This is a genomic window from Vibrio thalassae, assembly GCF_900089835.1.
GTDB classification, from domain to species: Bacteria; Pseudomonadota; Gammaproteobacteria; order Enterobacterales; family Vibrionaceae; genus Vibrio; species Vibrio thalassae.
Genome location: NZ_OANU01000054.1, coordinates 1 through 43597, shown reverse-complemented (window position 1 = coordinate 43597; position 43597 = coordinate 1). Strand labels below are relative to the sequence as shown.

At 43.7% G+C, this 43597-nt stretch carries 46 protein-coding genes and 2 pseudogenes; 32 read left to right on the top strand and 16 right to left on the bottom strand.

The window, feature by feature from the left end:
- Positions 1-442: 442 nt before the first annotated feature.
- The 4 genes and pseudogenes from hpf to VTH8203_RS15205 form a co-directional block, all read right to left on the bottom strand.
- Positions 443-799 (bottom strand): ribosome hibernation-promoting factor, HPF/YfiA family, encoded by a 357-nt coding sequence (gene hpf, locus VTH8203_RS15220; protein WP_096994438.1) that lies wholly within the window; start codon positions 797-799, stop codon positions 443-445.
- 96 nt (positions 800-895) lie between these two features.
- Complete coding sequence (locus tag VTH8203_RS15215; RefSeq protein WP_096994443.1) at positions 896-2176, bottom strand: MATE family efflux transporter; 1281 nt, start codon at positions 2174-2176, stop codon at positions 896-898.
- A gap of 196 nt (positions 2177-2372) precedes the next feature.
- Positions 2373-3677: pseudogene (locus VTH8203_RS15210) on the bottom strand (NAD-binding protein); the annotation flags it as partial.
- 41 nt (positions 3678-3718) lie between these two features.
- Positions 3719-4335: pseudogene (locus VTH8203_RS15205) on the bottom strand (NAD(P)H-dependent oxidoreductase).
- A 183-nt stretch (positions 4336-4518) separates the two neighbouring features.
- Here VTH8203_RS15205 and VTH8203_RS15200 point away from each other — a divergent pair.
- From VTH8203_RS15200 to ihfA, 6 genes are all read left to right on the top strand, one after another.
- Entirely contained in the window at positions 4519-4995 is a 477-nt protein-coding gene (locus VTH8203_RS15200) for a GNAT family N-acetyltransferase (RefSeq protein ID WP_096994437.1), read from the top strand.
- The gene (locus VTH8203_RS15195; RefSeq protein ID WP_096994436.1) at positions 4988-5476 is read left to right on the top strand and encodes a GNAT family N-acetyltransferase; all 489 of its coding nucleotides are present in this window, start codon (positions 4988-4990) and stop codon (positions 5474-5476) included. Before VTH8203_RS15200 ends, VTH8203_RS15195 begins: the two co-directional genes overlap by 8 nt.
- A 57-nt stretch (positions 5477-5533) precedes the next feature.
- Positions 5534-6229 (top strand): class I SAM-dependent DNA methyltransferase, encoded by a 696-nt coding sequence (locus VTH8203_RS15190; RefSeq protein WP_096994435.1) that lies wholly within the window; start codon positions 5534-5536, stop codon positions 6227-6229.
- A gap of 192 nt (positions 6230-6421) precedes the next feature.
- Positions 6422-7405 (top strand): phenylalanine--tRNA ligase subunit alpha, encoded by a 984-nt coding sequence (gene pheS / locus VTH8203_RS15185; protein ID WP_096994434.1) that lies wholly within the window; start codon positions 6422-6424, stop codon positions 7403-7405.
- Positions 7406-7423: 18 nt separating this feature from the next.
- Complete coding sequence (gene pheT, locus VTH8203_RS15180) at positions 7424-9811, top strand: phenylalanine--tRNA ligase subunit beta (RefSeq protein WP_096994433.1); 2388 nt, start codon at positions 7424-7426, stop codon at positions 9809-9811.
- 518 nt (positions 9812-10329) lie between these two features.
- Positions 10330-10623 carry an integration host factor subunit alpha gene (gene ihfA, locus VTH8203_RS15175; RefSeq protein WP_006074250.1) on the top strand — a complete coding sequence of 98 codons (294 nt, stop codon included), beginning with the start codon at positions 10330-10332 and terminating at the stop codon, positions 10621-10623.
- A 91-nt stretch (positions 10624-10714) separates the two neighbouring features.
- On the opposite strand, the gene VTH8203_RS15170 is transcribed toward ihfA, so the two are convergent.
- Positions 10715-11491 carry a RelA/SpoT domain-containing protein gene (locus VTH8203_RS15170; RefSeq protein WP_096994432.1) on the bottom strand — a complete coding sequence of 259 codons (777 nt, stop codon included), beginning with the start codon at positions 11489-11491 and terminating at the stop codon, positions 10715-10717.
- Positions 11492-11722: 231 nt separating this feature from the next.
- Here VTH8203_RS15170 and VTH8203_RS15165 point away from each other — a divergent pair, with 231 nt between their 5' ends.
- Entirely contained in the window at positions 11723-12376 is a 654-nt protein-coding gene (locus VTH8203_RS15165) for a thiopurine S-methyltransferase (protein WP_096994431.1), read from the top strand.
- A gap of 103 nt (positions 12377-12479) precedes the next feature.
- Here VTH8203_RS15165 and VTH8203_RS15160 read toward each other — a convergent pair whose 3' ends face one another.
- From VTH8203_RS15160 to ppsA, 3 genes are all read right to left on the bottom strand, one after another.
- The gene (locus tag VTH8203_RS15160) at positions 12480-12851 is read right to left on the bottom strand and encodes a SpoIIAA family protein (RefSeq protein WP_158296153.1); all 372 of its coding nucleotides are present in this window, start codon (positions 12849-12851) and stop codon (positions 12480-12482) included.
- A gap of 31 nt (positions 12852-12882) precedes the next feature.
- Complete coding sequence (locus VTH8203_RS15155) at positions 12883-13581, bottom strand: toxin-antitoxin system YwqK family antitoxin (protein WP_096994429.1); 699 nt, start codon at positions 13579-13581, stop codon at positions 12883-12885.
- 218 nt (positions 13582-13799) lie between these two features.
- Positions 13800-16193 (bottom strand): phosphoenolpyruvate synthase, encoded by a 2394-nt coding sequence (gene ppsA / locus VTH8203_RS15150; protein ID WP_096994428.1) that lies wholly within the window; start codon positions 16191-16193, stop codon positions 13800-13802.
- Positions 16194-16347: 154 nt separating this feature from the next.
- Between ppsA and ppsR the strand changes: the two genes are divergently transcribed.
- Both ppsR and VTH8203_RS15140 read left to right on the top strand, forming a co-directional pair.
- Positions 16348-17181, top strand: coding sequence for a posphoenolpyruvate synthetase regulatory kinase/phosphorylase PpsR (gene ppsR / locus VTH8203_RS15145; RefSeq protein WP_096994427.1), 834 nt, complete (start codon positions 16348-16350; stop codon positions 17179-17181).
- Positions 17182-17259: 78 nt separating this feature from the next.
- On the top strand, positions 17260-17904 hold the full coding sequence (locus VTH8203_RS15140) for a TPR domain-containing protein (protein WP_096994426.1): 645 nt from the start codon (positions 17260-17262) through the stop codon (positions 17902-17904).
- Positions 17905-17908: 4 nt separating this feature from the next.
- On the opposite strand, the gene VTH8203_RS15135 is transcribed toward VTH8203_RS15140, so the two are convergent.
- Both VTH8203_RS15135 and VTH8203_RS15130 read right to left on the bottom strand, forming a co-directional pair.
- A complete protein-coding gene (locus tag VTH8203_RS15135; protein ID WP_096994425.1) occupies positions 17909-18970 on the bottom strand; it encodes a 3-oxoacyl-ACP synthase III family protein in 1062 nt (353 codons plus the stop codon).
- Between the two features lie 3 nt (positions 18971-18973).
- Positions 18974-19660, bottom strand: coding sequence for a hypothetical protein (locus tag VTH8203_RS15130; protein ID WP_096994424.1), 687 nt, complete (start codon positions 19658-19660; stop codon positions 18974-18976).
- 187 nt (positions 19661-19847) lie between these two features.
- Between VTH8203_RS15130 and VTH8203_RS15125 the strand changes: the two genes are divergently transcribed.
- Entirely contained in the window at positions 19848-20636 is a 789-nt protein-coding gene (locus VTH8203_RS15125; protein WP_096994423.1) for a ferredoxin--NADP reductase, read from the top strand.
- A gap of 3 nt (positions 20637-20639) precedes the next feature.
- On the opposite strand, the gene VTH8203_RS15120 is transcribed toward VTH8203_RS15125, so the two are convergent.
- Together VTH8203_RS15120 and nrfA are read right to left on the bottom strand one after the other, a co-directional pair.
- A complete protein-coding gene (locus VTH8203_RS15120; protein WP_158296152.1) occupies positions 20640-21071 on the bottom strand; it encodes a hypothetical protein in 432 nt (143 codons plus the stop codon).
- Between the two features lie 117 nt (positions 21072-21188).
- Complete coding sequence (gene nrfA / locus VTH8203_RS15115) at positions 21189-22604, bottom strand: ammonia-forming nitrite reductase cytochrome c552 subunit (protein WP_096994421.1); 1416 nt, start codon at positions 22602-22604, stop codon at positions 21189-21191.
- 491 nt (positions 22605-23095) lie between these two features.
- On the opposite strand from nrfA, the gene nrfB reads away from it, so the two are divergent.
- The 18 genes from nrfB to VTH8203_RS25530 all read left to right on the top strand — a co-directional run bounded on the left by nrfB (position 23096) and on the right by VTH8203_RS25530 (position 36168).
- Positions 23096-23689 (top strand): cytochrome c nitrite reductase pentaheme subunit, encoded by a 594-nt coding sequence (nrfB, locus tag VTH8203_RS15110; protein ID WP_096994420.1) that lies wholly within the window; start codon positions 23096-23098, stop codon positions 23687-23689.
- A 1-nt stretch (position 23690) separates the two neighbouring features.
- Positions 23691-24377, top strand: coding sequence for a cytochrome c nitrite reductase Fe-S protein (nrfC, locus tag VTH8203_RS15105; RefSeq protein ID WP_096994419.1), 687 nt, complete (start codon positions 23691-23693; stop codon positions 24375-24377).
- A gap of 1 nt (position 24378) precedes the next feature.
- Positions 24379-25335, top strand: a complete 957-nt coding sequence (gene nrfD, locus VTH8203_RS15100; protein WP_096994418.1) for a cytochrome c nitrite reductase subunit NrfD — start codon at positions 24379-24381, stop codon at positions 25333-25335.
- Positions 25336-25454: 119 nt separating this feature from the next.
- Complete coding sequence (locus tag VTH8203_RS15095; protein WP_096994417.1) at positions 25455-27425, top strand: heme lyase CcmF/NrfE family subunit; 1971 nt, start codon at positions 25455-25457, stop codon at positions 27423-27425.
- Positions 27415-27837 carry a cytochrome c-type biogenesis protein gene (locus tag VTH8203_RS15090; RefSeq protein ID WP_096994416.1) on the top strand — a complete coding sequence of 141 codons (423 nt, stop codon included), beginning with the start codon at positions 27415-27417 and terminating at the stop codon, positions 27835-27837. Before VTH8203_RS15095 ends, VTH8203_RS15090 begins: the two co-directional genes overlap by 11 nt.
- Before the next feature lie 176 nt (positions 27838-28013).
- Positions 28014-28481 (top strand): ASCH domain-containing protein, encoded by a 468-nt coding sequence (locus tag VTH8203_RS15085; RefSeq protein WP_096994415.1) that lies wholly within the window; start codon positions 28014-28016, stop codon positions 28479-28481.
- 6 nt (positions 28482-28487) lie between these two features.
- On the top strand, positions 28488-29003 hold the full coding sequence (locus tag VTH8203_RS15080) for a GNAT family N-acetyltransferase (protein ID WP_096994414.1): 516 nt from the start codon (positions 28488-28490) through the stop codon (positions 29001-29003).
- A gap of 12 nt (positions 29004-29015) precedes the next feature.
- The gene (locus VTH8203_RS24880; protein WP_208617757.1) at positions 29016-29174 is read left to right on the top strand and encodes a GNAT family N-acetyltransferase; all 159 of its coding nucleotides are present in this window, start codon (positions 29016-29018) and stop codon (positions 29172-29174) included.
- 128 nt (positions 29175-29302) lie between these two features.
- Entirely contained in the window at positions 29303-29497 is a 195-nt protein-coding gene (locus VTH8203_RS24875; protein ID WP_244181225.1) for a GNAT family N-acetyltransferase, read from the top strand.
- Positions 29498-29725: 228 nt separating this feature from the next.
- Positions 29726-30142, top strand: coding sequence for a GNAT family N-acetyltransferase (locus VTH8203_RS15070; protein WP_096994442.1), 417 nt, complete (start codon positions 29726-29728; stop codon positions 30140-30142).
- Positions 30143-30169: 27 nt separating this feature from the next.
- Entirely contained in the window at positions 30170-30916 is a 747-nt protein-coding gene (locus VTH8203_RS15065; protein ID WP_096994413.1) for a phosphotransferase enzyme family protein, read from the top strand.
- A 380-nt stretch (positions 30917-31296) separates the two neighbouring features.
- The gene (locus VTH8203_RS15060) at positions 31297-32985 is read left to right on the top strand and encodes a mechanosensitive ion channel family protein (protein WP_096994412.1); all 1689 of its coding nucleotides are present in this window, start codon (positions 31297-31299) and stop codon (positions 32983-32985) included.
- A 111-nt stretch (positions 32986-33096) separates the two neighbouring features.
- Positions 33097-33297: a hypothetical protein gene (locus tag VTH8203_RS15055; RefSeq protein ID WP_096994441.1), complete on the top strand. Its 201-nt coding sequence runs from the start codon at positions 33097-33099 to the stop codon at positions 33295-33297.
- Between the two features lie 74 nt (positions 33298-33371).
- Entirely contained in the window at positions 33372-33668 is a 297-nt protein-coding gene (locus tag VTH8203_RS15050; protein WP_096994440.1) for a Dabb family protein, read from the top strand.
- Positions 33669-33675: 7 nt separating this feature from the next.
- Positions 33676-34089, top strand: a complete 414-nt coding sequence (arfB, locus tag VTH8203_RS15045; RefSeq protein WP_096994411.1) for an alternative ribosome rescue aminoacyl-tRNA hydrolase ArfB — start codon at positions 33676-33678, stop codon at positions 34087-34089.
- 19 nt (positions 34090-34108) lie between these two features.
- Positions 34109-34570 (top strand): GNAT family N-acetyltransferase, encoded by a 462-nt coding sequence (locus VTH8203_RS15040; RefSeq protein ID WP_096994410.1) that lies wholly within the window; start codon positions 34109-34111, stop codon positions 34568-34570.
- A gap of 351 nt (positions 34571-34921) precedes the next feature.
- Positions 34922-35113: a CPXCG motif-containing cysteine-rich protein gene (locus tag VTH8203_RS15035; protein ID WP_096994409.1), complete on the top strand. Its 192-nt coding sequence runs from the start codon at positions 34922-34924 to the stop codon at positions 35111-35113.
- 11 nt (positions 35114-35124) lie between these two features.
- Positions 35125-36168, top strand: coding sequence for a GNAT family N-acetyltransferase (locus VTH8203_RS25530; RefSeq protein ID WP_096994408.1), 1044 nt, complete (start codon positions 35125-35127; stop codon positions 36166-36168).
- A 4-nt stretch (positions 36169-36172) separates the two neighbouring features.
- Here VTH8203_RS25530 and VTH8203_RS15025 read toward each other — a convergent pair whose 3' ends face one another.
- Positions 36173-37039 carry a fructosamine kinase family protein gene (locus VTH8203_RS15025; protein WP_096994407.1) on the bottom strand — a complete coding sequence of 289 codons (867 nt, stop codon included), beginning with the start codon at positions 37037-37039 and terminating at the stop codon, positions 36173-36175.
- A 178-nt stretch (positions 37040-37217) separates the two neighbouring features.
- Between VTH8203_RS15025 and VTH8203_RS15020 the strand changes: the two genes are divergently transcribed.
- On the top strand, positions 37218-37562 hold the full coding sequence (locus tag VTH8203_RS15020) for a DUF3802 family protein (protein ID WP_096994406.1): 345 nt from the start codon (positions 37218-37220) through the stop codon (positions 37560-37562).
- Between the two features lie 64 nt (positions 37563-37626).
- Here the strand turns inward: VTH8203_RS15020 and VTH8203_RS15015 are convergent, their stop codons facing one another.
- On the bottom strand, positions 37627-38097 hold the full coding sequence (locus VTH8203_RS15015) for an NlpC/P60 family protein (protein WP_096994405.1): 471 nt from the start codon (positions 38095-38097) through the stop codon (positions 37627-37629).
- Positions 38098-38241: 144 nt separating this feature from the next.
- Between VTH8203_RS15015 and VTH8203_RS15010 the strand changes: the two genes are divergently transcribed.
- The gene (locus tag VTH8203_RS15010) at positions 38242-40287 is read left to right on the top strand and encodes a methyl-accepting chemotaxis protein (protein WP_096994404.1); all 2046 of its coding nucleotides are present in this window, start codon (positions 38242-38244) and stop codon (positions 40285-40287) included.
- Here the strand turns inward: VTH8203_RS15010 and VTH8203_RS15005 are convergent.
- Complete coding sequence (locus tag VTH8203_RS15005; protein ID WP_096994403.1) at positions 40284-41093, bottom strand: sterol desaturase family protein; 810 nt, start codon at positions 41091-41093, stop codon at positions 40284-40286. The two genes, VTH8203_RS15010 and VTH8203_RS15005, sit on opposite strands and share 4 nt — an antisense overlap.
- A 68-nt stretch (positions 41094-41161) precedes the next feature.
- Between VTH8203_RS15005 and VTH8203_RS15000 the strand changes: the two genes are divergently transcribed.
- Positions 41162-41908 (top strand): tRNA-uridine aminocarboxypropyltransferase, encoded by a 747-nt coding sequence (locus VTH8203_RS15000; protein WP_208617756.1) that lies wholly within the window; start codon positions 41162-41164, stop codon positions 41906-41908.
- Between the two features lie 151 nt (positions 41909-42059).
- Positions 42060-42968 carry an N-acetylglucosamine kinase gene (nagK, locus tag VTH8203_RS14995; RefSeq protein ID WP_096994402.1) on the top strand — a complete coding sequence of 303 codons (909 nt, stop codon included), beginning with the start codon at positions 42060-42062 and terminating at the stop codon, positions 42966-42968.
- Between the two features lie 73 nt (positions 42969-43041).
- Here the strand turns inward: nagK and VTH8203_RS14990 are convergent.
- On the bottom strand, positions 43042-43597 hold a 556-nt coding region (locus tag VTH8203_RS14990; protein ID WP_158296151.1), incomplete at its 5' end, for a transposase.

Genomic DNA, 43597 nt, shown 5'->3' with positions numbered 1-43597 from the left:
TCGTCGGTCTCGACGACAGTAAACGTCAACAGTTTGAGTGGATTCATCGACCTTAATCGACTGGATTGCCTGCCCCTGAATATGTAAAAGCTGAGAAAGTAACTGGGTCAAAATAGGATTCATCCATACTGACTAAAAAAGGGTTATTAGTCAGTATGGTAGAAGTCATAAGTATTGCGTTATGACTCAACAAAGCGGAGAAGAGCCGTAAAAATAATGCGAAACTTTCCAAAAAAATTCGCATTAACGATGAATTGGTTTCAAAATGGCGCACGGTAAGTTATTGGGCGATCGAGTTCGATATAGCGGGCAATAAAACAGATATTTACGAAATAAAAGTCAGTGTAAGCAAACGTGAATAATAGAAAAAATGAATCGAAATAAAGCAGATAACAAAAAAAGCCAGCAAGGTGCTGGCTTTTGATATGTCAATGAAGAACACTTAAGTAAGTTTCATTTCTTGAATAATTTCGGACGCTATCTCTGGTTTTGTACTCGTTGGCTTTTCATGCAAGTCAGTCTTCAATTGTCCTTTTCGGTTCCGTAAACCGGCTTCGAGTTTTTTTAGGGCGGCAGAAATTGCAGGATACATGATGTCGTGAGAGGCCTTAGCTGAAACTCTTACACCCTCATAGTTAGTAAAAATTTCCACTTCATGTTGACCGTGTTCTTTCTTAATAATGATGTCACAGCTTATCAACTGAGGAAAGTGAGCTGATACTTTGTCAAATTTGTTTTCAATCTCTTGGCGCGACTCTTCACCGATTGATACATGATGGGTCTGAACGTTTATCTTCATTAATTGTACCTCTCCTTTCACTACGTATTTTAAACGTAGCAAAGGAGGGGGCGTTTGACAAAAATAGTTAGTGTTACTGAGAAAGAAGTTATCGGTTTAATTCAATAAGGACTTTTCTAATTGTTTGAGAGAGTATCTGTATGTGAACCAAGCGCTCAGACCTGCAAGAATATTACCGACTAAAGCGCCCCAAAAGAGACCTTCAATACCGTCAACCTGTGAGCCGAGCCACAAGCAAGGTAAGAAGAAAGCGAACAAGCGAAGTGCCGAAATCGTTAGAGCTGTTTTCGCTTTGCCAAGGGCGTTGGAAATAGAAACCATTAGCATACAAATACCCAAAGGCCCAAGGCTAAATGGTACGAGAATAAGGTGATAATTAAGAATTTGCTGTACGTTGTCTTCGCTGGTCATCAGTGATGATAGATGCCCTGCAAAGATGTAAGTGATAACAGCAACAAACAGTTGGAAACCGAGGATATAGCCAACTGCTAGGTTGACGAGTTTCTTAATGTCGGTGAGATTTTTGGCACCAAGCAGTCTACCAACCATCGGTGGCATAGACATGGTCAATGCTAACACAGTAACGATAGCAAAAAACTCGTAGCGTGAGCCCAAAGCCCAAGCTGCGACGGCAGCAGTGCCAAATGTCGCTAGTAGTTTGGTGGCTAACATCGAAGACAATGGAGGAAGCAACTGACTGACCATCGCCGGAGCCATTATTTTCCAGATGGACTGTAAACTTCTTGGCAAATTAACGTCTTTCCAGTCAAAGGATGCCCAATTTTTACGGACAACTTTAGGTGCGACAAAAGCGATACCAATACCAAAAGCAATAATAGTGGCAATGGCGGCACCATTGATACCTAAGTCGAACGTAAAGATAAACAGTGGGTCGAGAATCAAGTTAATGATACTGGTTGCCACCATCATCATCCCCGGTAGCACAGTGTTGCCATTAGCCCTGCACACACTGTAATAGAAGTACAGTACCGCACCGACCCAAGAGCTCAGTAGCCAATAAGGCCAATAGCTGTCTATGATAGGGTAGACGGATTCAGGTGCGCTCAACATGACTAATATTGGGTGTCGAACCAACCAAATGAGTACACCAATGGCGGCCACACCAAGGCTACCAAAAACAAGAATTAACCCACCTAATTGCTTCGCATACGATTCATCATTAGCGCCTAAAGCTCGGGAAATGATCGCCGTGGTAGCGATTCCCAAGCCGACTTGAATACCGATGATCACCATTTGCATTGGCAAGGTAAAACCTTGAGCCGCGAGAGGGAGGACACCGAGTTGACCGATAAAGGCACTGTCGACTAACTGAAAGCTCATAAGGGATAACACACCCAAAACCATAGGTAGTGTCATATTGAACAATTGTTTGGCTAATTGTTTTGAATCTTTATCCACGTTGTTCTCTTTAATTTGTGCCTAGATACTTATTCTTGCCGGTGAGCGAAAAAGGAGAGACGGGCTAAGGGCCCGTCTCTATTCATTACATCCTAGCGCATAAGATCTGTGATTACAGTGCTTGACCGAAGACAACGATCAATGCGGCTTTGCTTTATTCATCCAAATTGTCTGCATACCTTTTTGGAGGTGGCGTCCATCCACGCTCACGAGAGTGTTTATCGTTTCTATCTACCTGCATGGCATCTTTGATGAAGCCTTCTAACTCAATAAAGAGGTCGCGATAGTTATTGTCAAAACGTTCTTCATCTTCCGCACCACCTTTCCAAGCCTTGTAAAGACGATCAGATTGTTTATCTTCAATCGTTTTATAGATGGACTTTTTTTGCTTAATGAAAAATGGGTGAAAACCAAGACATTTCATAGTCTTAGCTCCAAGCTCTAAGGCTGAGTGATAAGGTTCAGACTCAATATAGTCAGCGCCTGCTTGCCTTAATTGATACCCATGTCCTCTATCGAATGCTCGGGTGAGGATTTTGACGTGAGGGTACGTATGTTTGACATATTTTACAAGCTCGACATTGGTTTCTTGGTTATCGATAGCGATCACTAGTAACTTGACATCCTCAATTCCGGCAGTATGTAAAATGTCAGGTTTTGAGGCATCGCCAAAATAGGCCTTGGTGCCAATTTGACGCATATCGTCCACTTGTTGTGCCCGGACATCAAGCACCACGGTTTTTACATGGTTTGCGACCAAAAGACGGTTGACGATTTGACCAAATCGGCCAATACCAGCGATGAGAACCGTTCCTCTCTCATCAACAGTGTCTGCTTCTCTGTCGTTACTGTCTTTTTCAAATTTCGGTAAGATAACCTTATCAAAGAGAATAAACAGACCGGGTGTTAAGAACATTGAGAGGGCCACCACAAGAGATAAGGTCTGTGCGATATCGGTAGGCAATACATGGTTTTGAACCGAAAAACTCAATAAAACGAAGCCGAATTCACCGGCTTGGGCGAGGCTTAGGGTAAATAACCATCGAGCACTGTCTTTGATCTTGAAAATCATCGCTAACACATAAAGCACTAGGGCTTTTAGCGTCATGACGCCTATCGTTAAACCAATAATGACAAAGAAGTCGTCAAATAAGATTCCGAAGTTGATACCCGCGCCGACAGTAATAAAGAACAAACCGATCAACAACCCTTTGATCGGGTAAATATTTGACTCCAGTTCATGTCTAAATTCACTGTTTGCCAACACGACGCCGGCTAAGAAAGTCCCCAAAGCAGGAGAGAGAACAACTAAGCTCATTAATGCTGCGATACCAATCACTAACATCAGTGCAGTCGCGGTGAAGATTTCACGCAGCCCAGATGAAGCTACGAATCTAAACAATGGTCGGCTGAGGTAATGCCCACCAACAACGACTAAGGCAATCGAAGCTGTGATAACTGCTGCGATAAGATAAACGAAAGCCTGGAGAAAAATTCCGGTCATGATGCGTCCTCACCTGATTCGATAATGGGTTCTTGAGACCAGTAATGGTTGAGTTTTCGAGAGGTTTGGCTCGCTCAACATTGAATTCGTTACTCACCAATAAACGCAATAGCTCTTTCCACCGTGTTCTGTGCTCAGGTATGCGTTGTTCTTCTTGAGCAGTACGTGAACCAAACAGACAAAAAGGAGGCAAATATGTCATCCCTGTCAAACTCGCAGTCTGTTCTTACGGCTGAAGCAGTTCTCGGATAGTGAAGTGGTTGTAACCGTCGGTTTGATAAGCATCGGCTTTCCCCCCAGCTGATATGGCGCAAAGAAAGGTTTTTCCGTGAAGTGCAGTACCCTCTTGCCCATAGGCGAAACCATATTCTAAAACGAGGTCTTGATATTCTTTTAAAATTGAGGGGGTTGAGTACCAATAGAGTGGAAACTGAAAAATGATGACATCGTGATCAATAAGCCGCTGCTGCTCCTTATCGATATTAATATTATAAGTTGGGTACTCGTAGTAGAGATCAACGGCCGTGACGCCGTTGATGGACTTAGCATCTCGATACATTGGGGCATTCACTTCAGAACGCCTATGAGAGGGATGTGCATAGAGCACCAGCACTCTATGTTATTTTAGGGCATAATCGCTTCCGTGTCGCTTCATCTATGAGTTGTAATATCTAGTACACAAAAAGATATCTTTCAATTGGTTACCGTCTAGTAACCTTAACACTAATCTCGTTATACATCTTCAAGCTGTTACTATTAACGGCGAGGGTTATGGGTCATATAAAGGAGTCGAGATATGCGATTGTCTGTTAGAACAGCGATACAGGACGATGCAAACGAGTTGTTGGAATTATATCGGCAAACAATTCGCACTGTAAATCGCTATGATTACAATGAGATGCAGATTAGAGCATGGGCTCGTGATGAGTTAGAGACATCAGCTTTTGAAACGTATATTGCTCGATGTCAGCCTTTTGTGGTGACAAACCAACAGCAGATATTGGGATATAGTGATTTACAAGCAGATGGGCTAATCGATCACTTCTATTGTCATCACCAAGCTCAACGGCAAGGGGTAGGGAGCGCATTGATGCAAATTATCTTAAATAAAGCGTGCGAAGCTGATATTCGAAGGCTGTACTCCTATGTAAGTATTACAGCAAGACCGTTTTTCTCTCATTATGGCTTTACTGTCATAAGGCCGAACCGAGTTGATATCCGGGGCGTCGTACTAGACAACTATCTGATGGAAAGTGTGCTGAAAGATGAATAACTCGATGTTTGAAGTTAAAGAGATTCCCCAAGAGCAATTACCACTGGATATATTATTACTCGCGGATCCTGAGGAAGCAGCGATTAACGCCTATCGAGCTCGATGCCGTGCTTTTGCTGTGTTTATGCAGGGCCGATTGATTGCAGCGACACTGATAGAAGTGGAGCACGTTAATGGTTGCGCTGAACTTTTCAATATCGCGACGTATCCGGAGTTCCACGGTAGAGGGTTTGGCGGAGTTTTACTTGACGAAGCGTTAACGAAACTTACGGGTCAAGGCATTCGCTGCGTCGAATTGGGAACCGGAACGTTTGGGTATCAACTCTCGTTCTACCAAAAGCACGGGTTTCGCGTGGATAGAGTGGTTAAGAACTTCTTTGTAGATAACTATGATGAACCCATCTTTGAAGATGGTATTCAACACCGAGATATATTGCGTTTGATTTGGCAAGTACCAGAGTTTGACGAGTCTTCGTCGTAGCGTTAGATTGCGCGATTCAAATGCGAGATAAATGGTCTGATAGTTGGAGGTATTTCTATGGGTGATATGTATACAAAATACGCTGTAAAATACGCAGATGCGATTGAAAATAATGCTTACAATGGCCTTTATGAGCGTCCCTCAACGCTTGCCTTGGTGGGCGATGTCGATAATAAAGCGGTATTGGACTTAGGATGTGGTCCTGGTATCTATGCGCAGCACTTCGTCGATCAAGGGGCGAAGGTAACGGCTATCGATCTCTCGGAGCAAATGGTTCAAATGACCAAACAAAAGCTAGGTGACGCTGTCACTTGTTATGCGCAAGATTTGGCTGATGGGCTTCCCAAAGAAGCTGACGCGAGCTACGATCTCGTCGTGTGCCCGTTAATGGTGCATTACCTCGAAGATCTAGTACCGCTGTTTAAAGAAGTGCACCGCGTACTGAAACAAGGTGGATGGTTTATCTTTTCGACACATCATCCATTGGTTGATTATGAAGAAAACGATGTGAACAATTATTTCGCGGTTGAACGTATTACCGAGGATTGGAACACCATCGGTGAACCTGTGGAAGTGTCATTCTTTAGACGTTCATTGAGTAACTTATTCGATAGCCTTTCAGAAAGTGCTTTTACCCTTGATAAGTTTTCTGAAGGTAAACCAGATCCCATGATGAAAGAAGTATCACCCGAGACATTTGATACACTTTCACGTCGTCCAAACTTCATTTTTGTTCGCGCAAAAGCCAATTAATTACCGCCAAATATTGGCAAATGGTCATCGTCTCCCATTGGATTTTTGCTAAAAGGACGAAAAACGAGTTTTTTTTGCCCAATAACCCGTTCAAATTACAAATCAATTTGGCATTAGCGGCGGGTTTTATTAGTATGTACAGCTATCAAAAAACACCCTTATGGATACTACCGGACGGTAGACGAGGAAACGATGCAACATCTAGAAGAGATCATTGCTAACGCGAGCACGGCGATTGAAGCTGCAGACTCGCTAGTCGCACTTGACGAAGTGCGTGTTCAGTATCTAGGTAAGAAAGGTGAACTAACGGTTCAACTTCAAAGCCTAGGTAAACTACCACCAGAAGAGCGCCGCAGTGCTGGTCAAGAGATCAACAAAGCGAAAGGCGTAGTTCAACAAGCGATTGCTGCTCGTAAAGATGCACTACAACGTGCTGAACTTGAAGCAAAACTTGCAGCAGAGACTATCGACGTTACTCTACCAGGACGTCGTATCGAGAACGGGGGTCTACACCCAGTTACTCGTACAGTTGAGCGTATTGAACAGTTCTTTGGTGAGCTAGGCTTTAACACTGAGTCTGGTCCAGAAATCGAAGATGCATTCCACAACTTCGATGCACTAAACATCGCAGAAGACCACCCAGCTCGTACTGACCACGATACTTTCTTCTTCAACCCAGATTTGATGCTACGTACTCACACGTCTGGCGTTCAAATTCGTACGATGGAAAATGGTAAACCGCCATTCCGCTTCATCGCACCTGGACGTGTTTATCGTAACGACTATGACCAAACACATACGCCAATGTTCCACCAAGTGGAAGGTATGCTAGTTGATGAGAATGTAAACTTCGCTCAGCTAAAAGGCATTTTGCATGACTTCCTATGCAACTTCTTCGAAGAGGAAGTTGAAGTTCGTTTCCGTCCATCTTACTTCCCGTTCACAGAGCCTTCTGCTGAAGTAGATGTAAAAGGTAAAAATGGTAAATGGCTTGAAGTTCTAGGTTGTGGCATGGTTCACCCTAATGTACTTCGTGCTGTTGGCATTGACCCTGAGAAATACTCTGGTTTCGCGTTTGGTATGGGCGTAGAGCGTCTAACAATGCTACGTTACGGCGTGAATGACCTACGTGCGTTCTTCGAGAACGACCTTCGTTTCCTAAAACAGTTCAAGTAATCCAGAGGGTTCATCACAATGAAATTCAGCGAATCATGGCTTCGTGAGTGGGTAAACCCTTCAGTATCTACTGACGAGCTTACGCACCAAATTACAATGGCTGGTCTTGAGGTAGACGATGTACTACCTGTGGCTGGCTCTTTCACTGGCGTTAAAGTAGGTAAAGTGGTTGAGTGTGGGCAGCACCCAGACGCAGACAAACTACGTGTCACTAAAGTTGATGTTGGCGCAGAAGAACTACTAGACATCGTGTGTGGCGCTCCTAACTGCCGTGAAGGTCTGAAAGTAGCAGTAGCAACCGTTGGTGCTGTTCTTCCAGGCGATTTCAAAATCAAGAAAGCAAAATTACGTGGTCAGCCCTCACACGGTATGCTTTGCTCATTTACTGAGCTGGGCATCGACGTAGAGTCTGAAGGTATTATGGAACTTGCAGAAGATGCGGTGATCGGTACCGATTTCCGTGACTTCCTAAGCCTTGATGATGTTACGGTAGACGTAGATCTCACGGCTAACCGTGCAGACTGCTTCAGCATCCGTGGTTTAGCTCGTGAAGTCGGTGTTCTAAACCGTGCAGACGTGACAGAGCCAGCGGTTAACGCGGTTGACGCGTCTATTCAAGATGTTGCTGCTATTGAAGTGAAAGCACCAGCGGCATGTCCTCGCTACCTAGGTCGTATCGTTAAGAATGTGAACGTTCAAGCGGAAACACCACTATGGATGCAAGAAAAACTGCGCCGTTGTGGTATTCGTTCTATCGATCCTGTTGTTGATATCACTAACTATGTTCTACTAGAACAAGGCCAACCAATGCATGCGTTCGATCTGGCGAAGATTGAAGGGGGCATCGTGGTTCGTATGGCGGAACAAGGTGAGAAGCTAACACTTCTAGACGGTACAGAAGCAGAGCTTAATGCCGATACTCTAGTTGTTGCTGACCACAATAAAGCATTGGCGATTGCAGGTATCTTTGGTGGTGAAGAGTCTGGTGTAACCTCTGAGACTAAAGACGTTCTACTAGAGTGTGCATTTTTTGCACCTGACCATATCCGTGGTCGTGCACGTAGTTATGGTCTTCATACTGATTCTTCAATGCGCTTTGAGCGTGGTGTGGACTTCGCACTACAAGCAAGCGCCATGGAGCGCGCAACAGAGCTACTAGTTGAAATCTGTGGCGGTGAAGTGGCACCAGTGGTTTGCGTTGAGTCAGACGCTGATTTGCCGAAAGCCAACACAGTAGCATTGCGTCGCACTAAGCTTGATGCACTACTAGGTCACCATATCGAAGATGCTGATGTGGTAGAAATTCTAGAGCGTTTAGGTTTGACTGTTGAGACGTCAGAGTCAGGTTGGATGGCAACAGCTCCGACATGGCGCTTTGATATCGCTATTGAACAAGATTTGATCGAAGAAGTTGGTCGTATCTACGGCTATGACAATATTCCAAATCAACACCCAGTTGCGGCTCTTAAAATGCACAACCACGTGGAAGCGGATTTACCTCTTAAGCGTGTTCGCAACTTGCTGGTTGACCGCGGTTACCAAGAAGCCATTACTTATAGCTTCGTTGAGCCAGAGCAGCAAAAACTGATCGTTCCTGATGTTGAGCCTCTAGTATTGCCATTCCCAATCTCTGCGGAAATGTCAGCAATGCGCCTTAGCCTAATCCAAGGATTGCTTAACACGGTTGTTCACAACCAAAAACGTCAGCAGCCACGTGTTCGTCTATTTGAATATGGTCTTCGTTTCATCCCTTGTGACACAGCAGAAAACGGTATGCGCCAAGAACCGATGCTGGCTGGTGTTATTGCTGGTACGCGTAGCGAAGAGCACTGGGATATTGAAACTAACACAGTAGACTTCTTCGATCTTAAAGGTGACCTAGAAGCAGTTCTAGAGCTGTCTACAAACGAAAAAGCATACACATTTGCTTCAGCTAAACACCCAGCGCTTCATCCAGGTCAGTCTGCGGCAATCATTGTTGATGGCAAAGAAGTTGGTGTAATTGGTACTGTTCACCCAGAGCTAGAGCGTAAGTTTGGCCTAAATGGTCGTACTATCGTGTTTGAAATCGAATGGTCGGCAATCAACGCTAAAGTGATTCCAGAAGCGGTTCAGCTTTCTAAGTTCCCATCAAACCGTCGTGATATCGCTGTGGTTGTTGATGAAGCCGTTGCTTCTGGTGATATCGTTGCTGCGTGTTTAGAGCAGGGCGGTGAGTTCTTGAAAGACGCGAAACTGTTTGACGTATATGTCGGTAAAGGTGTGGAAGAAGGCAAGAAGAGCCTTGCAATCGCACTGACGCTGCAATCGATTGAGCGTACTCTGGAAGATGCTGATATCGCAGGTGCGGTGGATGCGATTGTCGCCCACGTTTCTGAGAAGTTTGGTGCAACACTACGTGACTAATCGTAATTAACGATATAGCCGTCGAGCGAAGAAGCGAGTTAACTGAGTTAACTCGCTTTTTTTATCCAACATTACTAAAATTGAGGCAACCTAAAAATATAGCTCTTATATATCATGCTGTATAACTCTCTACTGAATGGATTAAACGTGTTTCATATTGTTAAAGTTTGCAACCCACTGTTTTTATAAGATAAATACCGTAAAATTGTGGGCTAGATTAGGTATTTCGTAAATTGTTGTTATTTTATTAATGTCTAATTGGGCTTTAAGAATTAGAATAAAAATCTAATAATGCTGTATTTTTCTTATCTAAACTTCTCTTTTATGCTAAAAAATTGGTAACCTGCTAATAGATAAGAAAATATCCTGACATTTCCATGAAATAAAAAAGTTGGCGAAAATCAGAAGGTTGGCTTACACTTTTCAAAGTTAGACCGTTATGTTGTTGATTGGTCAAACGAAATGTTTAGCGCTATCGCTGTGATAGTAAGGTTTAAATTAGCTTTGAGGGGAGTTTTATGGCGCTCACAAAAGCCGATCTGGCTGAGAACCTATTTGAGAAACTCGGATTCAGTAAAAGGGATGCCAAGGAAACGGTAGAAGTATTTTTTGAAGAAATCAGAAAATCACTCGAAAGTGGCGAACAGGTAAAACTGTCGGGTTTTGGTAATTTTGACTTAAGAGACAAGAATGAACGTCCAGGTCGGAATCCTAAGACTGGTGAAGATATTCCAATTTCTGCTCGACGCGTAGTTACATTCCGTCCCGGCCAAAAACTGAAGGCACGAGTGGAGAATATCAAAGTAGATTGAGTTTTACTTTAGAAACAAAAAGACCACATGTAGTGGTCTTTTTGTTTTTTTGTCGGTGGATATTGGCTAAAGAGCGAAGGGAAAAGCGGCATTATGCCGCTTTAATATTGGTCGTAATATATGGTTGCCACGCGTTTTGGTAAAGCTCTAGAGACTGCCTTCTTAAGCTGGTAATTTGCGCAGTTTCTATGTCATTTAAGCTACGATCGTGTGCAGCGGCGTTGCGTTCGATACCTTGAATAATTTCATAAAGCTCGTGCTCTGGACCACTTTTCACATCCGCAATCGCTTTCAAGTGAAGTTGAACCTCTGCAATGATGCCAGTTTTAGGCAGTTGGACTAAGATGTTTAAATCACGATACCCAGAAGGCGCAGGGCTTTTGAAGCGGTTTTTAACACGGACGACTTTAGCTTCTCGGTTAAGCGCTTCATAGGCGCTGACCAGCCCTTCAACATCGTCTGCCACGATTGTGCCGCGGGCGAGGTCGGTGATTTGATTAACTTCACCATTAAGTTCAGTGCGGATCTTTTCTTTTGCACGATCGTAAGACTTGACGCCAGCGAAGTGCGCGTCGGTACCAGCAAGTAGAGCAGTGGTTTTGCACAGCGCTTCTAATTCGTGTTGCGCTTGGTGAGCTTTGCTATACAAGATATCAAAGTCGGAATGCGGTTGAAGTGCGTTGCTGTTCACAGTATCGATGCCATACAAGCCACTTAGACTATGTTTGAATACTGATGGACAAACTTCGTTCTGTTCTTGGTTTCCTTTTGAGGTAGTTGAATCGGATTGATTAAGCGTTGCCGCAAATGCAGGTGCACGGCTGAGTACCAATAGCATCAGTGCTGCGGTACGAAGAAACATGCTCATTTTCTCTCCTAATGACGTTACGAAAACGGTATACAAAAAAGGGCGAAAACGTTCAGGAGTTGTACTACTTATAGTATGGGGACTAACTAACTGAACCCAACCTTAAAAAATGAAATAGAGTCTAAGTTGTGACTTGAGTTTCGAAATAAAGTTACCTTCTTAGGCATGACTTTTTGTCCTCGTTCTGTAAACTCTACGTTAATGATTATCCATACCAAATATGAACGATAAATGAACGATTTTGAATTGTGGCATGACAAATGGGCTGCGAATAAAATTGGGTTTCACCTAGAGGATGTAAACCCGTTACTGATTAAGCATTGGAACGAAGTGAAACCGAGTCGAGTCGACAGCGTGTTTGTTCCCCTTTGCGGTAAGTCTGAGGATCTTATTTGGCTGGCTCAACTTCATGACAATGTTCAAGGTGTCGAATTAAGTCAAATCGCCGTCCGGGCGTTTTTTGCGGAACATTTTTATACACCAATGGTGACTCCCATTAATGGTCAATTCGAGTTGTATCAGTTTGATGAACTCGATATCTATGTTGGTGACTACTTTACTGCACCAATCAAGCCTGTCGATTTGATCTATGATCGCGCTGCTCTTATCGCGATGCCAGAAGACTTGCGAGCGTTATATGTTGATAAGTTGAAGCAATCGCTTAATCCAGGTGGGCGAATTCTTATGATCACGCTTGACTATGTTCAATCGGAAATGTCGGGCCCTCCTTTTAGTGTTCCATCAAATGAAATAAAAGACTATTTCGGAGAAGATTACCGTTTAACCTTGTTGGAGCGAGATGAGGCGGACAGCGAGCATCGACGAATAAAACAAGGTCTATCGCGTTTTGCCGAAGAAGTTTGGTTAGTTGAGCACTTAGCTTAGTGTTTCCGGGGCATGGACGGTAGGACAATAAAGCCTGACGTTTAGCGTCTGGCTTTATTTTATTGGTTGTCCGTATTAAATCTGTCTGATAGGAGAGCGTTAGCTATTTAGGCTCTTGTACCCAGTACCAAGCTTTTTCAAAGTCAGCGGAGGCAAACGCCTTCTCTTTTATATCAAACATTCGTGCGATGATGGAGTCGGCATTAACTAGCCATGTGATCACCTTACGATCGGCGACAATCGCCACTTTCTCTATTTGCTTTAGATTCGTCAGCGTCCAAACAATATCTTTAAATCCTGCGGCTAGCGACCAATGAGCACTTTCATCGAGTATTGCCATCACACTGATTTTGTTATGTTCTGCTAATAGCTTGTCTACCTCAGCGATAATGTGCTTTTCTTGCACTAAATCGACATTGTCATCAAATTCAATGACTAATATATCTGGACGTGGTGATGGTAGGGTAGTAATCATAATCATCTCCTCTGAAAGCGTGACGGGTAGGCTAGGACTGATGATTAAACCAATGCTGTTCTGAAACCATCTTGTTGTCTTTAACCGTTACAACATACTGTTTTTGCCCATCAGGGGCGTATTTGGTGACGGTGCCATCATGAATGCCACCTTGGTCATAGGTTGCTTCGTACGCCTTACTACCGTTCGGATAATAACTGGTAGCTAAGCCGTCTTTTTTGCCGGAATCATAATGTTCAACTGAACGCGGTTGACCATTCTCATACCACGAAGAGACTTTGCCTTGAAGCTTACCATCGTCGTATTTCGCTGAAACAAGTTTTTGACCATTATAGGACCATTCGTCATAGGCGCCGTTGAGTACACCACCTGTGTATTCAGCGTCAACTTTTAGCTGGCCATTTTCATACCATTGCTTCCAGTCGCCATCCGCTAGACCATCTTTGTAATTAATTGTGGACGAAACTTGACCATTTGGGTAGTAAGTTGTTTCGGCCCCTACAGCTTTGCCATTGGCGAATCGAACATGAAGCGCATTTTGGCCGGAGTCATATTTGCGTGTCAGTTCGCCGGTGAAGGGGGTGGTATCATTAACTTGATAAGCAATACCATTTCGAATTTGAACATAGTCAACAGAATTGTCGGTATCTTGGACAGTTGTTTCAGTGGCATAGGCCCCGACAGAAGCACAGGTAAGTGCACCTGCGACAATGGCAATGGATTTTTTCATAGCGTTACCTCACATTTATAGCTTTGGTCTGCCTATCCAGAATAGGCTTGAGCTAGCGCAATTAAAAAGTGAAAAAGTCGACAAGTATTATTGCAAAAATAAAACGGAACCTTTGGTTAAAACACATGACTAATGTGCTCAAAACTAATGGAAGCCGTCGATATAGCAACAAAAAAGCCAGAGCGAATCGCTCTGGCTTAGTGCTGTCTTATGGCTAATTATTGCTTAGCAACATTACCCAGCTTCAACCAGGTATTAATCACCGTATCAGGGTTTAGCGATACCGAGCTAATGCCTTGTTCCATCAACCACTCAGCTAAGTCGTCATGATCGGAAGGACCTTGGCCACAGATGCCGACATATTTACCCGCTTGTGTCGCTGCATCAATGGCCATTTTTAGCATGGCTTTGACGGCAGGATTACGCTCGTCAAATAGATGTGCCACGTCACCCGAATCGCGGTCTAAACCAAGAGTCAGCTGGGTCATGTCGTTTGAGCCAATAGAGAAACCATCAAAATATTTAAGGAACTCATCCGCCAATACAGCGTTTGAAGGCAGTTCACACATCATAATGACTTTTAGACCTTGCTCACCACGGCGCAGTTCAAACTTAGCCAACAGATCGATAACCTGTGCCGCTTCGCTTGGAGTTCGCACGAACGGAATCATGATCTCCACGTTTTTCAGACCTATTTCATTACGCACACGCTTCAAGGCACGGGTTTCTAACTCAAAGCAATCTTCGAACACGGGTGAAATGTATCGAGACGCTCCACGGAATCCAAGCATCGGGTTTTCTTCATGTGGCTCAAATGCTTTACCGCCGACGAGGTTGCTGTATTCGTTTGACTTAAAGTCAGACATACGAACAATCACACGTTTAGGCCAGAAAGCAGCGGCAATCGTAGCGATACCTTCAGTGAGTTTGCTTACATAGAAATCGATTGGGTCATCGTAGCCGCGAATGCGTTGCGTAATTTCTGCTTGTAGCTCAGGAGTCTGCTGGTCGAAGTTAAGTAGGGCTTTGGGGTGAATGCCTATCATTTTGTTAATGATAAACTCAAGACGCGCCAGACCTACACCCTCATTAGGGATTTGAGCGAAGTCAAAAGCACGATCGGGGTTACCGACGTTCATCATTACTTTGGTCGGCAGAAGAGGTAATTCATCAACAGCTGAGCGTCGAACTTCAAACTCAAGCTCACCTTGATAAACGTAGCCGGTTTCACCTTCTGAACAAGAGACCGTCACCGTCGCGCCGTCTTCAAGGCTTTCTATTGCATTGCCACAACCAACGATAGCTGGAATGCCAAGCTCACGAGCAATGATCGCTGCGTGACAGGTACGCCCCCCGCGGTTGGTCACAATCGCTGATGCCTTTTTCATGACAGGTTCCCAGTCAGGGTCGGTCATGTCAGTCACTAGCACATGTCCTTCTTGAACCAGTGGCATCTGGTCAAGTGAATCGACCAATCTAACTGGGCCGGTACCGATACGTTGACCAATGGCACGACCTTCAACCAACACGTCCGCTTTATTGTTCAGTTGGAAACGTTCAATGACATTTTGTTCGCTTTGAGAGCACACGGTTTCTGGGCGGGCTTGAACGATGTAGAGCTTGCCATCAATGCCATCTTTTGCCCACTCAATGTCCATTGGACGCTGGTAGTGCTTTTCGATGATCATCGCTTGTTTAGCCAGCTCTTTGATTTCTTCATCAGTGAGCGAGAACTGGTTACGCTCGGCATCAGAGGTGTCAATGATGTCGACCTGTTTACCAATTTCTTGATTGTTGGAGTACACCATTTTAATCAGTTTGGAACCGAAGGTCTTTTTCACAATCGGCGTTTGCCCTTGCTCAAGGAGCGGCTTGTGGACGTAAAACTCATCTGGGTTAACGGCGCCTTGAACGACCATCTCACCTAGACCCCATGCCGATGTAATGAACACGACTTGGTCAAAGCCAGATTCAGTATCTAAGGTGAACATCACGCCGGATGATGCTTGATCAGAACGCACCATACGCTGAATACCAGCCGATAGTGAGATGCCGCGGTGGTCAAAACCTTGATGAACACGATACGAAATCGCACGGTCATTAAATAGCGAAGCGTACACGTGCTTCGTGGCTTCAAGAACGGCGTTTATGCCTTTTACATTCAAAAATGTTTCTTGTTGACCAGCAAATGAGGCATCTGGAAGGTCTTCCGCTGTCGCAGAAGAGCGAACCGCGACCGAGAGTTCTGAATTGCCTCCAATGAGTTCTCGGTAATTTTCTCGAATATCCTGTTCAAGATCAGCAGGGAATGGGGCTTCTAATACCCATTGACGGATGGTCGCGCCTGTCTTACGCAGTGCGTCAACATCATCAACATCAAGCTCATCTAGTAGTCCATGAATGCGTTCGTCCAATCCCTCAAAATCAAGGAATTGGTTGAAGGCATAGGAAGTCGTCGCAAAACCATTCGGTACTGAAACTCCAGCATTGGCGAGATTAGAAACCATCTCGCCCAGTGAAGCGTTTTTACCGCCGACTTTATCAACATCGTCCATGGACAAGCCATTGAACCAAAGGGTGTTGTTTTGTTGCATGTCTATCTCCAGAAACATTGCAGCTGTAGGGTATAGCAATCGTTTACGTATTCAGTAAGAAAATAGTTAACTTTTTTTCAAAACTGTGGGGGAACGTTATTGAATGCTAGGGTTTGTTATCGATATTATGTAATGCATCCTACTTAAATTTTTTTGAAAAATTAAATAGAAAATGAAAAATAATGGTCAAAGTCGTGACGTGTTCTACGTTTCTGACGGAACAGCGATTACTTGCGAGACATTGGGACACGTGGTTTTAGGGCAGTTTCCGTTCAAGGCTAACGAGAAAACGTTTCCATTTGTTGAAAGCGAGCATAAGCTTGATGAACTCATTAGAGAAATTAATCAATCCTACCAACGCAATGGTATAAAACCGTTGGTATTTTTCTCTATTGTTGTACCTGAAATTCGCACAGGTCTTATGCAGTCTTCTGCGTATTGTTATGACGTACTAGAAAGTATTGTGGCGCAAGTGAAGGACGATTTGCAGCTTGAACCCAAACCTAAGTTGCAACGTTCTCACAGTGTTGGCAAAGACAGTGATAAGTATTTTGATCGTATCGCGGCGATCGAATATACCCTTGCGCATGATGATGGGATCTCACTTAAAAACCTAGATCAGGCCGACATCATATTACTTGGTGTATCTCGTAGCGGTAAAACACCAACTAGCCTCTACCTAGCGATGCAGTTCGGTTTGCGTGTGGTGAACTACCCATTTATTGATGACGACATAAAGCGCCTTCGACTGATGTCTGAGTTCGAAATTCATCGCCATAAACTGTTTGGTTTAACCATTGACCCAAAGCGTTTGACTGAAATTCGTGAGAATCGGTTGGCTGGTAGCGATTACGCTAGCACCGAACAGTGCTTACAAGAACTGGCAAGTGTGGAATCTTTATTTAGACGTGAAGCGATTCCGTATATCAATACGTCTTCATTATCGGTTGAGGAAATTTCGACCAGAATACTGGAAAGAGCAGGGCTAAAACGCCGCGTGTTCTAGAAAACGACCACAAACACACAGTGAATCTTAACGGGAGCCGATATAATGTCGGTTCTTTTTTACTCCAGGTACCCCGTCTTGCATTTCAATATTTATTTGTTCGCTTTGCTTTGCGGCGTCGTAGTCTTCGTTATCGCGATGTTGAGTTTAAAAAGCTTAGCTAGCCAAAAGCAGCGTATTGTGTTCTCTGTTGTCATCAGTACTTTTGTCTGTGGTGTCTCTTTGTTGATTTGGTCGCAAATGCGTAGCGCGCTTCCTGAGCCCCAACCGATGACACCGTTTAAAAATGGTGAAACCATGATGCAGGAGTTGCAACAAGCATTAAAACAGAACCCTAATGATGCCAAAGATTGGTTTAAGTTAGGTCAGCTTTACATGCAAAGCGCTGAGTTTGATGCGGCGATCACCTGTTTTGACTACTCAATTCGCTTATCTGAGACCCCATATGCAGGCCAGTACGCGGCCATTGCCACGGCTAAGTACTTCGATGAGTCTCAAACTATCACACCTGAAGTGCAGCAGTTTCTTGATAAAGCGTTAGAAATGGATGGATACAATGATACGGCATTGTTATTGCTGGCGTCAGACTACTTTCTACATTCACAACACAATAAAGCGATTGAAATCTGGACGAAAATCCTTGATTCCAATCGCCCAGGAATTGACAGAGCGGCTATTATTGAAAAAATTAATCAATCCAAACGGATGAGTGCCCACGAATAGCGTGTTAGCGGTTGTGCGTATAGACAAAGCCACCATACATGTATTTAGTAGCTTCTGCGCCTAGAATAACAACTTTACTACCACTCTCTAACTTGCCACTATGCACTAAGCTTGAAAAACTGCACCAAATCGCTGCGGAACCAAGGTTTCCCCAACGTTTCGCATCATTGATAATTTTATCTGGATCTATGTCTAAAGTATCGGCCAACAGACTATCGATTCGCCCGCTTGCTTGGTGGGGAATAATGTAATCAAACTTATCCAATTCAAAGCCATGACTTCTTAACGCGAGAATGCTTGCTTGAAACAAGGCTTCGCCACTTTTACGTACATCGGTTGCACTGTGATGAAAGCGTGCCTTTCCAGTTTGTGTGTACACCGATGCAGACCCACCGTCGAGGGATAAACCCGGTGACCTATCGACACCAATTTGACCTGTGAAACAGTGTGATATCGTGCCCATTCCTTGGCTGGTTTCTGGGCCAATAATGACGCCTCCAGCACCGTCTCCCATTTGCATGTAATTGACCAACTGAGACTGGTCAAGAAAGCCTTTTTCATAATCGAAATACACAGATCCTGTTTCACTACCAACAATGGCGATGGGTTTGTTGAGCATTGCAAGACGAGGAATGGCGATTTGCAGCGTACTTGAGAAACCCGTACAGGCTTGTCGCAACTCCATAAACGGGCCTTGATATCGAAGTTTTTCAGCTACCCAAGCGATACTGGGAGGAAGTTGTGTATCAGGTGTCGTCGTATGACCAATGAGATAGTCAATGTCTGCGAGAGTGTGCTGAGAGTTTGCGAGTAAATCTTTGAGAGTATTAGCCGTTAGTTCAGAATTCGTTGGGGTTGGTTCGCTGACATGCGAGTGGATGCTACGTGAAAAATGACGTCCTTCGATGCCTAAAAAAGGGACGATCCTTGCTGCTACCCGAGCAAAGCGTTTGCCTGACAGTTGTTCAAGCGCAGTCAGTAATTGTTCGTTAGACAAATACTGTTCTGGAAACTGATGGCTGGCGGCAAGCAATGAGGCTCGGCCGGGCAGAAAAGTAGCCGTCATAGATTATTCCTCCTTGGACTCAAAAATTGGATTGAGATCAACACCAAGCACAGCAAAGGCGTCGCGCTCAGTGCTAAGCAAATCAAATAACCTCTCTGAGATACTGGCATTCAGTGCACGCCATTGTGATTTATCGTAACCAAGTTCTAAAGCGTGTAGTTTAGAGACCGAAACATGCCTTGCTTCATCCTGCTTGATTGCTCGGCAAAGGAGGGTAAATGGGTGATGCGGACCCAAAGACCCTTTCTCAATGTACAGCATGAGCTTACACACCAACGCATCGAGACAAGCGATTTGAGCGAAGTGCTCTTCAAATGTTTTTTTTGCTCCCAATGAAGAAAAGAATCGTTGGCTGCGTCGTTTTATCGCGAGTATATCAGCAGGTTCCTCTATTTGATTACGAACCCATTCTAGTGCTTCTTCATGGTATTTTTCGTCAGCTACAATACGTTCGAAGTCATTAGCAGCAAGAGCTAGCGGCGTTTTCTGCTGTCGAATGGATTCATTATAAAAAACCCACTGAGATGATTGTTCGCCACATACAAGCAATGGTAGAAGTCTTGAGAGTGCCGTGCGCTCCATCTCGGTAAACTCTAGTGTTTGATACTGGTATTCGTGCAGCCAGTAGCGAACTGGGCTTTCGCTCGGCACGTCAATAGGCACGGCTGGGAAACAAGGTTTCATGGTCACTAACACTTCCTTTTTACGACACACAATATAGGTAGACCGGAAAGCTGAGAATTTCTTTCATCTGTTATCTAAATCTATGATGAAATGATTCAAAAGTTCTAATTCCCTTATAAACTGTAGTTTAAATTTTGTCTGGTTTGGCTCTATGATGAACAGAAGCTTAGGTTTTCTTCATTGGAGGTAAAGTATGGCGAACATAGATAATGCAGCGGTTCCTAACGGTTTGGTTGAAGGGTGTGTACTGGCTAAGAAGCAGTGGACAGAGAAACTTTTCAGTCTTGAGGTGGCAGCATCGATAGACGAGTATGTTGCCGGTCAGTTTACTAAGTTGGGGTTACTGAACTCAGAAGGAGAATGGGTACGTCGAGCTTATTCGATGGTGAATCACCCAAAGCATCTTTATGGTCAGAACTATTTAGAGTTTCTTATTATTGCCGATGACAATGGTCAATTATCGCCAAAACTAAACGATCTTGAGGTGGGGGATAAACTGTTTGTCGGCAAACAGCCTTCGGGTTTTATGACCTTAGAAGAAATACCAGACTATGCGAAAGAACTTTGGATGCTCTCTACCGGTACTGCCATTGGACCGTTTCTTTCCATATTAGACGATCCCTCTATCGCCGAGCGCTTCGATAACATCGTTCTGGTCCATGCCGTGCGCACAGAAAGTGAATTGGTTTACTCCGAGTCGATTGAATCTGCGAAAACAGCGTTGGGCGACAAATTTCATTTTGTCTCTATTGTGTCAAGAGAAGTCCACGCCACTGGCCTTCAAGGGCGTATTCCTGAATTATTACTCAATGGAGAGATACAAAATATGACCGGAGTTACACTGAGCGTGCCGGACAGCTTTGTGTATATATGTGGTAATCCTGCCATGGTGAAAGATACCAGTGCTGCATTAGGGGAGCTTGGGTTAACCAAACATCTGCGTCGTAAACCTGGTAACTTTGCCAGTGAAAATTATTGGTAGTGGCTAGTAGGTGTAGCCTACACCAAAATACGCCGCCTCTAGACCGGTGTGATAGCCTAGGTCGGCAGTAAAACCAGTAACGCCAGTTTTCAATAACAAACCAATGTTGCCATTGAAACGAAGTGATGAGTCGTAAGTTTTGATCATAGAGTCATTGAAAAGCTCTTCACTTCGGTTAGCAACCCCAGCACCCACATAACCCACAATATTCTCAGTCAGAGATTTCACCACACCAATATTGAGGGCAAAATCATCATTGTTGGGGCCCGTTCCACCAGCGAGGTTACTGTAAAAACCGAAGCTTAGATTGCGATCGTGGTAAAGGCCGACACCAAAACCTCCGTCACTTGTCGTACCAACGGATACACTGTTGAAGGTGCCTGCTAGCGGGGGAGAGCTTGTCAAGCACAGAACCAATGCGAGATGCTTTTTCATTGTGAGCCAATTTAGGTGTTTGATCATCATAAGTTCAATGGTAGCAAAAAGCCCCTTCCAAGTAGTCGGGGCTTTAACTAAGAATCGAATAGATCACAGAGTCATATCAGTGAAATATTAGTACTTCGCTTCTCTTGCTGCGGCTTCTTTGTCCCACTCAGGCACCACAGTTTCTAAGAAGTGTTGTTTCTCTGCGTTCATCTTGTCCATATCCATACCCAATGCAGCTTGGGCTTTTTCTTTGGTGGAGATATCGGGGATTTCTACAGGGTCTGTGATACCTTTCTTAGCAAGCAAGCGGATGAGTTTCGCACGCGCATCTGCCGCCTTGTCTACAGACGTACCAAGTATTTCAAGTGCCACTTCGGGAGCGTGCATATGAACACCATGGGAGGCGATCGCATAGTCCCAGCGCCATTGTGCGTGACGAATATCCATCAAGATTGGTTTCATCTCTTCTTCAGTTGCACCTGCATCCCAAGCTGCGCCTGCTTCAAAGTGAGCCGCAACGATTTGCTTCTCGGCGGTAAGTTTCATATTAAGAACTTGCGCTTTGCGCGTTGATACAATGCCTTGGAGTTGTTCTTTGGTTTGAGTGTGACAGTTGGCACAGGTATCTTCAAAACGATCAAATGGGTTACCAACTTTGTGGTCCGTAAAGACCGTCCCATCTTCTTTAGTGACTTTAGGCATGTGGCAGTCAACACAAACAACGCCATTTTTACCGTGGATACCATCACGCCATGTTTCGTATCCTGGGTGCTGCGCTTTTAGCATCGGGGCTTTAGAAACCGCATGCTGCCAGTCTTTAAAATTCAATGCATCGTAATACGTTTCCATTTCACCAACCGTTGTGCCCATATCCCACGGAAATTTCACCGCTTTTGTTGGGCCAGTGAAGTAGTATTCAACGTGACACTGAGCGCAGACCGATGCTTGTTGATCTAGGCGAGATTGCTCGTCAAACTTCTTGCCAATAGCTTCAAAGGCTCGCTCTACATATGGCTTAGCAATGGCCAACGCAGGTTCGCCATTTTTAAACGCGTCACTACGAGTATCGTGACAGTCAGCACAGCCTATAGGGTTAGAAATTTCTGCACCAAGTCTTGCCCATTTGCCTTCAAAGTAACCATCTTCACCACGCTCATCAATAACACGACCGACATCAGGGCTTTTACAGCTCCAACAAGCCATTGGCATAGGACCTGATTTAGGATCTGTCGGGCCGCCTGTTCGCAGTGTTTGTCTAACATCGTCTAATGCATAAAAGTGACCACGCGCTTTATTATAGTCTTTCGCAAAACCATAACCCGCCCACAAGATGACCATATTAGGGTCGTGCGCCAACGCATCTTCTATTTCTTCACTTTCACTGGTTTCTTTCCATGTTTTATATTGGTCTGGGTGATCTTTTTCGTAGGCTTGATTTCTAGGATCAATTAACCCTTCTTCGGGTGCAGCAACAGCTGACGCACTTAAAGCGCCTAATAAAGCAATTGCAGCAACGGAACTTAAAATCCAATGCTTATTCACAGTGCTATCTCCATATTCTAATTTTTGAAATGCGTTGTGGGGCTATTTCCCTAAATAAGATTTGGAGATGTCTCAAAATGTAAAGACCTGTTCATATTAACGCATACTCAGTAATACTTAATTACATGTCGGACGTTTACTGTTTTAGATCAATTTATCTAAGTGATTGAGTTCACATCTATTTTTAACTAACCCTAAAGGGGTAGATAATAAAATATTAGATGAAATTGGTTATCATTTGTAATGACGAGTTGTGTAAAAATTCACACAATAATATTGGTGATATTGCTCACTAATTGTCCATGAGTGGATAGAAAAATAACCCATGTAGAACTATGCTAAATATCGTGAAGCGTTGTGGCCGATCCCAAATAAGAATTGATTACATTTCGTTGGTAATTACTTTCGATAGTAACTGCTATAGAAAAGTTATTAATTATTAATCTGATAAATAGGTATGCCTTTATTATTGGATTTAAGGAAAGGATATAATGGGCAATGTTAAATTGACCATGGCGATAATGCTTCAAGCCCTCCTCGCATTAACGCTTTATGGTTATTCACTCAATGCCTTAGCCGATCACGCTACCCTTGCGAAAGAGGGGGGAGCGCAAAGGCATAAGGTTGAGTTGATCCGTGACAAGGACTACAAATGTTTACAGTGTCACAAGGACTCAAAGAAAACGCTGGCTGGCTCTCATGGAGAGACTGCCGTTGACAGTATTGGTAGCGAATTAAATTGTACCCAATGCCACAGCAATATTGGTCCAGATCATCGTGATGGTGCTTCTACAGTCATTAAATATCACCCCGCACAGTCTCAACCGGGAACAAATAAAACATGGTTAGATCCTGAAGCTATTCTGAAGGCCAACAGCAGATGTACTGAATGTCATCAGCCGGAACCGTTACGTAAAGACAGTTGGACCCATGATGTGCATGCCAAAAATCTAACGTGTACGAATTGTCATTCAGTGCACGCTGAGAAAGCAAAAGTCCTCTCTTACGACCACAAAGCACAAATTAAACTGTGTGTTGACTGCCATAAAGACTTCAACGAAAAACGTGAAGAGGAGGGCAAGTAATATGAGTTGTTCAAGACGAAATTTTCTCGCAGGCACAGGTGCTGTCATTTTTACCACGGGAGTGGCAACAACGTCGGTGTTAACTGCTCGGCAGTCAGTAGCGAATGACGATACCAAGAAAGCAGTCCGCTATGGCATGCTGCATGATGAAAACGCTTGTATTGGTTGTACCGCTTGTACAGATGCCTGTCGTGAAGTCAACAAAGTGCCGGAAGGCGTATCCCGTTTGGAAATTCATCGTTCACAGCCCATTGGCGAGTTCCCAGATGTGGAGTATCGATTTACTCGTGATTCCTGCCAACATTGTGAAAACCCTCCTTGCGTTTATGTGTGTCCTACCGGTGCCGCTTATAAAGATCAAGAAACGGGCATCATCGATGTACACAATGAAAAATGCGTAGGTTGTGGTTATTGCTTGGCGGCATGTCCTTACCAAGTGCGCTTCTTTAATCCAAAAACTCGCTCTGCGGATAAATGTAACTTCTGTCGTGATACCAATTTAGCAGAAGGCAAGTTACCGGCGTGTGTGGAAAGTTGTCCAACTAACGCTTTGGTGTTTGGTGACTTGAATGATCCAAAAAGCGATATCAATAAGATGATGAGTATCAGCGTGATCTACCGTGATAAAGAGCAACTAGGGACAAAGCCTAAACTGTTCAAAGTGCCGTTCCATAAGGGGGAGGTATAGTATGAGTTCTTGGGAAACTGCCTTTCATTTCGACTCTCTTGTGTGGGATTGGATTATTGCGATCTATCTATTCTTGGCGGGGATGTCCGCCGGTTCTGCTCTGATTGCTATTTATCTTAAGCGAAAAGTCATAGCAGGCGATCCAGCGCAAAACGGCATCCTGAAGGCGATGGCGTGGCTGGCTCCGTTTGGCATTATTGTTGGTCTGTTGATCTTGGTATTCCACTTAACCAAGCCACTCGAGTTTTGGAAAATTATGATTTACTACAACCCGACGTCAGTCATGTCGATGGGGGTCATCTTGTTCCAAGTTTATATGGTTGTCTTGTTTGTGTGGATTAGCATGATTTTCAGAAAGCCAATTATGGATGTGCTTGGGAGTAAGTTTGATTTTGTAGAGAGCATTCTGATTAAGTTCGAGAAAATAGAAAACGGTTTGGAGTTGTTTTTAGGTTTCTTAGCCGTCTTGTTGGCCGCTTATACCGGTTTCTTATTATTGGCACTAAAAACCTATCCAATGCTTAACAACCCAGTGCTTCCTATTTTGTTCTTGTTCTCAAGTCTGTCGTCTGGCGCTGCTGCAAGCTTATTGTTTGGTATTTTGGTCTTTAAAGAAGATGCGCACAGTCCAAGTGTCAAATGGGTACACAGCTTTGAACGTCCTGTGGTCCTGTTCGAGCTGTTTGTCATCGTTACCTTCTTTACGGGTCTTATTTTTAGTGGTGGCCAAAATGAAGCGGCAGCATGGAATGCCATTGGTGGTGGATTCTGGTCCAACTGGTTCTGGTTTGGCGTTATCGGTATAGGTATGTTGCTGCCATTGGCGATGAATTTCTTTAGTTCGGAGAAAGTAAAGCATAACCACGGTTTTATCTTAGTCGTCACAAGCCTGAGTTTGATTGGTGTTTTGATGCTGCGTACGTTTGTGCTGTACGCGGGTCAAATGACAGTCGTGTAAATAACCTATCCTCGCGTTAGCGGGGATCTTCTAAAACACTCTCAGTGTAGATCTGCAACGAGAGTGTTTTAGAAGAGTAACAGAGGTGTCTTTACTCTGGGCAATCACATAGAGGATACATGACGGGATACATTGGATTATTCACTTTGATAGTCGTTGCTATCACAAGTAGTGCAGCGAGCATAAGCGGAATCGTGTCCTATCGCTCGTCGCTACAATATAGACCGCTTCTAGATAAAACGGTGCGATTATTGACGTTACTAAGCATGCTATTTGCAATTGCTGCGATTGTGGTTCTTGCTGTGGCCTTCGCTGTCGATGATTACTCGATAAAATACGTTTCTGATAATTCAAACAGTCAACTTCATTTGGGTTACAAGATTGCAGCCACTTGGGGCGGACATCAGGGCTCGATGCTATTTTGGCTAGTGACGTTGTCACTTTGGGGCGTGGCGCTTTCTTTCACCCATGATTCAGTTCGCCGGCATGCAATGTGGGTAATGCAGTTTATCGTCGCTATTTTTGCTTGGTTTACATTGCTAGCTTCGAATCCATTTGAGTTAAATGCAGTGATACCAAACCAAGGCCGAGACTTAAACCCAATGCTCCAAGACATTGGTCTTATCATTCACCCTCCATTGTTGTATGTCGGTTATGTCGGGTTTGCATCGGTATTTGCGCTAGCCTTGGGTTCATTGTTTAGTTCGTCAATGAGTGCGTCGGCCTTTTCAACCCAATGGGTGGTAAGCGCAAGAGTGTGCGCTGTGGTTGCGTGGCTATTTTTGACTGCGGGTATCGCTGTCGGCTCTTGGTGGGCGTACTATGAACTCGGCTGGGGAGGCTGGTGGTTTTGGGACCCTGTAGAGAACGCTTCTTTACTACCTTGGTTAACCAGTTGCGCGCTACTACATACCATGATGCTTGCGAAACATCGTCAGTTGATGTTCTGGACCTATTCTCTGGCATTCATTACGTTCTGCTTAAGTATCCTAGGCACCTTTATTGTTCGTTCGGGTGTGCTGACCTCGGTTCATGCATTCGCGGTTGACCCAACCAAAGGTTTCAGTCTTTTGGCGATGTTGAGTATCGTCTTTGTTCTTGCCTTTGTTTCATTGATATTACGCTCCGATAGCATTCATTCTAAGGCTGTCACTGACACTAGAACCAAATCCTTTCTCATACTTATTGCTGCAAACCTGTTTACGTTAGCAACCATGGTTGTGGTGTTTGGGACGTTTTATCCCATGGTGTATGAGCTTCTAGGGTTAGGCAATATTTCGGTTGGCGCACCGTATTTCAATTTGCTGTTTGGTCCACTCTCAATTTTTGCTTTATTTGTCATGGGGTTTGTACCGTTTTATCGCTGGAAATTAGATGAAAAACGAGTGCTTTCCTCACTCATGGTGGTCTTGTTTGTTAGCAGCGGATTCATTGCGTTTGCCGTCGTTTATTACTATTCATACCATAATGCCGATGTTGGTGCAGAGTGGTCGTTTTGGGCATTTATGACGGTCTGGGCCAGTGCATGGGTGGTATTGTCTCATCTGCGGCTATTACACAGCAATAAGATGAATCGTGGTCTATATGCACTGATACTGGCGCACGTTGGTATAGCTGTAGCCGCGTTTGCTTCTTCGATGAATGCTGAATATTCGTATGAAATGACAAGAAAACTGGGTCCGGGTTCTAGTGTCGAGTTTGGTGATTTTGACATTCGCTATCTTGATACCCACCTCTACGTTGCCCGTTCATTTAGCTCAGAGCAAGCTGAGATTGAAATTACGCCGCTATCGAATCCTGCAAAAATACAACGTGCTTACCCTGAGAAGAGGCACTATCCCGTACGCGTGATGAACATGACAGAGCCTTCGATGACACCACAATGGGATGGTGATATCTACCTATCATTGGGTGATAAAGTGGATGCGGAGCACTACGCGGTTCGCATCCAGTTTAAAGCTTTTGTGCGATGGATATGGTTTGGGGCGTTATTGGTGTGTTTAGCCGGAATTTGGATGTTGTTGTCTCCCTTATTCGTGACTAAGCGTGTTCGGTGCGAAAATAGTGTAGGAGGCACAAATGTGGTTTAGGCATATTGTTATCACAGGCTTCTTTTTATTATGTTCCATCCTAGCGTCAGTGGTTCATGGCTCGGAAAGTCAATTTGTGGAACTGTTTGAATTTGATTCACCTAAGCAGCAGAAACAAGCGATAGAACTGGCTAAAACACTACGTTGCCCAATGTGCCAAAATCAGAATTTAATTGAGTCAAACTCTCCGGTGGCGAAAGACATTCGTCTAAAAGTGTTCGAATTAATCAAACAAGGGAAAACAAACCAGGAAGTGAAGGACTTTATGGTTGCTCGCTATGGTGAGCACGTGCTTTATCGACCATCCATGAGTCGTCACAATGCGTTGCTATGGGGGGCGCCAATCGTGTTTGCCTTGGGGCTCTTTTGGGCTATCTTTGGCTATATAAACCAAGAGCTCGATAATATCTAGTTGATCTTTCAGTAGTAATTGTATATTTCTTTAACTCTATTGTTACAAGTAGGGTTGGGTGTACGTGCCATTTTCTATACTTTCGGTCAGAGTTTTATTCCCCACACACGTTCATTATGTTGAACCTAAGGCGAACTTTGTTGCGTGGAATAGCAGCATGGCGCAGGAGTCTATTTATGACGCCTAAACAACAAGCCTTTTTGGACCAGTATTTAACGCAGCTAACGGCATCAGAACGAGCAAGCATAAAAGATGTGATCGCTGAGCATTTCTGCGGCGATGAATACAATGCTAATCAATGTGCAAAACTGATTAATGAAGGTGTTAAGACCGCGTCATGCAGCCTAAAAGCGGGGTATGACATAGAGCAAGAGCCGTTGCCTAAAGTTGGGCGACTGTCGGTCGTTTTAGACTGGGAGCAGAATCCGGTCTGTATTATCGAACTTACGTCGGTTGAGGTCTGTCCATTTAATCAGGTATCTGCAGAGTTTGCTTATGCGGAAGGCGAAGGGGACAGAAGCTATCAATGGTGGAAGCAAGCACATGTGCGTTTCTTTGAATGGTATGCCAATGAGCTTAACATTACATTTAGTGAGCATGATGATTTAGTTCTTGAACGTTTTAAAAAAGTCTTTCCGAGGTAATGAATCATGCTGACTCTAGACACGCCGCGATTACAACTAAGACAAATTGATCACGGTGACTTTGAACTTTTTAGAAAGCTACATCAAGATCCAGAGATTATTCGTTTGTGTTTCGATGCTCCTCCCAGAGATGACATCAAAAAGCGGTTCGAGGAGCGACTACCACTTTGGCAACCGGGTAGCGAGCACTGGCTGTGTATGACGGTATTGTCAAAAAGTCATCAAACCAAGGTCGGTGTTACTGGATTCAAGGTAACCAATCGTGTTGCGGAAGTTGGTTATCTTATGCTGACCGAATATCAAGGCATGGGTATCGCAACCGAGTCGTTACAATGTATTTTAGATTGGGGCATCTCGCAGCTTGAACTCTCTAGCTTCAACGCTGTTGTGACTCGTGGTAATCAGGCCTCAGAGCGGGTGCTAGAGAAATGCGGGTTTCATCTTAAAGCGATTGAGAAAAACGCGTACGTTATCGGAGGAAAAACGCACGACGATATGATTTATCAGCGTAAAGTCAGGTAAAAGGGCGGTAAAGTGATAAGAAATGTTCAAGAGAAAGACAGTGTAGCGATTGCTAGGATCTACAATCACTATATTACTCACTCAACATGCACGTTTGAGGAACTCCCCGTCACCGATGCCGACATGGCTGAACGCATTAGTGTTGTCATCGAATCGCCTTGGTTGGTGTAAGAACATCAAGGCAAGTGATAGGTTATTGCTATGCAAAACGATGGAATGTTCGCAGTGCGTAACGGTATACTGATGAATCATCCGTATACGTCGACAGTGAGACCCCGATAAAAGGTGTTGGTTCTCTGTTGTATCGTGCGTTGTTTAATGATTTAAACGCGCGTGGTGTCAAGAATGTTATGAGCGTTATCACCTTGCCAAATGATGCCAGCGTTAAGTTTCATGCCAAGATGGGCATGCAACAAGTCGGTCACTTTAAACAAATCGGTTTTAAGTTTGAGCAATGGTTAGATGTCGGTTATTGGCAAAAGGTTTTAGATTGATTAACACACAGTAAATTTTCTTGAATTTATTTTACTACTATCCCCATATTACCCTTAGTCATTACATGACTAGCCTATCGAAAATTGACCTAACAGTTATAGAGCGACCACTCATTAAAGTGGTCGCAACAATCGAGTCTAAGTATCCTGGTTCCCAACGTTAGGGTTTAGGCATCAATAATGGCGTGAGTAAAAAGGAGTAACTCAGTGAGCGTAACTTTTCGCGAGATGCAAATTTCTGACTACGAAAAGGTCATGGTTTTGTGGCAGCAAACGGATCACATGGTATTACGAGAAGCGGATAATCGTGACAATATCCTCGCCTACTTAGATAAAAACCCGAATATGAGTTTTGTCGCCATTCTTCATGGAGAAGTGGTGGGTGCGGTTTTAGCGGGAACGGATGGACGACGTGGTTACTTAGAGCATTTAGCGGTCGCATCTCAGCATCGAGGAAAACGGATAGGCAAAACATTGGTCGAAAAGGTGACAGATTCATTCGCACAAATCGGTATCGAGAAAACGCAATTATTTGTTAACGCTGACAACGAAGTTGCCCAGCACTTTTATCGTTCTATGGGTTGGGAGGTGCGTAAGGAAGTCAAAATGTATTCATTTAATGCCTCTGCCAATGTCGATATCTAATTGAAGCCTCAAGAGTGAGTGGACGCAATGACTGAGATTATATTAACCGCTGATACGGTGATTCGGCCTACTAATTTGTGGTCTGGCTCCGTGCATCTTTTTCTCAAGTTTTTAGCCCAGCGCGGTTTTAGCGGTGTGCCTCAAGTGCTTACTTTCGATGGTGAGACCGAGACACTTTCATTGGTCCAAGGCAAAACATTCAATTACCCGTTGGTCGAAGAAATCGCTAGTGTACGGGCTCTGGAAAGTGCAGCGAGACTGCAAAGGCGGCTTCATGATGCGAGTGTAATGTTTATCGAGCAGTATGATGTTGCTGAGTTTGCTTGGATGCTGCGGTCAGAGACGAATCCAGAAGTCATGTGTCATGGTGACTTTGCACCCTATAATGTAGCGCTAGACGGCAATAATGTCGTCGGGGTGTTTGATTTTGATACTACTCATCCTGGTTCGCGACTTTGGGATTTATCTTATTCCGTCTATTGCTGGGCACCCTTTAAAACTAACGCGCTAGATAAGCTCGGTGATATTCAACAACAAACTCGCCGAGCAAAAGCCTATTTAGATGCATATCAATTAGATATACCAAGTCGATTGCAGATGCTTGAAATGATGGTATCTCGCCTGCAATATCTTGTTAGTTTTATGGAACGAAGAGCTAAGGAGGGTGATCAAGGTATGCAACAGTGCATCGCTGAAGGTCATAGGCTTAGCTACCTTAACGATATAAATTATCTGCTGTGTCACCAAGATGTCATTACTCGTGAAATGCAATAGCCTCAGCTAGTCAGCCAGTGCCTGCAGACGCTTCTACTCAAATGTCAAACTGCCACTCTCCGTTTATCCAATCATCGACCGGCTCTTCTGTATTCAAAATAATCAATACATTATAGGTGCGAACACCCAGCTAGCACCAAAATTAAGTCGCTTAACCGTTTATAATTTGCTAATCCCGTTCCAGCTTACATCACCGTGACAATGTCACTAGATTGTCGGAATCGGCTTAAGTCTAGCGGATTATTTTCTCAAATCTGACAGCAAATAGTCGATAAGAGTGATCATGTCATCAATCTCCATTTGGGGATGCGTGTATAAATGGTTTTATGACCTATCATTAAAGCAATTAATCTAGATCTAACACCTCCAGGGAGTTGTGAATGAGTGTTTGTTTAACTCGAGCAGTAAAAGCTAATGTCTTTGTTTTCATTATTTTTTTATTGTCTATCTTCAGTGGCACTGTGTCTGCACAAAATGAGACGACAGCGAGTGTGTCTCCGTCCAAAGCACAAGTGGCCTTAGACAAGATAAACGCGGAAATACGTGATCTTACCGAGTCATTAAAAGCATCAAGTGGTGACCAAAAAGATGCGATTCAATTTAGATTGTTTAATAAGAATAACGAACTAAGAGACATTATTGGCAATGCGATCGAGTCGGGTGACTTGCCAAAAGCTATGCTAATAGAACAAGTAAAGTTCCAACAAAAGTATACAGAAGGCGCGAAGACTTATCTTGAAGCTAAACTCAAAACCGTGGGTAAGCAGTTCAATAGTGCAAAAGCTGAGAACAAACTGGCTATTTTGAACACCTACAGAGAAGTGCAAGACTATCTCAACTCCGCGTTTAATTCTTCTTGGCAAAACCTCAATTGGCTCAAAAGGTTAGGTGTACAAGATAAAAGTGGTGAAGAGCAATTTAAAGCATTGGTAGCAACGAAATTACGGCTCACATCAGCATCTGTCGAGTACTTTACTCAACAAATGAATGCGATTAACTCTCAGTTGACGTCAGCACCAGAAGGAGATAAAGCAGCATTACAAACCAGTCAACTGGTATTAAAGCAGCGTATTAGTATTGAGACTGACAGCCTAAGAAATTTTATTGTATTAGGTGATGATGTTGGTATAGATACCTCTGAATATAAGAGACAGGTATTCTCGATTACTGGAAGTATCACCCAAGATATTTTGGACTTAAAAGTGCTGTTCTCTTTGATGAGTCACTGGTGGAGCGCCGCTGTTGATTGGCTAGGGGATAATGCGCCACAACAACTATTCCAGGTCTTTATTTTCATTGTTATTCTTTTCGTGACACGCGCTGTGGTCAAACTTGTACGAAAGGTCGTGACAAAAGCAGTTCACAACAAGAATTTAAAACTGTCGCATTTGATGCAAAACTTCTTTGTGTCGATGTCGGGCAATATTGTCTGGATTATCGGTATCATGGTAGGGCTCTCTCAGATAGGGCTGAACTTGGCACCTATATTGACGGGTTTTGGTATTGCGGGTGTCATTATTGGTTTTGCGTTACAAGACACCTTGTCGAACTTTGCTGCAGGAATGATGCTCCTTATCTACCGTCCATTTGATGTCGGTGACTTTGTCTTTGCTGGTGGTGTCGATGGCAAGGTAAGCCATATGAGCTTAGTTAACACCACGATTCGTACTTTTGATAACCAAATTATCATTGTACCTAACAGTAAAATTTGGGGAGACGTCATCAAAAACGTAACTCACGAACGCACACGCCGTGTAGATATGGTGTTTGGTATTGGTTACGGCGATGATTTGCTTAAAGCGGAATCGGTGCTTCGTGAAATTATAGAAGCGCATCCAGCGGTACTGAAATCGCCAGAACCTAATATTCGAGTCCACACTTTAAATACGTCATCGGTAGATTTTATTGTTCGCCCATGGGTAAAAACAGATGATTATTGGGACGTATATTGGGACGTGACCAAAGAAGTGAAATTACGTTTCGATAAGGAGGGCATCTCAATACCATTCCCTCAACAAGATGTTCACTTGCATATGGTGGACAAAGTGACGTCTGGACCTACGGTTTAGGATAAAGGCGCTCATTCATTGATGAGGCTCTAATTTTATAGATTAGAGCCTTTTTATTATCTGGAATATTGGTTATTAAATCAGTTGAATATAAACGTGCGAGATATGATTATGACAACCGAAAATACGAAGAATAATGAAGTGACCGTCGTGGACATTAAAATGCCTTTTTTCTCTATGGTGGTATTTATGGTTAAGTTTGCCATTGCGTCGATACCTGCCATGTTAATCCTTGGGCTGATTTTCAGCCTATTCGGTATGATATTTGGCGGTATTTTTAGTGGTTTTCATGGTGGAATGGGGCACTACTAAAATGACGGTGTCTAGTTACTCTAGTTGAATTTCTGTAGTATCGAATGATTGATTCGCAAAGCAGAATTCTAGTCATGATTAGACATATCTTGTTGATTCGTTTTAACGACAAGGCGACAGAGCAAAACATTAATGAGTTGATGGCGTTGTTTGAAGCAATGCCAAGCAAAATTGACGGCGTAGAGACCATCGAATGGGGGGTAAATGATAGCCCTGAGGGTAAAAACCAATCCTATACGCACAGCGTTATAATGACGTTCAAGGATGAAAATGGTCGGCAGAATTATTTACCTCATCCTGAGCATGACGCTCTGAAATCGGTATTTAGGCCGATTTTGGACGACATCATCGTCTTTGACTACTCAGTTTAAGTTAACCATGTTACAGATTTCTAATACGGTAACGTTGGCAGATTGGGAAATCGAGCTAAATGCAATTCGTTCGATGGGTAGCGGTGGTCAGAATGTTAATAAGGTGTCCTCGGCCATCCATCTACGATTTGATATCAGGCGTTCAACTCTGCCAGCCATCTATAAGGAGCGATTGCTCGCGAGCAACGACTCTCGAATATCTAAAGAAGGAGTGGTGGTGATTAAAGCGCAATCACACCGTACTCAAGAGAAAAATCGAGAAGATGCGCTTACTAGGTTAGCCGATCTTATTCGCTCAGTGATGGTAGTACCGAAAACAAGGAGGGCGACAAAACCCACTCGTTCATCACAGATCAAACGGGTGGATAATAAAAAGAAGCAAGGGCAGAAGAAATCCCTGCGCGGTAAACCAATATTGTAAATCTAGTTACGGAGTAAAAATGAGAATAATTAAGGATGATTTAACAGGGCCGGAAATTAAAGCTCTGCTGCAATCCCATTTGGATGATATGTATGCGACCTCGCCACCAGAGAGTGTCCACGCGCTCGATGTTGATGCCTTGCGTCAACCGGAGGTTACATTTTGGACGGCGTGGCTAGAGGATGACTTAGCTGGATGTATTGCCCTGAAAACCATTGGCTCGGATCATGGTGAAATCAAGTCGATGCGCACCACAGAGAATGCTCGTGGCAAGGGAGTGGCAAGTAAGCTGCTTTCTCATCTAACCGCAAAAGCGACAGAAAGCGGTTTGACTCGATTGAGCTTAGAAACTGGAACGGAAGCATTTTTCGAACCCGCTAGAAATCTTTATAAAAGAGACGGTTTCGTTGAGTGTGAGCCTTTTGGTAGCTACGCGCTTGACCCTAATAGCGTGTTTATGACAAAAACACTGTTACGATGATCGTGTCACATCAACGTTAATGCCTCAGATATGAAGGTTCTTATTCGCTTCGTCATCATGGCCAACATCGGCTCGGGGATCGTGGTCTATTTAAGTGGATCCCTAATCCCCATGCTTGAAGCCCCAACCATATCGGATTTTTTCTTCTATATGGCTATCGTATTATGGGGTATCGCAAGTTTGACTTGGGAGCAGGAGCTATCCCGCTACTTCTCTCCGCTGTGCTTACTTGGCTGCACTAAAGTTTAGCCCTCGATGTTTCATACGCGTAATGAACTTTTCAGAATAGCCAATTTGAGTATCTCATTTTACGATTCTACACTTGGAGAAAACCTATCATGAGTGTTATCGATGGAAGCATTAAAAGAGTGGCGTATAAACTGTCCGTATTGTGGGGAAGCGTTTGAAACCACGATCGACTGCTCTGTAGATGAGCAAGAGTATATTGAAGACTGTTACGTATGCTGTCGACCTATCATATTTCAGGTCATCTTAGATAGCGATGATGTGTTCGTCACGGTGAGGCATGAGAACGAAGCATAGCTTGAATTTCTATGAATAGCATTAAATTAAGGTATCAGGATATTACCTTACGTAGAGCGGTAACCAAAGATCTCGAACCGTTGTTTAAACGGATGACAGGTGATGAAGAGTGGACGAAATACAATGCGCCTTATTTCGGCTACGTTCGACCAACACGGTCTGAATTTGAACAACAACGTTTTCAAAAGCTCCTAACAGGTGAGACTCACTTAGTTATCGATTACCTAGGGCAAGCCGTAGGCAGCATTAGCTATTATTGGGTAGATAAAAACACTCGATGGCTAGAGGCTGGAATAGCAATTTACGATTCTTCTCTGTGGGGGAAAGACATCGGTTTGAAAGCACTAATAGCATGGGTTGAGCATCTTTTTGCGACATTGGAGGTAGAGCGAGTCGGTGTGACTACTTGGTCTGGAAATGCGGCAATGATGCGATGTGCTGAGAAGCTTGGAATGATGCAGGAAGCTAGGATACGTAAAGTTCGTTACTACGCGGGTGAGTATTTTGACTCGATAAAGTACGGTGTCTTAAGAGAAGAATGGCAAGTACTTTACCAGCGGTGGTTGAGTAAAGATCGCGTCTACTTATTTGATTGGGGGGATACGCTAATGGTCGATGACCCTAGTCAGGTTGGAAAGATGTGTGATTGGCCGAATGTTGAGGTTGTGGGTGGCGCATTGGCGCTGTTGTCTGCTCTGTCTAAGCAATATCCTATTTACGTGGCGACAAATGCGCAAGACTCTAATGAAATCGAGATAAAGCGAGCATTTGAACGTGGTGGTTTGGCTCAATACATCACAGGTTACTTTTGTTTCAACAATCTTGGTGTTGCGAAGAGTAGCCCGGAGTTTTATCGGCGAATCGCAACCAAGCTAGGTATTCCAGCCAATAAATTAACCATGACAGGCGATCAGAGAGATAAAGATATATTACCAGCCAAATCCGTTGGCTTAGCAACCAACTGGTTGAATTCTTGTGGTGTGTCGAGCAAGCAGCATGACGATGGTTTCGCCACGCTACTTGAAATACTAGACCGAGAAATGAAGGTTGAATAACGTTTTAAGAGGCCTGAATGGTTGAAATCAATTTTTCAGCTTGGTCGAGGTAGGCACCACCAAAAAGATTACAGTGATTGAGCACATGATAGAGATTATAGATATGCTTTCTATACTCGAACATGGGTTCAATTGCTAATACGCTTTCATAGCCGTCATAGAACTCTTGTTTAAAACCACCAAATAGTTCTGTCATGGCCAGATCGCATTCTCTGTCTCCCCAATAACTGGCTGGGTCATAGCAAACTGGACCAAAGGCGGAATTGGCAACATTACCGCTCCAAAGATCACCATGCAACAAAGAAGGCTTAGGATTATGCCCGGACAGTTGGTCGTTGATCAGAGATACAAACCGACCGATATCCGTAAAGCTGATTTTTTTCTCTTTGAGCAATTGTAACTGCCAGCCGATACGTTGCTCGGAGAAAAAACGTGACCATTTTTTATGCCATTGATTAGGCTGTAGGGTAGTACCAATATAATTGTCATGATCGAAGCCAAATTCGGCTTGTTCGCCCCACTTGTGAAGTTTGGCTAACTCTACTCCAAATTGATGGCTAGCAGTGGCAACGTCTAGCGGCTTTACAGGAACATAATTGAGCACAATGAAAGCACATTCCTTAGTTTTGCTTATCAGCACCACCTCGGGGACATGCACCGTGTTGGTGTCTCGGAGTGCTTTAAGGGCATCCGCTTCTATCTCGAACTTAGCTAGCAAGTCTTTGTGATTGGTTTTCACGAAATAACGTTGGTCACCATCGCTAATCATATAGCATTGGTTGATGTCGCCACCGCTCATTTTTACGCGTTCTTTAATAGAAAAATTGAACATGAGCGTATCGGATAGCTGATTTGAAATCGCTTGCCACATAATTTACTCCTGTCTGCCAATCTAAGGCTAGTGTAGATCAATATTGACTACATAACATACTGTCAGCGCACAGAATCATTGACGTGCAGCGCGATTTTTTGCACTAGTTCTTACAAACGTGAACTAGGTTTGCTATGTTTAAGCCCTTGTCATTTAAACAATTGCTAGGAGCAAAGTCGTGGTTGTAGACACTGACGGCTATCAGGCATTAATCGAACATCTCGCAATGAATCTCGATGTCTTCACTTCAACTATAGGAGACACAGGCGAGGAGACAATAGAAGATGTATCCACGGACATGGTTGCGTCCAATATTATGGTGTTGTTTGAGCAAAACCCAGAACTTCATTCAAGTGTACGATTTAAGTTGCTTAAAGAAGTGGATTTAGTGATTCAAGATCTGGAAGAGGTATTGGCTGGAGTGTGGAACAAGCCTGCTAGTAATGAACAAGTAACCTTTCTTGAGGAATACATAGCGCTAGTCAAAAATCTATTTGATAATGCGGTTGCAATATATGATTAACAACAGTGGTCAAAGCGTCACTCCCTGTTAAATAAGGCTATTCCCTTACCAGGGAAGTAGCCTATTACTGAACATTTCTAAAGTGCCAAAATGTTGATGCCCAATAAGGATTGTCAAGTCGAGAAAGGATGACACCTTTAGACGTTGAAGCATGCATAAACGTATTTCCCCCCAAGTATATCCCTACATGTCGGGTTTTTCTGCCAGTTTTAAAAAACACTAAGTCACCACTTTGAGCATTATCATAGGCCACCTTATGCCCTATTTTAACCTGTTGAGCGGTGGTTCTCGGTAAGTTAACCGCATAAGCATCTTGATAAACAGCCTGCACAAACGCCGAACAATCAACGCCGGAATAATTGGTGCCACCAAGGCGATAAGGCACACCTTGCCATTTTTTGTATTCCGCTAAAAAGGGCGCATTTGCAGCGTTGTTATAGTTAACTTGAGTATGTGGTGCTTGGCTAGGTTGACTCGAACACGCTGAAAGCGATGCCACTATACCGTATGGAATCAATAATTTAACAATTTTCATCTGTCACACTGCTTACATTAATGTGTAATAAATATGTCATTCATGGTCTCTACCATTTGCAAATAATTTTATACCAAATTAACGGTTTGTACTATTTATCCGCGAAGTTTGGTCGCCATTTACGATTGATGCAATGGAATCGCTATGACATCGTCAACACCTCGAAAACGTCCCGTTTCACTGATCCACTCTCTTAGCGCAATATTTGTTTTGATCTGTAGCTTTTTTATTGCGTTGAACTGGTTAAGTACCAACGGATTAACCCAAGTCAAACATCAATTCGATAATCTGTCGTCTTATGTGCTTCCTTTGGCAATGAATAATGCCGCCTTGACGCAAGATACTTTAGAACAAGTAAAGCTGCTTAACTACGGTAGTCAATTAACGTCGAATGAAGAGTTAAATATGGTCAAGGAGCGTATTGGTCAGCTTACTAGCCAAAGTGAAATCAGAGTTAATAGTTTATTTGATCTTGCGAAAATGATGGGCAATGTGGTGAGCGAAGAGCAAAGGTTGCTGCTCAGTGAAAAAATCGCTGAGTTGCAATCTGTCACCGACTCTGTCTTGACGTTGCATTCCCAACTCATTGCGATGAAAGCTCGTATCGACAAACAAGTGACAGGGTTTCGTTATGGATTGAGTTCGATTGGACCAGAAATGAACCGTATTAGTTTAATTCTGTCTCCAGATAACCCTGTGTCTTCAGACGCGGCGAGTCGATTTATTGCTAGTGCAAGCTCTATGGAAAGCACATTCTTAGTGATGATGATGCAAGAAGAGTTAAACAAAGCCAAAAATGAATATCGTGAAATGCGTAATCGAATCGCTGGTATTAATTTAGCTTTTGCAGATTTTTCTGATTGGCACCCTGAAGTGGAAGAGTTTGCTAGTCTCATTGCGCCTTATGAAATGGTTCAGGATGGTTTTAAAGCAGGTGGTGTGCTAAGTCAAATCCTCGACAGATTAGAAGTGTTGGAAAAGCAAAAGCGGGAATTAGAACGCGCCGTTGTACTGGCTGATGAAACTGCTCAACTTCTCCAACAGATATCGGATACCGCCTCGGGGCTTATCAAGCAGAGTCAATCCGTCGTGAATCATAGTCTCGAGGCAACGTTACAATGGTCTATCGCCGCGACAGGGTTTCTAATGGCAACCGTGATTGTGATTTTTTTCGTTTTGCGTCGATGGGTCAATCGATCACTAAAGAACATTGTTTCTCATTTAACAAGGCTCACTGAACACGACCTGGCGGGCAAAGTTAGATTGGCAGGGCCTACAGAAATGCAAGATATCGCGAGTAAGTTGAACCAAGTTATTGAGTCTACCCATGACTCAATTCGAGTGGTGACCAGAAATTGTGAAACGCTCTATCAAACGGCAGAAATCAGTCATGGAGCAGCCGAGGAAACGCGCATGAGTTTACACTCACAAAATTCGGCGCTTGAGAGTATGGTAACAACGGTAACCGAGTTGGAAGCGTCGATTAAAGAAATTGCCCAAGTGACGACTGCTTCATTTAATGACTCTCAACAAGCAGAGAACTATGCCAATGTCGGCCTGCAAGCCGTCTCTGATAATCAACTGCGGCTTCATGTGCTACACACGACGTTAAGTCACAATGAAGTATCGATGAGCGAATTAGATGACAAAGTGAAACAAATTCAAGAGATGGTGGATATGATCAGTGGTATTGCCGACAACACCAATCTACTCGCCTTAAATGCGGCTATTGAGGCAGCAAGAGCTGGTGATAAGGGCAGAGGGTTTGCCGTTGTTGCAGACGAGGTTCGCAAATTGGCGAGCGATACATCTGCACAAACGACCAATATTCGCCAAATGATGTCAGAGCTTATACAAGCAGCGCTAGACTCGCAACAATCAGTGTTCGATTCGCGCCAAGAAATGTCGTTTGCTTTGGAGTCGAGTGAGCGAGTGAAAACCTCCTTTACTGACATAGCTCAGGCAGTGAATCAGATACGCAATAGAGTTGAACAAGTCTCGGTTGCTACTGAACAACAAGAGCGCGCCACGGCTGATGTTGGACGCGCTATTGTCTATGTTACTGAACAAGGTGAGCACTCAAGCATGCAATTAGAGTCTATGGTTGAAAGTGCTGAGCAAGTAGCAGACATTGCTGGCCGCCAACAAGCGATGCTACACAAATATCATTTAAACCAAGTACAGGACTAACGATCACGGCTCTCGTTGACATCGTTTCTAAAAGGTTGAGTGAGCAGTTTATCTAACCTTTGTTCTTCCGGAGTATCAAAGGCTGGAATACCAATAACTACCTCATCATGCCCTAGTTCAGGTTGAGCACGGTAAGTTCCAAACCAGACGTCCCAAACGGATAAAAAGAAGCCAAAGTTAGAATGGGTTTCCTTGCTGATTTCAGAGTGATGAACACGATGAAAATCAGGTGTTACGATAATTTTTCGTAATAGGGCGTCAAGCTTCAACGGTAATTTGCCATTGCTATGGTTAAACATGGCACTGGCGTTAAGCACGACTTCGAAGATAAGCACTGCAATCGGAGGAATGCCGAGGGCAACGACAATGACTATCTTGATCCACATCGATAGGATGATCTCGATAGGGTGGAATCGAGCTCCAGTTGTGACATCGATATCCCGATCAGCATGATGCATTCGGTGCAAACGCCAGAGAATAGGAACACGATGAAAGACTAAATGCTGTAAGTAGATGGCCGCATCCAGCAGCACGACACAAAATGGAACGACGAACCATGCGCTGATTTTGAACTGGTTAAAAAGTCCAACACTATGTAACTGAGCAAAGAGCGCAGCTTCAATAGCGAGAAGTGGCATAACGAGGGTGAGAATGAGCGAGTTAAGACCTACGAGGCCAAGGTTATTGATCCAGCGCAAGCGTCGGCTTCTCGTTCGCTGTTTTCTCGGGACACACCATTCCCATACCGCACAGATGACAAGCACAGAGAGAAAAATTGATAACCGAACAGAGTCACTGTTTTCCATTGAATAGGGTTTCCTTTTACTTACCAAGTATACCGGAGTAGAATCCCGCCACCTTTCGATAGAATACCATGAAAATGAGACGTCACGCTTTCCATAAAATGTACGATGAGCGCTTAGCCGCCGCAACGAAACCATTTAATGCTCGTGGAGCGAAAGTTACCCGTTGTAAGAGTTGCCAAATCGCGCAGCAATATTGTATTTGCGAGCATCAGCCACAACCCAGCAATGATTTCGCAGTGTTGTTATTAGTCTCTGATGCGGAAATCTTAAAGCCAAGTAATACCGGCCGCTTAATACTTGATACGGTCGAGGAAGGCTATGCGTTTCCTTGGCATCGAACAGAAACTCAGCCGGAACTTCTCGCACTTCTTAAGGATGAGACCTATCAACCCGTTATAATCTTTCCAGAGGATTATGTTGATGATAAGCAGCGCTTAATTGAGCCAAATCGATTTGAAACGAATGAGAGTAAAAAACTCTTGTTTATCTTATTGGATGGCAGTTGGCGTGAGGCTCGACGGATGTTTAGAAAATCAGTATATCTTAATCAATTTCCAGTCTGTTCGATTAAACCTGACGCTTTATCCAACTACATGATGAGAAAGTCGGAAAACGAAGATCATCTCGCAACGGCTGAAGTCGCGAGTATTGTTTTTGAGCAGTTTGGCTCTTTGCGTCATTCGATGATTTTACGAGAATGGTTTGCTGTTTTTCGCGAGAGTTACATGCTAAGCAAAACTCGCCTTTCTCCCGATTTGTCTCGACCAGCACTGAATAATTTCATAGGTCTAATAAAAAACGAGAACTCGCTCTAAAGTTCCAATTCTAATGTGATGACTTGTTGAACAAGCGGTTCGAACAAGGGCATAAATCCGCGCTGCGTCACGGTTTGAAGGGGTAGGGATATGGATAATGCTATCAGTTATCTATTTATTGCCTCAAGTTGAGGTTAGCAAGGAGAGTTGCATGTATTACGGCTTTGATGTCGGTGGCACTAAAATTGAGTTTGGTGCATTTAATGAAAAACTGGAACGCGTTGCCACAGAGCGCGTCCCTACACCAGGCGATGATTATCAGTTACTAGTCGAAACTCTAGCGAGTTTAGTGACTAAGTACGATGCTGAGTTTGGTACCGAAGGCAAGGTAGGTCTTGGTCTTCCAGGTATGGAAGACGCTGAAGATGAGACTGTACTGACCGTAAATATTGCATGTGCAAAAGGCAAACCTCTACGTCGTGATTTAGAAACCAAGATTGGTCGTGAAGTGAAGCTTGAGAATGATGCAAACTGTTTTGCACTCTCTGAAGCATGGGATGATGAACTAAAAGACGCCCCTTCAGTAATGGGCCTGATTCTTGGTACTGGCTTTGGCGGCGGTTTGATTTACGAAGGTAAAGTATTCTCAGGTCGTAATCACGTTGCTGGTGAATTGGGCCATATGCGACTACCTATTGATGCTTGGTTCCATCTTGGTGAAAAAGCACCGCTTCTTGATTGTGGGTGCGGTAAAAAAGGCTGTTTAGATAACTATCTGTCGGGGCGCGGATTCGAACTACTTTATGCCAATTATTATGGTGAAAAGAAGAAAGCCATCGACATCATTAAAGCGAGTGAAGCCGGTGATGCTGATGCCACTGAGTTCGTGGATATGTTCATGGAACTGTTGGCAATTTGCTTCGCTAACATCTTCACTGGTAATGACCCGCATGTAGTTACTTTGGGTGGTGGTCTATCTAATTACGATCTTATTTATGAAGAAATGCCGAAACGTATTCCTAAATACCTCATGTCGGTTGCGAAATGCCCTAAAATTGTGAAAGCGAAGCATGGTGATTCAGGCGGTGTTCGTGGTGCAGCATTTTTAAACATTAAATAGTGCTGAATTGAAAAAAGCGACCAATCTGGTCGCTTTTTTGTAATTTAAAACTGTGGGATCCCCACGAATTTCATCATAAGTCTTCAAACTGTATAGTCAGTTTTGATAACTGGCTATACACGTAAATTAACAAAGGTTCATCAGGGCAATAACGCGCATCATCTATCACTTCTCTACCTAAATAGACATAAGATAAGACGCACTTTCGTCTCTCTGTATTGGCTTGCAGCAAACGTGATTGGGTCAGTTGTGCACTCACAAACCCCACGCACCAAAGCATAAACGTTATCAATGATGCGATTAGTATCAGATTGTCATAACGCTTTGCGCTTTTTGAGTTAGCGTACTCCAATCCTAAGCCCAGTTTGCTATTTTTTGTATCTCTAAACGCTTCTTCTATCTGCATACGCTGTGCGTAGAGTTTGACGACTTTAGTTGCACTGACTTTCTCATGCTCGGGTAATTTATACACCAATAACCAAGGCTCAACCGCTTTCGCCTGCTGGTATTTATCTGTCGTGCACTGTGACTTCCCACCTCGCTTTTTCTTTGCTATCCGACCTTTCTTTTTATTCTGATAAATAACCGCTTGGCATTGAAATTTTTGTGTCTTGCTATAGTAGATATCG

Bases quoted from the DNA above. Each gene is read 5' to 3' on its own strand.
- hpf (WP_096994438.1), bottom strand. From the start codon at position 799: ATGAAGATAAACGTTCAGACCCATCATGTATCAATCGGTGAAGAGTCG.
- VTH8203_RS15215 (WP_096994443.1), bottom strand. From the start codon at position 2,176: ATGACACTACCTATGGTTTTGGGTGTGTTATCCCTTATGAGCTTTCAG.
- VTH8203_RS15200 (WP_096994437.1), top strand. From the start codon at position 4,519: ATGCGATTGTCTGTTAGAACAGCGATACAGGACGATGCAAACGAGTTG.
- VTH8203_RS15195 (WP_096994436.1), top strand. From the start codon at position 4,988: ATGAATAACTCGATGTTTGAAGTTAAAGAGATTCCCCAAGAGCAATTA.
- VTH8203_RS15190 (WP_096994435.1), top strand. From the start codon at position 5,534: ATGGGTGATATGTATACAAAATACGCTGTAAAATACGCAGATGCGATT.
- pheS (WP_096994434.1), top strand. From the start codon at position 6,422: ATGCAACATCTAGAAGAGATCATTGCTAACGCGAGCACGGCGATTGAA.
- pheT (WP_096994433.1), top strand. From the start codon at position 7,424: ATGAAATTCAGCGAATCATGGCTTCGTGAGTGGGTAAACCCTTCAGTA.
- ihfA (WP_006074250.1), top strand. From the start codon at position 10,330: ATGGCGCTCACAAAAGCCGATCTGGCTGAGAACCTATTTGAGAAACTC.
- VTH8203_RS15170 (WP_096994432.1), bottom strand. From the start codon at position 11,491: ATGAGCATGTTTCTTCGTACCGCAGCACTGATGCTATTGGTACTCAGC.
- VTH8203_RS15165 (WP_096994431.1), top strand. From the start codon at position 11,723: ATGAACGATTTTGAATTGTGGCATGACAAATGGGCTGCGAATAAAATT.
- VTH8203_RS15160 (WP_158296153.1), bottom strand. From the start codon at position 12,851: ATGATTACTACCCTACCATCACCACGTCCAGATATATTAGTCATTGAA.
- VTH8203_RS15155 (WP_096994429.1), bottom strand. From the start codon at position 13,581: ATGAAAAAATCCATTGCCATTGTCGCAGGTGCACTTACCTGTGCTTCT.
- ppsA (WP_096994428.1), bottom strand. From the start codon at position 16,193: ATGTTTCTGGAGATAGACATGCAACAAAACAACACCCTTTGGTTCAAT.
- ppsR (WP_096994427.1), top strand. From the start codon at position 16,348: ATGAAAAATAATGGTCAAAGTCGTGACGTGTTCTACGTTTCTGACGGA.
- VTH8203_RS15135 (WP_096994425.1), bottom strand. From the start codon at position 18,970: ATGACGGCTACTTTTCTGCCCGGCCGAGCCTCATTGCTTGCCGCCAGC.
- VTH8203_RS15125 (WP_096994423.1), top strand. From the start codon at position 19,848: ATGGCGAACATAGATAATGCAGCGGTTCCTAACGGTTTGGTTGAAGGG.
- VTH8203_RS15120 (WP_158296152.1), bottom strand. From the start codon at position 21,071: ATGAAAAAGCATCTCGCATTGGTTCTGTGCTTGACAAGCTCTCCCCCG.
- nrfB (WP_096994420.1), top strand. From the start codon at position 23,096: ATGGGCAATGTTAAATTGACCATGGCGATAATGCTTCAAGCCCTCCTC.
- nrfC (WP_096994419.1), top strand. From the start codon at position 23,691: ATGAGTTGTTCAAGACGAAATTTTCTCGCAGGCACAGGTGCTGTCATT.
- nrfD (WP_096994418.1), top strand. From the start codon at position 24,379: ATGAGTTCTTGGGAAACTGCCTTTCATTTCGACTCTCTTGTGTGGGAT.
- VTH8203_RS15095 (WP_096994417.1), top strand. From the start codon at position 25,455: ATGACGGGATACATTGGATTATTCACTTTGATAGTCGTTGCTATCACA.
- VTH8203_RS15090 (WP_096994416.1), top strand. From the start codon at position 27,415: ATGTGGTTTAGGCATATTGTTATCACAGGCTTCTTTTTATTATGTTCC.
- VTH8203_RS15085 (WP_096994415.1), top strand. From the start codon at position 28,014: ATGACGCCTAAACAACAAGCCTTTTTGGACCAGTATTTAACGCAGCTA.
- VTH8203_RS15080 (WP_096994414.1), top strand. From the start codon at position 28,488: ATGCTGACTCTAGACACGCCGCGATTACAACTAAGACAAATTGATCAC.
- VTH8203_RS15070 (WP_096994442.1), top strand. From the start codon at position 29,726: ATGCAAATTTCTGACTACGAAAAGGTCATGGTTTTGTGGCAGCAAACG.
- VTH8203_RS15065 (WP_096994413.1), top strand. From the start codon at position 30,170: ATGACTGAGATTATATTAACCGCTGATACGGTGATTCGGCCTACTAAT.
- VTH8203_RS15060 (WP_096994412.1), top strand. From the start codon at position 31,297: ATGAGTGTTTGTTTAACTCGAGCAGTAAAAGCTAATGTCTTTGTTTTC.
- VTH8203_RS15055 (WP_096994441.1), top strand. From the start codon at position 33,097: ATGACAACCGAAAATACGAAGAATAATGAAGTGACCGTCGTGGACATT.
- VTH8203_RS15050 (WP_096994440.1), top strand. From the start codon at position 33,372: ATGATTAGACATATCTTGTTGATTCGTTTTAACGACAAGGCGACAGAG.
- arfB (WP_096994411.1), top strand. From the start codon at position 33,676: ATGTTACAGATTTCTAATACGGTAACGTTGGCAGATTGGGAAATCGAG.
- VTH8203_RS15040 (WP_096994410.1), top strand. From the start codon at position 34,109: ATGAGAATAATTAAGGATGATTTAACAGGGCCGGAAATTAAAGCTCTG.
- VTH8203_RS15035 (WP_096994409.1), top strand. From the start codon at position 34,922: ATGGAAGCATTAAAAGAGTGGCGTATAAACTGTCCGTATTGTGGGGAA.
- VTH8203_RS25530 (WP_096994408.1), top strand. From the start codon at position 35,125: ATGAATAGCATTAAATTAAGGTATCAGGATATTACCTTACGTAGAGCG.
- VTH8203_RS15025 (WP_096994407.1), bottom strand. From the start codon at position 37,039: ATGTGGCAAGCGATTTCAAATCAGCTATCCGATACGCTCATGTTCAAT.
- VTH8203_RS15015 (WP_096994405.1), bottom strand. From the start codon at position 38,097: ATGAAAATTGTTAAATTATTGATTCCATACGGTATAGTGGCATCGCTT.
- VTH8203_RS15010 (WP_096994404.1), top strand. From the start codon at position 38,242: ATGACATCGTCAACACCTCGAAAACGTCCCGTTTCACTGATCCACTCT.
- VTH8203_RS15005 (WP_096994403.1), bottom strand. From the start codon at position 41,093: ATGGAAAACAGTGACTCTGTTCGGTTATCAATTTTTCTCTCTGTGCTT.
- VTH8203_RS15000 (WP_208617756.1), top strand. From the start codon at position 41,162: ATGAAAATGAGACGTCACGCTTTCCATAAAATGTACGATGAGCGCTTA.
- nagK (WP_096994402.1), top strand. From the start codon at position 42,060: ATGTATTACGGCTTTGATGTCGGTGGCACTAAAATTGAGTTTGGTGCA.